Here is a 57,671-nt window from a genome sequence, read left to right as displayed (position 1 = left end):
CTCGCACCCGGCTACGACCTGCTGCTGCTCTGCGCCGACCGGCCGCCGGAGATCCGCCGCTGGGCGAACCGGGTCTGTCTCGCCGCCGGGATCCCCTGGCTCGACGCCGGCTACCGCGGGCCCCTGGTCACCGTCGGGGTCCACGCCCCGGGCCGGGGCGCCTGCTGGGAGTGCCACCGCGCCGGCGAGGTCGAGCGCCGGGACCTGCGGCTCGGCGCGGGACAGGACGAGGAGGCCGCCTCGCCCCGGATGGAGTGGAATCCCGTCAACGCGGTCACCGCGGGGCTCTCCGGCCATCTTCTGGTGTACGCCGCGATCGCGCTGCTGACCGGCGTACCGGAGATGGAGCCCGGCTTCCGCTTCGGCCTCAATCTGATGGCGCTCTCCGAACCGCTGGAGGAGCGCTTCGAGCGCCGGCCCGACTGCCCGGCCTGTGGCACACCGCCGGGGGGATCATGACCGGCACCGCTCCGGCCGTCGTGCGGATGGGCGAGCCCGACACGCCGCCTGGCCCGCCCCGTTGCGGGCCGCCCTTCGGGAATGCGTACGAGCGATCCGTACGCCTGGCCGCGCGGGACCGCGGTCGAACGGCCGAATTCGTGTGGATTCAGGCGCACTCGGGGTACTCCGGGGCTACCCTCGACACTTGACCTGCGCACTGTTCGAAAGGAGGGACGCCCGTGCACCGGCCGGAACACCCGGTTGCCCTCCCGCTGCTGGAGCGCGAGCCCGAACTCGCCGCGGCGGCCCACGCGGTCGGCGCGCTGTGCGGAGCACGGCCCTCCGGCGGACTGCTCGTCTACCGCGGCGCAGCGGGACTCGGCAAGACCGCGCTGCTCTCCGAAGTCCTCAGGATGGCGACCGGGCGCTGCGCGGTGTGGTCGGCCCGGGGCGGCGAGACCGTCACCTCCGTCCCCTTCCATGTCGTACGCCAACTGCTCCAGCCCGCGCTGACGGCGAGCGGACCGGACGGCCAGGTCCCCACGGACGACGGGCTCGTGGGCAGACTTGTGGATGGGCCGGTGGACGCGCGCGAACTGCTGGGCGAGTGGTACGAGATCGTCGGCCCCGCGCTGGGCGTGGCGACGCCGTGCGGGCAGCACGCCGACCCGCAGGGCGTACGGGACGGCCTGGACGCGCTGGTGGAGCGGCTCACCGAGGCGCACGGCCCGCTCGTCCTGATCATCGACGACGCCCAGTGGGCCGACCTGGAGACACTCGCCTGGCTGGCCTCCTTCGCGGAGCGCCCGGCCGGCGGACTGCCCGTCCTGGTCGTCCTCGCGTACCGCACCGAGGAGGCCGTCGGAGAGACCGAGCGGTATCTCACGATGCTCGGCGCCGCGGCCAGACTGCTGGTCAGCCTGCGGGCGTTGACGTCCGACGCCACCGCGGGCCTCACCCGCGCCGCGCTCGGCGAGCACGCGGACGACCCGTTCTGCCGCGAGGTGTGGGCGGTGACCGGCGGCAACGCGTACGAGACCGTCGAACTGCTCGCCAAGGTACGGGATACCGGCCTCGAACCAGTCGAGCACTCCGCTGGTGAGCTGCGGGCCCTCGGCGCCTCCGCGCGCGGCAAGGGACTGATCGCCCGGCTGGAGGAACTGGGCACCGCCACCACCCGGTTCGCCTGGGCCGCCGCGATCCTCGGCACCGACATCTCGCTCGACCTGGCCATATCGCTGGCGGGCATGAGCCATGAAGAGGCCGCCGAGTGCGCCGAACGGCTGCGGGCCGCGCGCATCCTGGTGGGCGTGGACCCGATGGAGTTCGTCCACCCGCTGATCGCGGGCGCCGTCTACCGCGCCATCCCCTCGGGAGTCAGGACCGCGATGCACGGACTCGCCGCGTGGGCGGTGTCCCGCAGCGGCAGGGGAGCCGCGGCCGCCGCGCCGCACCTCCTCGAAGTCCACCCGGACGGCGACGCCGAACTGGTCGGGCAGCTCCGCGAGGCCGCCGCCGAGCATCTCGCGGTCGGCGCGCCGGACGCCGCGCGGCGCTGCCTCGAACGCGCTCTCGCGGAACCGCCGTCGGGCGGTGTGCGCGCCCATGTGCTGTACGAACTGGGCCGCGCCACCCTGCTCACCTCACCCGCCACCACGGTCGGCCATCTACGCGCGGCACTCGACACCCAGCAGCTCGACGACGCCCAGCGGGTCGATGTGGTGTTCCATCTCTCCCAGGCCCTGACCCACAACAACCAGACCGGAGAGGCCGCGCAGGTGGTGGCCGCCGAGGTCGCCCGTACGGAGGAGGGTCCGGCCAGAATGCGGCTGCGGGCCGCTCACTTCCTGTGGGAGGGAGTGCAGGCCGTCGAGGACGACGGCCCCGGACGCTCCCGCCGCCTCAGCCGGGTCGCGGCCGGGCTCACCGGCCGCGACAACACCGAGCGGATCCTGCTGATGCTGCGCGCCTCCGACGGCACGGCCCGCGGCGAGAGCGCCGAGGAGAACGTCCAGATCGGTGAACGCGCCCTGGTAGACGGCGGACTGGCGCCCGGCACCGGCTGGACCGACACCTCCTGGGGCTTCGAACCTCCCGCCCTGCTCGGTCTGTCGTACGCCTTCGCCGACCGGCTCGACCGCGCGGAGAGCCTGTTCACCGAGGCGCTGCGGGCCTTCGAGATCTCCGGCTGGAGCGGCGGCCATCTCGCCTTCGCCCATGCCCTGGTCGGCTATCTCCGCCGCAGACGCGGCGACTTGGCCGACGCCGAGGCCTATCTGCGCGAGAGCCTGCGGCTCGCCGACCGGGTGGGCAACGGACTGCCCATGCACTGGGACGCGGCCTCCATGCTCATCGACACACTGCTGGCGCGCGGCCATGTCGACGAGGCACGGGAAGCCGCCGAACGCTACGCCTTCGCACCGCCGTACTCCTCCTCGATCGTCATCCCCGACGCGCCCTGCGTCCGCGGCCGGCTGCTGCTCGCGCTCGGGCGCACGAAGGAGGCCGTCGACGAACTGGAGTCGGTCGGCCGGGCGTTGACGGCGCGGGGACGGCACAACATCGTGATGGCCCCCTGGGCCTGCGACCTCGCGTCTGCGCTTGCCGAGGACGACCCGGGGCGCGCCGCCCAGCTCGCCGCGTACGCCCGCGACCGGGCGGAACGCTTCGGGACGCACACCGCCATCGGGATCGCGCTGTGCTGTGCAGCGTCCCTGAAGGAGGGCCGGGAGCGGGCCGAACTGCTGGCGCAGGCCGTCGGACATCTCGAATCCTCGCCCTCGCGGTACGAACTCGCCTTCGCCCGCGTCGAGTACGGCATCGCGGCGGGTTTCCCGGCCGAGGTGTCCTGCGGGCTCGAACTGGCGGTGAAGTGCGGCGCCGACGGGCTGGCGGCGCGGGCGCGCCGGGCGCTGGAGGCGCATTCCGCACCGCGCTGACCATTCGCGGACCCGCCGCGCCGCCCTCGTACCCCTTCGTGTCATCTCGTACCCCTGTGAACAGGAGGCCGGACCCCTTGTCCGTACCGCCCGACACCCCGCGTCCGCGCCTCGTCGGCCTCGCCGCGGCGAGCCCGGACGGAAGCCCCGGTGAGACCCTCGGCGAGAGCCCCGGCGACGACCTGCGGGCCGACTGCGCGAACTGCTTCGGGCTGTGCTGTGTCGCCCTGGCCTTCTCCGCCTCGGCCGGCTTCCCGGCGGACAAGGACGCCGGAGAGCCCTGCCGGGAGCTTCGGACGGACTTCCGCTGCGGTATCCACCAGCGGCTCAGGGAGCGTGGCTATCGTGGCTGTACGGTGTACGACTGCTTCGGCGCGGGCCAGAAGGTCTCCCGGGTCACCTTCGGCGGACAGGACTGGCGGCGGGCACCGGAGACCGCGCGGCGGATGTTCGCCGTACTGCCGGTCATGCGGCAGCTCCACGAACTGCTCCGGTATCTGCGCGAAGCCCTGACCCTGGAGCCCGCCCGCCCGCTGCACACCGGGATCCGAGCCGCGCTCGACACGACGGAACTCCTCACCCGGGCGGATGCCGGCACCCTGCTGGCGCTCGACATGGCCGCCCGGCGCGAGGCGGTCAACCCGCTCCTGCTGCGGACGAGCGAGCTGGTACGGGCCCAGGTGCCCGGCAAGAAGAAGAACCGGCGGGGCGCCGACCTCTCCGGCGCCCGGCTCAAGGGCGCCGATCTGCGAGGTGCCGATCTGCGCGGGGCGTATCTGATCGCCGCCGATCTGCGGGGCGCCGATCTGAGGCTGGCCGATCTGATCGGGGCCGACCTCCGCGACACCGATCTGCGGGGCGCCGATCTGACCGGATCCCTCTTCCTCGTCCAGACCCAGATCAACGCGGCGAAGGGCGACGCGGCCACCAGGCTGCCGCCGGGTCTAGACCGCCCCGCCCACTGGTAGAGCCGCGGGCCGCGGCCGGTCCACGGCCCGGACGAGTCATGGCCATGGCCTATGCGTCATGGCTTTCCGGCTTGCGCCGGGCCGCCCGCCGTACGAAGTAGAGCGCGAGGGCCGCGAGACAGGCGGAGGCGATGAAGGCCACGGGCATGACGAAGCCGGACCCGGACTCCTCCCGCTCGTCCTCGGCCGCCCGCGCGGGCCGCGCCGGAGCGGCCACCGGCTTGCGCGCCTGTACGGGCGCGGGCGCGGCCGCCGGTGCCAGTACCCGCGCGAGCGGACCGGGAACCGGACCGTCCTTCATCGGCGGCCTCGGTGGCAGCGGCGGCGGAGGCGGTTCGAGCGAACCCACTGGAGTCACCCGGCCCGCGGCCTTGAAACCCCAGTCCAGCAGGTCCCTCGCCTCCTCGTACACCTCGTGGACACCGCCCCACTGCGGGTTCATCACGGTGACCACCAGCGTCCGGCCGCCGCGCCGGGCCGCCGCGATCAGGGTGTAGCCGGCCTCCGACGTGAAGCCGTTCTTGACGCCGATCAGCCCCCGGTACGGTTCGACCCCGTCCTCACCGGTGAGCAGGCGGTTGGTGTTGACGATGCCGAAGGTCCCTCCGTACCCGGGGAACTCGGCGTCGACGGTCGAGCTGTACTTCACGAACTCGCGTGAGGCCAGGCCCGTACGCCCGAAGACCGCCAGGTCGAACGCGGAGGACACCTGCCCGTCGGCGTCATAACCGTCCGGGGACACCACATGGGTGTCGTACGCGCCCAGCAGCTTCGCCTTGAGCCGCATCTGCTTGACCGTCGTGTCCCAGCCGCCGTTCATCTCGGCGAGCGCGTGGACCGCGTCATTGCCGGAGCTGAGGAAGACGCCGTTCCACAGGTCCTCCACCGTGTACGAATCGCCCGCCACGATCCCCACCTCGCTGCTGCCCTCGCCGACATCGTCCAGCTCGGCCTCGGTTGCGGTGTGTTCGCCATCCTTGGGGAGGCGGGGCAGCGCGGTGACGGCGAACAGCGTCTTCAGCGTGCTGGCAGGGGGCAGCGGGCGGTGCGCGTCATGCGCGGCGAGGACTTCACCCTTGCGCGCGTCGGCGACCAGCCAGGACAGCGCGGACACACCGGGCAGCGCGGGGGCGCCGCGCTTGGGCCGCACCTGAGTACCCGTCCGGTAGAGCGCGCCCGCGACGGGGCCTGAGGCAACTTTGCGGGCGGCGGCGCCGGCGGGCGCGGCAGGGCCGGCTCCTGAGGCCGCCCGGGTTCCTGAGGAGGACGGGGCGGGGGACTTCGACGCGGACGCCTTGGAGGATGCGGACGGGCCCGGCGCCGGGGACTTCGGGGAGGTGGAAGGTGCCGGGGACTTCGACGGCGTGGGCGAGGCGGAGGACGCGCCGGGTACGGGGGCGCCGGGCAGGTCGGCGGCCCGTACCGCCGGATCGTTTCTGGAATCCGCGACGGCCGGTGCGGGCGCGGGCGAAAGGACCAGCAAACCGGTGGCGAAGGCCACCGTCGCGGAGAACGCGGAGCGCGTCACGGATCTGGTGATCATTCAGCCACCGTAGAAACGGACCGGGCCCCGCGCATCGCACGTGAGCCGACCGGATGTATCCACCGCCGCCACCCGTCGGCGAGCGGCGGTACGGACATGACGGCTCCGAGGAACGCCGTGGAGCGCACGGGTGACGGCGGACGGCCGGGTCCCGACTGGAGCGTTCACCGACCGCCGGGCACCCGATCGGGTGATTTTTCGCCCTGTCTCCCGTCCCGCTTCCCGTCCTGAATCCCGTTTTGCGTTCCGCCCGGCATTCCGTCCTGCTGCGGATCCGGGGCCCGGTCCGGCATGGGTTCGGTGCCGATCACATCGAGAAGCCGGAGCTTGTCGGCGGCATCGGTCCCGGGCGCGGCGGAATAGGCCGAGATACGGAGGTCACAGCCCGGCACGGTAAGGGTGTCGCAATCCAGTGTCAGCGGCCCCACATCGGGATGGTGGACGGTCCTGATACCTGTGTCGTGAAAGCCGACGATATGCGAGTTCCACAGGCCCACGAACCGGCTGCTCACCCGCCGTAGCTCCCCGATCAGGAACCGCAGCCGCACATCCGTGGGGTAGTGGACCGTCGCGGCCCTGAGATCGGCGACCAGCGCCGCCTCGTACCGCGCCTCCTGCTCCACGGTCTGGGTGATCCTGGTGGGCAGGCCGGTGAAGTGCCGCCAGACGGCATTGCGGTCGCGCCCGGGCAGCCCGGAAGGATCCCCGACGAGCGCGGCCCACAGCGGATTCCAGGTGATCAGGTTCCAGGCCGCGTCATGGACCCCGACCGGAGTCCCGGCGAGCCTGCCGAGCAGCCGCCGCACGGTGGGCGGAACCCGGTCGGGGACCCGGCCGAGCGCGGGCGGGGACTGTCCCGCCAGCAGGAACAGATGCCTGCGCTCATCTTCGGACAGCCGCAGGGCGCGCGCCAACGAAGTGAGGACCTGTACGGAGGGTGAGGTCGCCCGGCCCTCCTCCAGCCTCACGATGTAGTCCACGGACAGGCCGGTGAGCTGGGCCAGTTCCTCGCGCCCCAGTCCGCCCGCCTCACGGGTCCCCGCCGTGGGCAGTCCGGCCTCGGCCGGTGCGATCCGGTCACGCCAGCGGTGCAGGGCCGTGCCCAGCTCTCCGTGTCGGGTCATGGGGTCAGTATCGGCGCGTACCGCGGCCCCCGCCTGATATTGCCCGGTGCCCCGCCCCTGCCCCCACCTGCGACGGCGCCCGTGGAGCGGTCCCGAAGGCCCGAGCACCGTCCCGCCCGGCGATCGCGGCCGGCCCGAACACCGTCCCGCGCGAAAGGCGTTGCGAGTTCCCGAGTTGCGAGTTCCTGCCAACCCCGGCCGCCCCGCGCGGATCGCGATTACGGTTGATCTCGATGGACGGCAGCACGGTCCTGGCGGCAGTGAGCCAGGGACCGCGGAGCGGGGGGCGGGGGAGCGGGGCATGCTGGATCCCATTTCGCTGACGGCGATCACGGCGGTGCTGGGCGCCGTGGGCATGGGGATGGGCAATGAGGCCGGGAAGTGGGCCTGGGAGTCGGCCGGCGGACTGGTGCGCCGGATCGTCGGGCGGCAGGTGGCCGCACCCACCGGGCCCGCGGAGCGGGACACCGTGGCGCGGCTGATCCATGACGCCGTGCGCGACGATCCCGCGCTGGCCCGCGCCTGGACGGCGTTCGCGCTCACCGCTCCCGCCCCCGGCCAGGCGGCGGCGATACCGGCCCTGCCCCCTTCCGTACGGTTCTTCACGGACCGTCAGGGACCGATGAAGCGGCTCAAGCGGGAGGCCCGGCGCAAGGCCGACGGCCGCCCCCGGATCGCGCTGATCCACGGACCCGAAGGCATCGGCACCAGCGCCCTCGCCGTCCACTGGGGGTGCAGGCAGGCCCGCCGCTTCCCGGACGGGCAGCTCTACGCCGACCTGCGCGGCGCCTCGTCGGGGACCGCCCTCGACATCGCCACCGTGCTGCGGAGTCTGCTGGTGCAGTTAGGGGTGAAGCAGGACGAGGTGCCGCCGGGCACGGCGGAGCGGCGCGAACGCTTCCGGCAGTCGGTCGCCGGCCGGCGCCTGCTGCTCGTACTCGACCATGCTCACTCGTCCGCCCAGGTCCTGCCGCTGCTCACCTCCGCGCCCGGGGTGTTCACCGTGGTGGTCGCGCGCCGCCCGCTGCCCGGTCTGGACGCGGTGCCCGTACCCGTCGGGCCGCTCTCCGAGCGGGACTCACGACGGCTGCTCAAAAGTCTGGTGGAGAAGCGGGACCTGGCCATGGCACGGCCCGTGCTGCCGCGGGTGCTGGAGCGGTGCGCCGGCTCGCCGTACGCCCTGAGGGCGGTGGCGCCCCGGTTCCTGGAACCGCACCTGCTGGCGGAGGCGGCCACAGGTCCGGACGCCGCTCCGGTCGGCGACCCGGTCCGCGCCGCGGCCGAGAGTGCGTACCGCGAGCTGGAGCCCGGTGCCGCCCGGGTCTACCGGCTGATGTCCCTGTGGGAGTGGCCGGCCATCGGCCCGGCCGTGGTCGCGCAGGTCACGGGGGTCACCGAGGCGGAGGCCGCCCGGTCGCTGGAGGTTCTGGCCGACCGGCAGTTACTGGAACGTACCGGCACCGGCCGGTATCGCTACCGGCCCGTGGTCCGCGCCCATGCCGAGGAGGCCGCGGGGCGCGAGGACCGTATCGCCGCCTGCTCGGCGGCCCTGACCGGCACCGTGGAGTGGTATCTGCGCTTCGCGGTACGGGCGCGGCTCGACGCACTGCCGCAGAGCTGGGGGATCGGCCCGCTCTACGACGAGCTGAAGGGCAGCCCCGGCCCGTACGGCGACACCGGCGAGGCGCTGTCCGCTCTGGAGGCGGAGCTGGACAATCTCGTCCAAGCGGTGCGTGCGGCGGACGAGTTGGGCGAGCCGGAGTGGGTGTCCCAGCTCTGCCAGGCCCTCTGGCCGCTCCAGCTCAAGGCGGGCCACCACGATGTCATCCTCCCCGCGCTGCGCGTGGGCGCCCGGGCGGCCGACGCCCATGCCCCGATGTCCAGGATGGCCGGGCGGATGCACTCGCTCCTGGCACTGGACCTGGTCGAACTGTGGCAGTTCGAAGAGGCCGGACGCGAGCTGGCGGCGGCCGCGCGGGCCGAGCAGGAGGCCGGCCATCTGCGCGGCCATGCCTCCGCCGTCGAGTCGCTGGGGCTGCTCAGGCTGCGGCAGTGGCGCTACCAGGAGGCGTACAACTGCTTCGCCGAGGCCGGTCTGATCCTGGACGGCATAGGCCCCGGGGACGAGGGCGAGGACGATCTGCCCCGCGCCCGGGCCCTGCTGGAACGGCACCGGGGCCGCGCCCTGCGCGGCCTCGCCCGCTACGCCGAGGCGCGCGACCTGCTGGAGACCGGGCTGCGCTTCTTCCGCGCGGCGGACCCGTACAACACCGCCCGTACGCTCACCGATCTCGCCGAGACATGGCTCGACGCGGGGGATCCGGGCGCGGCGCTGCCACTGATCGACGAGGCCATGGCGATGCTCGACGCGGAGAAGGCCGCCCACCATCTCACGCATCTGCGGGCCCTGCGCGAGCGCTGTGTCAGCGCACGGGAGGGGGTGGCATAGCCGGGGGTGGCGTGGCCGCTGGTGGCATGGCCGGGGGTGGCGTGGCCAGGTTGACTGCCACATGATGCGCGCGGTCGCCGGTCCGCACGGTCATACCGCCGGCCAGCAGCTCGTCCAGCGCCTTGCCCGAGGCCAGCCAGGCATGGAGGGCCGAGGCGTACGCGGCGGGGTCGGCGGCCGAGGGGTCGGCGGTGAGCCGTAGGAGCGTTCCGTTCCGTATCCGTACGGTGCAGCCGCCGGCGCCGGTGACATACACGACCACGGCACAGTGCGGGTGGCGCCCGAGCACTTCGGCCGTCCACTGCGCGGGTGTGCCGTATCGAGGGTCGTCCACCGGACCGTCACGGAAGATCACATCGGCCAGTGCGAGCTGCCCGGGGTCCAGGGTGTCCTCATGTACGGCGGCATGCGCGTCCCCGTCCCCGGCGGGCTCCGCGCGGGGATCGGCGTAACGGCTCACCTCGATCTCGCCGGTGCCCAGCAGCCGGGTGACCACGCGCAGCGGGGCGGTCGGGTTGGGCGGTTCGTACGGAGGCAGGGGCAGCGGGTCCAGCAGGGCGGGCTCGTCGGGCTCGGGGATGCCGATGAGCCGGTAGAAGTGACGGCGCAGGAGCGTCGCCGCCTCGCCCTTGGCGGACGAGACCAGCTCGGCGGGTCCTGGCCGAATGTGTGATGCCGGCCCGTTCAGCAGCGCGTCCACCTGTTCCCGCAGCGGGACGTTCGGTACGAGCCGGGGAGCGTGCCGTACGAATGCCGCCACCGGCGACCGGGCGTCGAGGCTCTCCTCGGACACCGTGCCCATCAGGACGGGAGTGCCGAGGGCTGCCGCATAGTAGCTGACAGAACCGGCGTCCCCGATCACCGCGTCGGCCGCGATCAGCGCCTGGCGCCAGCCCTCCAGCGGATCGATCAGCGCCAGACCGCCCCGCCGGGCCCGGTCCAGCCAGACCCGGATCTGCCCGGGGCCATGGCCGTGCCAGATATTGGGGTGCAGCACGGCCGCCGACCGGTATTCGTCGACGGGCAGTTCGGAGGTCAGCCGGGGCAGCAGCGACGGGAGGACATCGTCCCCGCCGCCGTCCCCGAAGAGCGAGTCCGGGTTCCAGGTGGAGTTCAGCAGGACGAGCCGCTGTCCGGGCCGTATGCCCAGCGTCCGGCGGAACCGCTCGCGGTACGGCACGGCGGCCAGCATCCGGTCGAAACAGGGGTCACCGGCGAGGACGGCGGTGGGCACCGCCTCCGGACACGCGGCGCGCAGCCGCTCGACCTGTTCGGGGTGGGAGAGGACCAGCGCGTCCGCGACGGGCGAGCCGTCGACGAGCAGCCACTCCCGGGAGAGCCCGAAGACGGGCGGCTGCGGCACGGCACCGGGCGGCCGGGCTCCGGGCGAAGGGTGTCCGGTGTCCGGTGTCCGGTGTCCGGTGTCCGGTGTCGCCAGCCTTTTATTGTATCCAACACCGTGCGAGAGGACGATCAACTTCCCTTTGAGCAGGTGGAGTTCGCCCCCGAAGCTGGCCGAGATCGCCAGATCCACCGGAAGTCGGACGGCCTGCTCCCACGGCAGGACGCGCACCTCGGTCTTGGCCAGCAGCTCGGACACCCCCGCCTGGAACGGTGAGGAGCCAGTACAGGTGGCGAGCAACTGCACCCGCAGATCGTCACGGAAGAGCGGCAGCACATCCAGCAGCCGGGTCGCCGAGGTCACGTTGTGTACGACGAGCAGCACCGGCCGGAACCGCCCCCGTGTCGTCCAACGGGCCGAGTCGTCCCCCACAGGCACCCGCACCCACTCGCCCGACCCCAACACCCGCCCCCTGCCCCGTACATATCAAGCGCCACCGCAACCGGCCACGATATAAGCCGCTAGCAATAAGCCCCCCGGCGCCTCGGCAGTGACCGGATCGGGGACTGGTCACTCCATGTGCCGCCATGGCGGCACAGCGTGCAAACGCGCGAGTCTATGCCCGGGGCTGTGGCGTGTGCAGGCGGTTGCGGGAATGCGCCGAGGCTCTCGGGCGGTCGGGCTAGGCTCTCGCGAAACCCGCCGAGTTGACACGTAATCAGGCACTTGTTCCCAAAGTGCGATGAGCGTGCGAATGACCCGGTCTGTATCCACCGCCAGAGGGATCGTGATGGCTCGTCTCGAAGCACCCCCGAATGTTCAAGCGCCGCCCACCGTCCGTGCGTTGCTGGTCCCCGCGGCCCTGATGGTGGCGGCGACAGGCCTCGCGGTGACCGTGGCCGCCGACGCCGCGCGGCTGCCGCTCGCGCTGTACGGGGCTGCCGCCACCGTCCTTGTCACCTGGTGTGCCGTCGAACTGTCCCGGCGCGGCAGGACCATCGGCGCACTCCACGAGCATTACGCCCACCGGCTCGCCCAGTTGGAGCGGCGCATGGCCGCCCATGACGAGCAGACCGTACGGCTCGGCAAGGAGCTGATGCCGGCCGCGACCCACCGCCTGCGCCAGGGCGAGTCGCCCGAGGAGGCGATACGGGCGGTGGTGGACGGCGACGAGCGGTACCGCGAACTCCCCGCCGCCCAGCGCGCCTTGCTCGGCTCCGTACTGCGGATCGTCGACGACGAGGAGGCCATGCGCGACTCCGCGCAGCGCTCCTTCGTGAACATCGCCCGCCGCGTCCAGGCCATCGTGCACCAACAGGCGGGCGAGCTGCGGGAGATGGAGGAGCATCACGGCCGCGACCCCGATGTCTTCGACGACCTGCTCCGTATCGACCACGGCACCGCGCTGATCGGCCGGCTCGCCGACAGCATCGCCGTACTCGGCCGGGCCCGCCCCGGGCGCCAATGGCCCAGACCCGTACCGCTGTTCAGTGTGCTGCGCGGGGCGATGTCCCGGATCCTGGAGTACCAGCGGGTCGATCTGCACTCCATCGCCAAGGTCGCCATCGTCGGCACGGCCGTCGAACCGCTCATCCACGCCTGCGCCGAACTCCTCGACAACGCCACCCGCTACTCGCCGCCGCAGACCCGCGTCCATGTCACCGCGGTCGAGGTCCAGACGGGCATCGCGATCGAGATCGAGGACGGCGGGGTCAGCCTCAGCGAGGAGGCGCGGGCCAGAGCCGAACGGATGCTCGCCCAGGCCCAGGCCGGGATCGACCTCAATGACCTCGGCGAGACACCGAGGCTCGGCATGGCCGTCGTCGGGCGGCTCTGCCAGATGTACAACCTCCAGGTCTCGCTCCGGCAGTCGGCGTACGGCGGCGTCCGGGCCGTCCTCGTCGTGCCGCGCGAATCCGTGACCACCGGACCCGCGCCCGGGATCGCCCATGGCATCGGCGCCGCCGCCGGTCCCCGGGGCGGCGTCTCCGGCCTGCCCGCCAAGGACGCACCGCGCTCCGGGAGACGGGCACACCCCGAGCGGCGGGCGCCCGGACCGGCCGCCGGTCCGCAGTGGTCCACCGGTCCGCGGCGGTCCGTGCCGGTCATGGAGCCCCGGGCCTCGCGGGAGACTGTGGTGACGGAGTGGACGGAGAACGGGCTGCCGCAGCGGCGCAGCCGGGGCCGCGCCCCGCTCGGCTCCCACCGTCCCGTACTCCGGGCGGCCGCCCCGTACATCCAGGCCGAGCCGAACAGCGACGGCGACAGCGCCCGGGACACCGCACCCGATACGGCGCAGAGCAGCGCACTCGACACCGGACCCGACAGCGCGCGGAACACCGCGCCCGGCACCGCGCCTGGCAGCACGTCCGGCCCCGGCATCTGGCTCGAAGCGTTCACCAGGGCGGTCAACGGCACCCCGCCGGAGCCGCCCGCCGCGACGGAGGAACCGCGATCCCGGCCACCGGAGGACCCGTCGGCCGGGCCCGGCGACCGTGGCGAATCCGATGACATGCGGCCCAAGGGAGATCTCAAGTGATCCAGCAGCACGCCGACTTGGACTGGATGCTCAAGGAACTGGCCGACGGAGTCCCGCAGATCCAGCAGATCGTGGTGCTCTCCGCGGACGGCCTCCGCGTGGCCCGGCACGGCGGCGACCCCGATGTCGCCGACCGCCTCGCTGCCGCCTGTGCCGGACTCCAGAGCCTGGCCGCCGCCGTCGCCGCCGAGATCCCCGGCACCGACGGGCGGATGCGGCTCGTCGTCATCGAACTGGGCGGCGGCTTCTTCTATCTGATGGAGGCGGGCCCGGGCGCGTATCTCGCGGTCCTCGCCGACGAGACGGTCGACGCGGGCCTGGTGGGCGCCCGGATGCGGGACATGGTCGTACGGATCGGCGCCCATCTCACCAGTCCGCCGCGCCACGACGGGCAGACCGGATGAGTACGCCTCACCAGCGGGAACGCGGAAACCCCGAGGTGGACGCGGGGGACCCGGAGCGGCTGTACGTGATCACCGGCGAGCCCGGCGCCACCGAACGGGCCCCGCTCGACCTCGTCACCATGATCGTCGCGCGCGACGAACCGTCCCCGGCGGTCCAGCCCGAACAGGCGGCCATTCTGCGGCTCTGCCGCGCCCCGCTGTCCGTGGCCGAGCTGTCCGCGTATCTCAGTCTCCCGTTCAGCGTGGTGACCGTACTGCTGACGGAACTCCTCGCGACCGGACTGGTCGAATCGCGCGCGCCCGTCGTCCGTGCCGCACTACCCGACCGGTCCCTCCTCGAAGCGGTGATGCATGGACTCCAGCGGCTCTGACCCGACCGGCTCCGGCCCGATCGGCTCGGGCTCCTCCGACGCGATCAGCGAGGGCCCCACCGTCACCGGTCTCTCCGCCACCATCACGGGCCCCCGGAGCGAGGACATCCTGCCCACCACGGCCACCTCCGCGGTGAAGATCGTGATCGTGGGCGGATTCGGGGTCGGCAAGACGACCATGGTGGGCTCAGTCAGTGAGATCCGGCCGCTCACCACCGAGGAGACCATGACCCGCGCGGGGGTCGGGGTGGACGACAACTCCGGTGTGGAGAGCAAGACCGCCACCACCGTCGCCATGGACTTCGGCCGGATCAGCATCACCGACCAGCTTGTCCTCTATCTCTTCGGCACCCCCGGCCAGGAGCGGTTCTGGTTCCTGTGGAACGGCCTCTTCGAAGGCGCGCTGGGAGCCGTCGTGCTGGTCGACACCCGGCGCCTCGAAGTCAGCTTCGATGTGATCGGACGCCTGGAGGAGCGCGGCGTACCGTTCGTCGTCGCCGTCAACACCTTCCCCGACGCGCCGCACCACCCGGCCGAAGAGCTGCGCAGGGCCCTGGACCTGCCGGACGAGGTCCCGATGGTCGACTGCGACGCACGGCTGCGGGCCTCCTGCCGCGATGTCCTGCTGACGCTGACGCGCTATCTGCACGCGCTGTCCATGTCCCTAGGCTGACCGCCGCTGATTCGCAAGTGCCATGCCCTGTCCCGTAATGACCGTATTTCTCTGATCCCGATCACCGGAGTGACCGTGACCACCCCCTCCTTTCCCACGCCCGGTTCCGGCCGTCACGCGGCGCCGCCACCCGGCTGCCCCGCCCGGCGGCTGTACGGACCCGAGGCCGAGAACGACCCCATGGGCCTGTACGAGAAGCTGCGCGCCGAACACGGTTCCGTCGCGCCCGTCCTGCTGCACGGCGACGTACCCGCCTGGCTTGTCCTCGGGCACAGCGAGAATCTGCATATGACGCGCACGCCGTCGCAGTTCTCGCGGGACTCCCGGCGCTGGCGCGCGCTGCACGATGGCACCGCGCCCCCCGACCATCCCCTCGCGCCCGTCTTCACCTGGCAGCCCCTCTGTGTCTTCGCCGACGGCGCCGAGCACGAACGGTTGCGCGGCGCGGTCACCGACGCCATCGCCCGTATCGACCACCGCGGCGTCCGCCGCCATATCAACCGCTACAGCAACCGGCTGGTCAACGAGTTCTGCCAGGACGGCAGGGCCGATCTCGTCGGCCGTTTCGCCGAGCACCTCCCGATGATGGTGATGGCGCAGATCCTCGGTATGCCCGAGGAGTACAACGAGCGCCTGGTGCAGGCGGCCCGCGACATGATCAAGGGCACCGAGACCGCCAACGAGAGCAACGAGTACGTGATGACCGTGCTGCGCGGACTGGTCGCGCGGCGCCGGGCCGCGCCCGAGGAGGACTTCGCGAGCCGGCTGGCCGGGCATCCGGCCGGGCTCACCGACGACGAGGTCGCCCAGCATCTGCGGCTGGTGCTCATCGCGGCGTACGAGACCACCGCCAACCTCATCGCGAATGTGCTGCGTATGGTGCTCACCGACCCCCGGTTCAGGGCGCGGCTGAGCGGCGGCCATATGACCCTGCCCGAAGCGGTCGAGCAGACGCTGTGGGACGAGCCCCCGTTCACCACGATCCTCGGCCGCTGGGCGGTCGGCGACATCGAGCTGGGCGGCAAACGCATCAAGGCGGGCGATGCGCTGATCGTGGGGATCGCCGGGGCCAACGCGGACCCGGTGGTACGACCCGACCGCGGCGCCTCCATGCGCGGCAACCGCGCCCATCTCGCCTTCAGCGGCGGCCCGCACGAGTGCCCGGGTCAGGACATCGGGCGCGCCATCGCCGACACCGGGATCGACGCGCTGCTGTTACGGCTGCCGGACCTCCAGCTCGCCGTGGAGGAACGGGAGCTGCGGTACAAGGCTGCGCTGATGTCCCGTCAGTTGCTGGAGCTGCCTGTGACCTTCGAGCCCCGGCCGCCGCAGGATGTCACCGGGCCGCCGAACGCGACGCCCGCCGTGGGGTGGCCGCAGTGGCAGGTGGACTCGCCCTGGCCGGGCTCGGGTCCCGTACCACAGCCACAGCCACAGCCGAGGCCGGAGTCGCAGTCGGAGCCGGTGCCGGGGTCGCAGCCGGTGGATCCGTCGGCCCCGGTGCTCGCCGAGCCCGCCGCGCCGGTCCCGGCGCAACGTACCGAGAGCGCTCCCAGGCGTGCCTGGCGGGCGCTGAGCCGCTGGTGGCAAGGCAACTGACGGCCAGTCAGCCAGTTGCTCAGCGGGCCAGTTGGTCCCACCACCAGGAGATCGTGGGGATCGGAAGCGGCTCCAGGCTGTCGTCGGCCGGCTGCTGCTTCCACCACCCGCCGGGCCTGGCCCGCGGCCCCGACCGTACGGTGTAGCGCGGGCAGATCGACGCCCAGTCGAGATGGCCCCGGACGAACTGGCCAAGTCCCTTGATGTACCGGCGCAGATCGTTGTCCGCCTCCTTCAGCACCTGTGCGGCCAGCCGCTGGAACAGCACCATCACCCGGTCCCGCATCGCCACCACCCGCACGAGCGCACGCCGCGGCTCGACCCCGTGCTCCTGGCAGAGGACATCTATCAGATTGAGATTGTCGCCGGCCCGCTCCAGCTCCTTGTTCCGTGAGTAGAGATCGTTGTCCCAGCTCACCAGGGTCCAGGTGATTTCGGTGAGCGCCCGTATCCGGGGGTCCTGCATGTCCTCGTCGGCCACCGAGAAGCCGCCGACCACCTCGATCATCGCGGTGGAGGGCGCCATCCCGATGGCCCGCATCCACAGGGTGATGTAGTCGTCGAGCGACGGCAGTTCCGGGTTGCGGCGCCAGGACGCCTCCCACACCAGGCCCGAGGTGTAGACGCGCATCGCCTCCGTCAGTCGGCGCAACTGGCGTGCGGACGCGAACCGTTCGGCCTCCAGCCGGAGCCTGCGCAGCGCCGCCGTGTGCGGCGAGTCGCCGAACGCCCGCGCGGTGGGCGCCTCCACGGCGCGCATGATGCGGGAGGTCTCCTGGGCGAGCCGATCCGCCGTGGTCTCGGCCTCGTCGCACACACCGTCGTCGAGTGAGAAGAGCACGGCGTGGAATCTGGCCATGAGGGAGAGCCGTTCGAGCGCCCCGTACGGCATCGTCGACGCGGTCAGCCCGCCGAAGTCGCAGACGGCGAGGCGTTTGAGCTGGTGTTCGTCGGTGTCGAGCCGCTGTTTGAGCATCCACCGTACGGTCCGGTCGTTCAGCGCCGCCACGGACGGATGCCGGGCGGGCGGGACCGGGCAGTAGAACGGCACAGCCGGAAGCTGCTGGACCAGGCTCTGTCCCGTGACACAGGTCATGATCGGCCTCCTGTACGGCGAGGGGCGATTCGGGCTGGACCGTATATGCCCATGACGGAGCGTCAACAACTAGGCAATTGCCCGTGGCTCAAAGGGAATTGGCGTGCGACTGAGCCGCGCAGGAGCAATCCGGTGCGGCCGTCCGGCGTTCGGACACCCGCCCACGTGGCGAAATCCGTACTGGCCGGAAAACCTCTCGTTATGGCTTGTACGGAGTACGAGGCCCGGCCGGACCGGCGTGGCTACGCCAATGGGCGGTGAGGGAGTGAGACGGATGTACGGCTTACGGCTCCGCGCCCCGGGACGGTTCAGGCCGGGGCGTGCCGGGGCGCCCGGTACGTCCGTACGCCGGTGGGCCCCTCCCGAGGAAGGGGCCCACCGGCCGGGGGCGCGCCGCCCCCGTCCCCACGGTGCGGCGCGGGCGGGACCGCCGTCGTCATCCACTGGGACGACGGCCCGCCGTTCATGAGGGCGAGACGGCCTCCAGCCGACGGGCCTCCGCTGAGAGCGCTCCCGACGAGGCGCTCTCCGGCGGTACGGCCTTCGGCGATATGGGCCGCCGCGCGCCCCGGGCGTCATGAGCGCCCTGCGCGTCCCGAGCGGCTGTCTTCGGTGTGGTGGTCTCCAGCCCGAGCACCGGGAAGATCACCGCCTCCAGAAAACGCGCCAGATACGCCTCGTCCGCGTTCCGCCCGTCCAGCACCGGCCGCGCCCGCATCACCCCGATGAGCTGCGCGGCCACGAACTCCGCCGCCGGGTGGTCCGCCTTGATCTCGCCGCGCTCGATGGCGCGCCGCACCATGGCGTCGATCGCCGCGACCTCCGGTTCGATGACCGCCTCGCGCAGCGCCCGCAGCAGCTCGGGATTCTGCAGGGCCGCATGCCCGAGCGCGTGCTGAAGTGCGAGATCGCGCCCCGCGCTGTTCGCGGCGGCGCAGACCGCGGCCCGCAGATCACCGGCCAGGGTGCCGGTGTCGATGTCCGCGATCCGTACACAGCGGGTGCCGCGCAGCGCGGCGGCGACAAGCTGCGGTTTGGTGCCCCACTGCCGGTAGAGGGTGGACTTGCCGCAGCGGGAGCGGGCCGCCACGCCCTCCATCGTCAGCGCCTCGTAGCCGCCCTCTCTGAGCAGGTCCAGAGCGGCCTCGTAGAACTCCAGCTCCCGTTCCGGTGTGATCTTGGAGCGGCGCTGCGGTGTCATCGTCTCTCCCCGTCCCTGCGATGGGCGCTGTCATGGGCACTGTGATGGGCACTGTGATGTTCGACGGTATCGATACGCCAGTGTACCGATACGGAAGCGTATCGGTACACTGGCGTATCGCTAGGGCGTGGTACGACCGCGTCACCGCACTACCACGCCGTCATACCGCGACGTGCTGTCCATGCAAGGGGGTCGGGTGAAACTCGCCCGCACAGGGCCCGCCGAACGGGAGCAGGACACTCCCGCCCGACCGCCCCTCGTCCGTGAACTGCTCCTCGTCACCACGCTCTTCCTCGTCTACAAGCTCGGCAGACAGGTGGCCACCGGCCATACCGAAGAGGCGTACCGCAACGCCGACCGCCTCTGGGGCTGGGAGCGCTCTCTGCACCTGCCGGACGAGGGCACCGTACAGAGTCTGCTGCTGCACAGCGGCACGCTCGTCGAGGCCGCCAACACCTACTACGCGGCCGTGCACTTCCCGGCCACACTGCTCTTTCTCGGCTGGCTCTACTGGCACAGACCCGGCCACTACGTCTGGGCCCGGTGGGCGCTCGCCGCGCTGACCGGTGCCGCGCTCGTCCTCCACGTACTGATGCCGCTCGCGCCGCCGCGGCTGGTCGAGGCGACCGGGCTGGTGGACACGGGCCAGGTGTACGGTCCCTCGGTGTACGCCGACACGCCGACCACCGACTCGGTGGCGAATCAGTTCGCGGCGATGCCGTCGCTCCATGTCGGCTGGGCCCTGATGGTGGCGGTCGGACTCATCGCCGCGGGCCGTTCGCACTGGCGATGGCTCTGGCTGCTCCACCCGCTGATCACGTTGTTCGTGGTCATCGGCACCGCCAACCACTACTGGCTCGACACGGTCGTGGCCGTTGTGCTCCTGTCGGGCGTGCTGACCTGCATCCGGGCGCCGGGGCGGCGGGCTCAGGCCGTACGGTCCCACCCGTCCGTACGGGACAGGGCGGCGCGGCCGCGGCCCACGGCGGAGCCACGGCCGGAGGCGGCGAAGGAAGCGGAACCGGTACGGGTGCCCGTGGTCGTCCCGCTCATCGCGTCGGGCGTCCCCTCGCGCATCATGCCGCTCATCCCGTCACCGGGCGTCGTGCCCGTCATCGCGTCCGGCCTCGCGTCGGGAACGGCCCGATGAACGGCGCGACGGTGGCCGCTGTCGCACTGTCGCTGGTGTCCGCCGTCGCGTACGCCGCCGCGGCCGTGGCGCAGGAGCGGCTCGCCGCCCGTACGGCATCCAAGGCCGGACTGCTCGCCCTGCTCGGCAGCGGCGCCTGGTGGTGGGCGGTCGGACTGAACGCGTCCGGCGCACTGCTGCATGTCGTGGCCCTGACGTACGGGCCGCTCACCGTGGTCCAGCCGCTGGGCGCGCTCACCCTGGTCGCGGCCGTACCGCTGGGCGCGCGCCGGGCCGGGCGGCAGGTCAGCCGGGCGGAGTGGCGCGGCACGGCGCTCACCCTCGTCGGCCTGACGGCGATCCTGATCACGGCGGCGGGCGCCGACGGCGAACCGGACGACACCCTCACCCTGGCGCAGGCGCTCGGAGTGGCAGGTGTCGCGCTGGCGCTGGTCGCGCTGCTCAGTCGGCCGGGCGCCCGGCCCGGCCTCCGGCACGCGGCGGCCTCGGGCATCACCTCGGGTGTCGCCTCGGCCCTCACCCAGACCGTGACGGTCGCCGCCACGGCCCATGGCAGGGCGGGAGCGGAAGGCGACGCGGACATACTGCCGCTGTGGCAGGTGGCGGCCGTGGCCCTGGTGGTCGCGGCCCTCGCGTCGGGCGGTCTGCTGCTCTCCCAGACCGCCTACCGCGGTGGACTGGGCGCCCCGCTCGCGGTGCTGACGCTGGCCAATCCGGTTGCCGCGGCGGCCATAGGGGTCATCCTCCTGGGCGAACGCCTTGAGGGCGGTGTGCCCGGAGTCGCGGCGGCCCTGGGCGGTGCGGTGGTCGCGGCGCGGGGAGTCGTCCTGCTGTCGCGCTCGTCGGCGGCACGGCTGCTGGAGGGGGCGGGCCTGGGATCGGAGCCGGATACGAGCCGGGACCCGGGCGTCGCAGGCGTGACACCGGAGGCGGATACGAGCCCGGAGCCGGCCGAGGCTCGGGAGCTGCCGCAAGATTCGCAAGACCTCCCGCCGGACCCGTCGCGGGAGCCCGGGCCCGAGCCCGGCTCCGTATCACCACCGGCTCCCGGCACCCCCGCTCCCGGCACCCCCGCGCCCGCCGTGGCCCTCACCCGTCCGGCCGCGCGCCGGCTCACCGTTCTCGGCGCGCCCGGCCCCGTGATGCTGCTCCCCGGGGCGTTCGCCCTGCACGTCCCCCGTCCCCGCAAGCCCGTTGACGAAGAACCGCCCACCCCCGCCCGGCGCCCCCGCCGGTGCCGGAGGCGCAGCCGCGCCGGCGCGTGAAGCTGCGCTGTTGGGCCGGTTAAGAAATCCTCGATGGACTGGACGGCCGGTGCTCGGCAGATTGGTGCCGGACACCGAACAATGATCACCGGTGTCCGCACTGCGGACGACACCGATGTCCGCACCACGGACGACCGATCAGCGCCAGCACGATCAGCACCAGCACGCCGGGAGCCACGCCCATGAAGGCACTTGTGAAACGGAATGCCGAGCCGGGCCTGTGGCTCACGGACGTACCGGAGCCGGTGACCGGTCCCGGTGATGTGCTGATCGAGGTGCTCCGTACCGGTATCTGCGGCACCGACCTGCACATCCGCGCCTGGGACGGCTGGGCCAGACAGGCCGTGACCACTCCCCGGGTCCTGGGGCACGAGTTCGTCGGCGAGGTCGCCGCCGTGGGCTCCGAGGTACGGGACGTCGCCGTGGGCGATCTTGTCAGCGGCGAGGGCCATCTCGTCTGCGGCAGGTGCCGCAACTGTCTCGCCGGCCGCCGGCATCTCTGCCGCAGCACCGTCGGACTCGGCGTCGGCCGCGACGGCGCGTTCGCCGAGTATGTCGCCCTGCCCGCCGAAAACGTCTGGGTGCACCGCGCCGAGGTGGACCTCGATGTCGCCGCGATCTTCGACCCCTTCGGCAACGCCGTGCACACCGCGCTCTCCTTCCCGCTGGTCGGCGAGGACGTACTGATCACCGGCGCGGGCCCCATCGGCATCATGGCCGCGGCCGTCGCCCGGCACGCCGGAGCGCGCAATGTGGTGATCACCGATGTCAGCCCGCACCGCCTCGCCCTCGCCCGCAAGGCCGGCGCGACCCTCGCCCTCGATGTCTCCGACGCCGGTATCGGTATCGCGGAGGCACAGCGTCGGCTCGGTCTCAAGGAGGGCTTCGACATCGGCCTGGAGATGTCAGGACGCCCCGAGGCCCTGCGCGACATGGTCGACAACATGACGCACGGGGGCAGGATCGCGATGCTCGGCCTGCCCGCCGAGGAGTTCGCCGTCGACTGGTCGAAGATCGTCACCTCCATGATCACGATCAAGGGGATCTACGGCCGGGAGATGTTCGAGACCTGGTACGCGATGACGGTCCTGCTCGAAGGCGGGCTCGATCTCACACCTGTCATCACGGGCAGCTATGGGTACCGGGACTTCGACGCCGCGTTCGAGGAGGCGTCCTCCGCGCGAAGCGGCAAGATCATCCTCGACTGGACCGCGTAAACCGGACCATCTCGGCCGACACAGCACTCCGACCCAACCACCCCGGCCACCCCCCCGGCGAGTGAGCCGAAGGGGCGCGGTCGGTGCCGAAAGGGAGACCGCGCGCAGGTTCGCGAGGAACGAGCGGACCGAGCGGACCGAGCACGGTCGACCGTCGGCATCGACATGAGCGCCCCGGAGGCGAACCGAGCCCCAAGAAAAAGGAGCAAGCCGATGTTCGCGTCCGTACGGGACGATCTGTCCGCCACCCTCGACGAGATCCGCGACGCCGGTCTCTTCAAGCCCGAGCGTGTCATCTCCACCCCGCAGAGCGCCTCGGTCGCCGTCACCGCGGGCGGCGGCGCCGGTGAGGTCCTCAACTTCTGCGCCAACAACTATCTCGGCCTCGCCGACCACCCCGACGTCGTCGCCGCCGCCAAGGACGCGCTCGACCGCTGGGGGTACGGGATGGCCTCCGTACGCTTCATCTGCGGTACGCAGGAGATTCACAAGGAGCTGGAGCAGCGCCTCTCCGCGTTCCTCGGCCAGGAGGACACGATCCTCTATTCCTCGTGCTTCGACGCCAACGGAGGAGTCTTCGAGACCCTGCTCGGCGCGGAGGACGCGGTCATCTCCGACGCCCTCAACCACGCCAGCATCATCGACGGCATCCGCCTCTCCAAGGCCCGCCGCCTCCGGTACGCCAACCGCGACCTCGCCGAGCTGGAGGCCAGGCTCAAGGAGTCGCAGGACGCGCGCCGCCGGCTGATCGTGACCGACGGCGTGTTCTCCATGGACGGGTATGTCGCGCCGCTCGCCGAGATCTGCGACCTGGCCGACCGGTACGACGCGATGGTCATGGTCGACGACTCGCACGCCGTCGGCTTCGTCGGCCCGGGCGGGCGCGGCACGCCCGAACTGCACGGGGTGATGGACCGCGTCGACATCATCACGGGCACGCTGGGCAAGGCGCTCGGCGGCGCGTCCGGCGGCTATGTCGCGGCGCGCGCCGAGATCGTGGCCCTGCTGCGCCAGCGCTCCCGCCCGTACCTCTTCTCCAACTCCCTCGCCCCGGTGATCGCCGCCGCGTCGGTGAAGGTCCTGGACCTGCTGGAGAGCGCGGGCGGGCTGCGGGACCGGCTGAACGCCAACACCGCGCTGTTCCGTACGAGGATGACCGAGGCGGGCTTCGAGATCCTGCCGGGCGACCACCCCATCGCTCCGGTGATGATCGGCGACGCGGCGGAGGCGGGCCGGATGGCGGAACTCCTGCTGGAGCGCGGTGTCTATGTGATCGGTTTCTCGTATCCGGTGGTCCCGATGGACCGGGCCAGGATCAGGGTCCAGCTCTCCGCGGCGCACTCCACGGAGGATGTGGAGCGGGCGGTGGCGGCTTTCGTCGACGCGCGCGAGGCGATGCGCCAGGAAGGCTGACGGGGAGGGCCGACCGGGAGGTCCGGCAGAGGGTCTGAAGGGGCGATCCGACAAGGCCCGCTGTTGACTCCCCCGCGGGTGCCCGAAACCGCTCTCACCTGGCAAGATGGCCAGGTGATCGATGTACGGCGGCTGCGGATACTGCGTGCTGTGGCGGACCACCGCACGGTGACCGCCGCGGCCGCCGCGCTGTATCTGACCCCCTCGGCCGTCTCCCAGCAACTCGCCGTACTGGAGCAGGAGACCGGCCATTCCCTGCTGACCCGGAGCGGCAGGGGCGTACGGCTGACGGCGGCCGGGGAGATACTGCTCGGCCACACGCACGCGGTGCTCGCCCAGCTCGAACGGGCCGAGGCGGAGCTTGCGGCGTACGCGGGAGGCTCGGCCGGCGAGGTCACGGTCGCGGCGTTCGCCACCGGCATCGCGGAGGTGGTGGCCCCGGCCCTCCAGCTCCTGGCCGGGCCGCACCCCGACATCCGGGTCCGGGTCCGGGACGCCGAGGGCGACGAGAGCCTGCCCATGGTGCTCGACGGACAGGCGGATCTGGCGGTGGCGGTCGAGTACCGGGGCGCTCCGCGCGAGGACGACCAGCGGCTCTCCCGGGTGCCGTTGTACGCGGAGCCGTTCGACGCGGTCCTGCCAGCGGCGCATACCCTCGCCCTGGGCCCGGAGGTCTCGCTCGCCGCGCTCGCCGACAGCGACTGGATCGGCCCGTACCCCGGCAACCCCTGCCACGACGTCATACAGCTCGCCTGCGAACTGGCGGGCTTCGAGCCCCGCCTCGCCCACTCCTCGGACGACTTCCGCGCCGTCGCCGCCCTCGCGGGCGCGGGCGCCGGAGTGGCCCTGGTCCCGCGCTCGGCCCTGCGCGGCATGGAGCTGAAGGGCGCGGTCGTACGCCCGGTCTCCGGCCCGGCCGCCACCCGCAGAGTCTTCGCCGCGGTACGCCGCGGAGCCGAGGCCCACCCCTTGATCCACCCGGTGCTCACCACCCTGGCCCAGGCGGCATCGGGCCTGACCACGGACTGAGGGGCGCTGCGGCCCCGAAGCCGGGCCGGCCGACGTGCCTTTCCGGCTTCAGAGCCGGGCCGCCCGTCGCCACGTCGCCCACCGCTAACGCGCGGCGACCCGGCCGGCGCCGCACGCGCGCCGGCCGGCCGCTCCGTACCGTCCTTGGCCGTTACGACAACAGGCTCGGGGCCGCCCTGTCCAGGACCGAGCCGACTCGCTCCCAGGTCTCCACGTCCCGCTCCACCGCCGGGAGTTCGGTGCCCTCGCCCGTGTGCCAGGTGGTCGCGATCGCCACCGGGTCCTCGCCCGTCGCCGCGCTCGCCGCCAGGGCCGCCGCGCCGAGGGCCACCAGTTCGGTGGTGGGCGGGATGATCAGGCGGCGGCCGGAGAGGCGGCGGACCGTTTCGACCCACATGCGGCCCTGGGCGCCGCCGCCGATCAGCCGGAGGGGGCGGGACGCGGCCTCGGGGGCGGCGGGGTCCAGTCCGCAGGCGCGGAGGACCTCGTCCAGGGCGCGCAGCACCGTCACCGCCGCGCCCTCGTAGGCCGCGCCGAGGAGCTGCTGCGGGGTGGTGTCATGGCGCAGCCCGGTCAGCAGGCCCGACGCGGCCGGCAGGTCGGGGGTGCGCTCGCCGTCCAGATACGGCAGCAGTACGGCCTCGCCGCCCGGCACCGCGTCCTCCCGGTCCAGCCGGAGCAGCGCCGCCACCTTGTCCACGGCGAGCGTGCAGTTGAGGGTGCAGGCCAGCGGCAGATACGTACCGTCCGCCGCGGCGAATCCCGCGAGCGCGGGGGAGCCCGGGCGGGTACGGGTGGCCGCGAACACCGTGCCCGAGGTGCCGAGGCTCAGCACCGGATGGTCCAGCAGGCCCGCGCCCCCGAAGCCCAGCCCGACCGCCGCGCTCATGTTGTCGCCGGTGCCAGCCGCGACGGCGATGCCCGCGGGCAGGCCCAGCTCCGCCGCGGACCCCGCGGTCAGCGAGCCCACCCGCGCGGCGCCGGTCGTGGCGACGGCGGGCAGCAGCGCCGGGTCGAGCCCGAGGAGGTCCAGCAGCTCGGGGTCGTACGCACCCGTCGCCGTGGAATACCAGCAGGTGCCCGAGGCGTCGCCGGGGTCGGTGGCCGCCGTGCCGGAGAGCCGCTCGGTGAGGAAGTCGTGCGGCAGCCGGACCGCCGCCGTGGCGCCCGCGATCGCCGGGTCGTTCTCCCGCAGCCACTGCCACTTGGAGGCCGTCATCGACGCCACCGGTACGGAACCGGTCCGCGCCGTCCAGGCCCCGGGGCCGCCCAGCGCCTCGGTGAGCGCGGCGGCCTGCGGGGCCGAGCGGGTGTCGTTCCACAGCAGCGCGGGCCGCAGCGGCCGGCCCATACGGTCCAGCACCACAAGTCCGTGCTGCTGGCCGGCGACGGCGATACCGGCCACGGCCGAGGCGTCGACGCCGGACTCCTTGAGCCCGGCGGCGACCGCCTCCCGCAGCGCGTTCCACCACACCTCCGGGTCCGTCTCGCGCGCGCCGCCCTCGCCGGTCACCCAGTGCGGCGCGCGCCCCACCGCGAGCAGCCGGCCTGTGGCGGCATCGGTGAAGGCCGCCTTGGTGGACTGGGTGGAACTGTCCACGCCGACGACCACCGGGCCGACCACCGGGCTCTGCGACATGGACGTACCTCTTCCTGACTCGGTGCCTGCCTGGAGCACGCCTTTGACGTCGGAGATTTGACGTCGGAAAAACAAATTACGCGATGGCGCCGCGCACCGGAACGGGGGTGGCGGATCCTCGCCGGTGTCCGAACGTGCTCGTCCGTATGCGCCGGGTGGCACCCGCCCGGCGGCTCGCCACCCGGCCCGCACTGATCACCGCACCCCGGGGGTTTTGCGTACCCGCGCCGGAGTGCATTATTAGTCATGTCAGGAAACAAAAAGGTCGGCACGTGCCGGACCTGAGGTACCGAAGGCGGCCAGAGAATGACGGAACGCTTCACACCCACCCCTGCGGACAAGTTCAGCTTCGGTCTGTGGACCGTGGGCTGGCAGGGCAGGGATCCGTTCGGGGACGCGACCCGCCGGGCCCTGGACCCGGTCGAATCCGTACAGCGCCTCTCCGAACTGGGCGCGTACGGTGTGACCTTCCACGATGACGACCTGATCCCCTTCGGCTCCTCGGACGCGGAGCGCGAGACGCATGTCAAGCGCTTCCGGCAGGCGCTGGACTCGACCGGTCTGGTGGTGCCCATGGTCACCACCAATCTCTTCACCCACCCCGTCTTCAAGGACGGCGCGTTCACCGCGAACGACCGGGACGTCCGCCGCTTCGCGCTGCGCAAGACCCTCCGGAACATCGATCTCGCGGCCGAGCTGGGTGCCAAGACCTTTGTCGCCTGGGGCGGCCGGGAAGGCGCCGAGTCGGGCGCCGCCAAGGACGTACGGCAGGCGCTGGAGCGGATGAAGGAGGCCTTCGACCTGTTCGGCGCGTATGTCACCGAGCAGGGATACGACCTCAGGTTCGCCATCGAGCCCAAGCCCAACGAGCCGCGCGGCGACATCCTGCTGCCCACCGTCGGCCACGCCCTCGCGTTCATCGAGCGCCTGGAGCGCCCCGAGCTGTACGGCGTGAACCCGGAGGTCGGCCATGAGCAGATGGCCGGGCTGAACTTCCCGCACTCCATCGCCCAGGCCCTCTGGTCGGGCAAGCTCTTCCACATCGACCTCAACGGTCAGAACGGCATCAAGTACGACCAGGACCTGCGCTTCGGCGCCGGCGATCTGCGGGCCGCGTTCTGGCTGGTCGACCTGCTGGAGAGCGCGGGCTGGGACGGCTCGCGGCACTTCGACTTCAAGCCGCCGCGCACCGAGGACTTCAACGGGGTGTGGGCCTCCGCCGCGGGCTGCATGCGCAACTATCTGATCCTCAAGGAGCGCGCCGCCGCGTTCCGCGCGGACCCGGCGGTCCAGGAGGCGCTGCGCGCCTCGCGCCTGGACGAACTCGCCCAGCCCACCGCCGCCGACGGACTGGCCGCGCTGCTCGCCGACCGCACCGCATACGAGGAGTTCGACGCCGAGGCGGCCGCCGCGCGCGGCATGGCGTTCGAGCAGCTCGACCAGCTCGCCATGGACCACCTCCTGGGCGTCCGCTGACCGCACCCCCCCGGCGGATTCAGCACACCCCGGCGCGGGCCGGGCCGTAACGCACACACGGCCCGGCCCGCGTCGCGCGGTGGGTACAAGTGCCGCTGTACGTACGAGTGCTGGTGCTGTGCGTACGCGCCAGGACTGCCGGTCCGTGGCGCGCTGTACATACGGTCAGCCCGTGGCGCCGCTGTACGTACGGTCGGTCCGTGGCGCCGCTGTTCGTATTCGTACGGTCAGTTGGCGGCGCGCTGTACGTACGCCACCGGATCGGCCAGCACCGCCCGTACGACCAGTGCCGCCGCCCCGCGTGCCGCGTCTCCCGCCGACGATGACGCGCGTAGCCGCCCGCTGTCGCGCGGCCACAGCCCCGAAACCACCCGGGCGGTCAGCTCCCGGTCGGCCGAAGGGGACAGCCAGGGCATCAGATCCCGGTAGATCCCGCCGAGGACGACCGCCTCCGGGTCGAACAGGTTCACCGAGCCCGACACGACCCGGCCCAGCATCAGCCCGGCCTGCTCGACCGCCGCCACGGCCCGTGTGTCACCGGCGCGCGCCCGGCGCTCCAGCTCGGCGACGCCCGGCACCCCCGAGTTCTCGTCGATGCCGGCCGCCCGCAACAGCGCGGACTGGCCCGCGTACTGCTCAAGACAGCCCCGGGAGCCGCAGCGGCAGAGCGGCCCCTTCGCGTCGACCACCACATGCCCGATCTCCCCGGCGAACCCGTGCGCGCCGCGCAGCAGTTCACCGTCCAGCACCAGCGCGCCGCCCACCCCGATCTCGCCGGTCAGATAGAGGAACGTACGGAGCGGTCCGAGCCCGCCGAACCACAGCTCGGCGAGCGCCGCCAGATTGGCCTCGTTCTCCGAACTCACCGGCAGCGCGGGCACGTCGGGCCGCAGTTCGGCCAGCGCCCGCGCGAACAGCTCCTCGGCCGGGACCCGGTTCCAGCCAAGATTCGGCGCCTGCCGGACCGTACCGCCCGACACCAGCCCCGGCAGGGCGAGTTGCACCCCCACGGGCACCAACTCCTGCTCCGCCGCGGACTCCAGGGTCCTGGCGGCGATCCGGGCGCCACGGGCCAGCACTTCGGCGGGACGGGCGCCGCGGTTGTCGATGTGCTCCGTGAGCCGGACCCGGTCGGTGCCGGACAGATCGACCACGCACACCGAGACATAGTCGATATTGATCTCGACGCCGATGCCCGCGGGTCCGGAGCGCGTCACCTTCAGTACGGTGCCGGGGCGCCCGGCCTGCCCGCTGAACGTCTTGCCGGACTCGGAGAGGAAACCGCTCTCAAGCAACTGCTCCACCAGCGACGACACCGCCGCCCGGGTCAGCCCGACCCGCGCCGCCACTCCGGCCCGGGTGGCCTCTCCCTCGTCCCGTACCGCCCGCAGCACAAGGCTCAGATTGTGCCTGCGCACCGTCTCTTTGTCGGCCTTGGGCCCGAGGGATGTGTGGTTGGTGTTCATGTCGCGGCCGAGCCTATGCGATGGGCCCCGGGCCGTGGACAGGGGCGGTCCGCCGGAGCGACCGGCCGCGACCTGTTGCTGCCCGCCGCTCAGTGCCGTGCCGTCACCGTTCCGGGCGCAGTACGGGGCGTCCAGGCCGGAGCCGTCCCCGTGAGCTGGCAGACCATGAGGTAGAAGGGGATGGGCGGGGTGTACGGCGTGGGCTCCTCCGGCCAGTGGATCAGCCGCGGGTGCGCCGCCGGGACGACCGTGCCCGATATGTAGCGGGCCGGCGACGGCCAGCTCAGATCGAGATCGGAGCCCGCCGGGACGATCCACCACCACCAGTCCGCGTCGGCGAAGACACAGCCCTTCTTGGGCAGCCGCGCCATCAGCCGGAAGCCGTGCTCCGCCGGGACGCCCACCGCGTCACAGCCGAGCGAGGCGGGCAGCGTGGGGGGCAGAGGCAGCTCGACGCGGCGGGGGGCCATGTCCCGGCCGTCGCGCAGGCCACGTGCGAGGCGGTCGAGTGCGGTCCTCAGCACGGTTGCTCCGTTCCATGTCCATGTGGCAGTTCGGCCCAGACCACGCGCCCGGGGCCGTATCCCGATGTGTCGTGGGCTCCCCAGCCGCTGCACATCGAGTCGACGAGAAACAGACCCCGGCCCCCCTCGCCCTCGGTCTCGTCCTGGGCCGCGTCGTGGAGCTGGGGGCCCGTGGGGCCGTAGCCCTGGTCCTCCACGGCTATCCGCAGCCGGCCCTCGCCTTCGCGTATCTCACAGACGACACGGTCCCCGGCCGCGTGCACGATCGCGTTGGTGACCAGCTCGGACACGATGAGCACCGCGGTGTCGCGGGTCTCCTCGTCCATGTCCCACTGGGCGAGCCGGTCGCGGGTGAGCTTCCGCGCACGGGCCACTGACTCTGCGTGAGCGGGAAGCTGGAACCCGTAACGGCGGACAACGTTGCCAGGGGGGCACACGGCTATGAGCGGGGGGGTGAGCGCGTTACCAGGTGCCACGACCGATTCCTAACGGTGGGGGAGCAGCGGCCGAGCGCAAAACTCTCCCATGGCAGAGCCCGACAACCGCGTGAACTGGTTCACCCACCCACTCTCCACCCGCCGGAGACACTTGGCAAGAGGCACTCTGAAATTTTCAGAGTGCCGTGTTCTTCGTCCGAAAGACATGGCAGACTGCTGGTAACCGTGCGTGGGGAGGACCCAAAGTGAGTGAACCGCGGTCCGCCCCGACCGTGGGTCAGGTCGTACTCGGCAGACGTCTGCAGGATCTACGTGAGCGCTCCGGACTGAAGCGCGAGGAGGCCGCCAAGCTGCTCCGGGTGGCCCCCGCGACCATACGGAGGATGGAGACCGCCGAGGTCGCCCTCAAGATCCCGTACGTACAGCTACTGCTGCGCGCGTACGGGATCCCTGAGGACGAGGCCGAGGCCTTCGTCGAGCTCACCGAGGAGGCCAACAAACCCGGCTGGTGGCAGCGGTACCACGACATCCTGCCGGACTGGTTCAGCATGTACGTCAGTCTGGAGGGCTCCGCCGCCCTGCTGCGCGCGTACGAACCGCACTTCGTACCCGGGCTGCTGCAGACCGAGCAGTACGCGAGGTCGGTGATGCGGGCCGGCGCCGTGGGACAGGCGCAGCCCGAGGGGATCGAACGGCATGTGGCACTCCGTATGCAGCGCCAGTCGCTCCTCACCCGCCCGGACGCGCCCAGATTCTGGGTGATCATGGACGAGACCGTGGTGCGCCGCCCGGTCGGGGACAGTCCCGACGTGATGCGGGAGCAGATCGACCGGCTGCTCGAAGCCTCGGCCCTGACCAATATCACCCTGCAGATCGCGGAATTCTCGAGCGGACACCATCCCGGTACCTACGGGCCGTTCGTGATCTTCCGGTTCGCCGAACCGGAACTGCCGGACATGGTCTACAGCGAGTACCTGACCGGCGCGGTCTATCTCGACGCACGTCCGGAAGTGGCCACCCACCTGGAGGTCATGGACCGGATGGCGGCCCAGGCCGCAACTGCACAACGCACGAAGGAGATCCTCAGGGATCTCCGCAAGGAGCTGTGAATGGATCCCATATACAACGGCATGCCCGCCGCCGAGCTCGGAGCCGAAGGCTGGCGCAAGCCGTGGAGTGGTGGCAATGGCGGCAACTGTGTCGAGACCATGAAGCTGGCCGACGGAAGAGTCGCCGTGCGCCAGTCCGCGGACCCAGACGGCCCCGCACTGATCTATACGACCAGCGAGATCGCGGCGTTCATCCAGGGCGCGAAGGCCGGTCAGGCCGACTTCCTGCTGACCTGACCGCCCGGCCGTCCGCCGAACCGTCCCACCTGCCCCGCCTGCCCCACCTGTTTCACCCGTCCTGACCGTCCGGCCCGTTCTACCGCAGACCCTGTGTTCCACAGATCCTGCTCACCGACCCTGAGACTCATGGAGCGCACATGACCGGGAACGACCCGATCGACACCAGCAAGCCGCACCCGGCCCGGGTGTACGACTGGTTCCTCGGCGGCAAGGACAACTATCCGGTGGACGAGGAGATGGCGAAGCAGTTGCTCGCGCTGGACGCCCGGGGGCCCGACATGGCCCGGGTCAACCGGGCGTTCATGCACCGCGCCACACGCTGGCTCGGTACCACCGGCGGGGTACGCCAGTTCCTGGACATCGGGACGGGCATCCCCACCGAACCCAATCTGCACCAGATCGCCCAGGAGGTCGCCCCGGACTCCCGGATCGTCTACACCGACAACGACCCGATCGTGCTCCGGCACGCCGAGGCGCTGCTCCGCAGCACCCCGGGCGGTGTCACCGAGTACGTCCAGGCCGACGCGCGCGATCCGGAGGCCATCGTCGAGGCGGCGGGGAAGATCCTCGATCTGAACCGTCCGGTGGCGCTCTCCCTGATCGCGCTGCTGCACTTCATCTCGGACGAGGACGGCGCGCACGAACTGGTGCGCCGGCTGCTCGACCCGCTGCCGTCCGGCAGCTATCTGGTCCTCTCCCATGCCACGGGCGACTTCGACCGGAGGAGCGCGGACCAGGCGCGCGAGCTGTACCAGCAGCGGGCGCTCACCCTGGCCCTGCGGTCGCGGGAGGAGTTCGCCGCGTTCTTCGACGGTCTGGAACTGATCGAGCCGGGGGTCTCACTGGCCGCCGACTGGCGTCCGGAACTGGGAGAGGCCGTGCCGGTTCCCGGCGACGAGCCCATCCCGGGATACGCGGGCGTGGCACGCAAGCCGTAAGTGGAATACGGGGGCGCGGCGCCGCAGCACTTTTCAGGTGCGCTGCGGCGCCGCGCGTATTTCGAAGCTGAGAGCGCTCTCAGGCGCCCACCCTGCGCTTGTTCCAGACGTCGAAGCCCACCGCCGCCAGCAGCACCAGCCCCTTGATCACCTGCTGGTAGTCCGGGCCGATGCCGACCAGCGACATCCCGTTGTTCAGCACCCCCAGCACCAGCCCGCCGATGATCGCGCCGAACACCGTGCCCACACCGCCGCTCATCGACGCCCCGCCGATGAACGAGGCGGCGATGGCCTCCAGTTCGAAGTTGATGCCCGCCTGCGGTACGCCCGCGTTGAGCCGGGCCGCGTAGACGATCCCGGCCAGCGCGGCCAGCACCCCCATGTTCACGAAGACCAGGAAGGTCACCCGGCGGTCCTTGACCCCGGACAGCTTCGCCGCCGCGCGATTGCCGCCCAGCGCGTACACATGACGCCCGACGACCGCGTTGCGCATCACATAACCGAAGCCGATGAGCAGCGCCGCGAGCAGCAGCAGGACCACCGGGACGCCCCGGTAGCTGGCCAGGGTCAGGGTGAAGGCGAGCACGGCCGCCGCCAGCCCCGCGCACTTGAGCAGGAACAGACCGCGCGGGAGGACGTCCAGCTCGTACGCCTGCTGCCGGCGCCGGTCCCTGACCTCCTGGAACACCGCGACGGCCAGCAGCGCGAGCCCCAGCAGCAGGGTCAGGTTGTGGTAGTTGGTGACCGGGCCGACCTCGGGGAGATAGCCGGTCGCGATCTTCTGGAAGCCCTCGGGGAACGGGCCGAGAGAGCGCGACCCGAGGAAGATCTGCGTACCGCCGCGGAAGAGCAGCATCCCGGCGAGCGTCACGATGAACGACGGAATGCCGACGTACGCGATCCAGAACCCCTGCCAGGCACCGGCCAGTGCGCCGATGAGCAGCCCGAGGACCAGCGCGGGCACCCACGGCATGTCGTGCCGGACCATCATCACCGCGCAGGCGGCGGAGACGAACGCGGCCAGTGAGCCGACGGATAGATCGATATGGCCCGCCACGATGACGATCATCATGCCGATGGCGAGGACGAGGATATAGCTGTTCTGGAGCACCAGATTGGTGACGTTGTTCGGCTTGAGCAGCACACCGTCGGTCCAGATCTGGAAGAGCACGATGATCAGGCCGAGTGCGATGAGCATGCCGTACTGCCGCATATTGCGGCGTGCCGCCTCCAGCAGCAGGGCGCCCGCGGCGGGGCGCCCGGACGGGGACGGCGGCGGGGCCGCACCCGGCGCGCCCTTCTTCGGGACGCCGTCCTGCGGTGTGTCGGTGGTGACCGGACCCATGTCGGCTTACCTCGTGTTCCTGGTCATATGGCGCATCAGCACTTCCTGGGTGGCCTCCGCCCGGGGGACCTCCCCGGTGAGCCGGCCGGCCGCCATCGTGTAGACGCGGTCGCACATGCCGAGCAGCTCGGGCAGTTCGGAGGAGATGAGGACAACGGCCTTGCCCTGGGCGGCGAGCCGGTCGATGACGGTGTAGATCTCGTACTTCGCGCCGACGTCGATCCCACGGGTCGGCTCGTCGAGGATCAGCACATCCGGGCCCGCGAAGATCCACTTGCTCAGGACGACCTTCTGCTGATTGCCGCCCGAGAGCCTGCCCACCTGTTCGAAGACGGTCGGGGCCTTGATGTTCATGCTCTTGCGGTACGACTCGGCGACCCGGGTCTCCTCGTGCTCGTCGACCACGCCCCGTCTGGACACCTTTGAGAGCGCGCTCATCGTGATGTTCCTGCCGATGGTGTCGATGAGATTGAGCCCGTACTGCTTGCGGTCCTCGGTGACATACGCGATGCCGTGCGCGACGGCCTCAGGCACCGTCCGGGTCCGGATCTCCCGGCCGTCCTTGAACACCGTGCCGCTGATGCCCCGGCCGTACGAGCGCCCGAAGAGGCTCATCGCCAGCTCGGTGCGGCCCGCGCCCATCAGCCCCGCGATCCCGACGATCTCGCCCCTGCGGACCTGGAGCGAGACCCCGTCGACGACCTTGCGCTGCTGGTCGATGGGGTGATGGACGGTCCAGTCGCGGACTTCGAGCGCGGGCTCGGCGCCCGGATCGCCTTCGTACGCGGTGCGTTCGGGGAAGCGGTGGTCGAGATCGCGGCCCACCATGCCCCGGATGATCCGGTCCTCCGTGGTGGAGCCGGCCCGTACATCGAGGGTCTCGATGGTCCTGCCGTCCCGCAGGATCGTGACGGAGTCGGCCACCTCGGCGATCTCGTTGAGCTTGTGGGAGATGATGATCGAGGTGATGCCCTGGGCCTTCAACTCCAGGATGAGCCGCAGGAGCTGGGCGCTGTCGCCGTCGTTGAGGGCGGCGGTCGGCTCGTCCAGGATCAGCAGCTTCACCCGCTTGGCGAGGGCCTTGGCGATCTCCACGAGCTGCTGTTTGCCGACCCCGATGTCGGCGACCCGGGTCTGCGGCCGCTCACGCAGCCCGACCCGTTCGAGCAGGGCCGCCGCGTGCTTCAGCGTCTCGTTCCAACTGATGATGCCTCTGGTCGCGTGCTCGTTGCCGAGGAAGATGTTCTCGGCGATCGACAAGTAGGGCACCAGGGCCAGTTCCTGATGGATGATCACAATGCCCTGGGCCTCGCTCGCCCTGATGTCCCTGAAGGCACAGGGCGCGCCCTCGAAGAGGATCTCGCCCTGATAACTCCCGTACGGATGAACCCCGCTGAGCACCTTCATCAGGGTGGACTTGCCGGCGCCGTTTTCCCCGCAGACCGCGTGCACCTCCCCGGGCGCGACCGAGAGGCTGACACCTGAGAGCGCTCTCACCCCGGGGAAGGTCTTCACTATGGAGCGCATCTCCAGGACGGGGGCGGTCATGTCAGGTCACTTGCCTTGATGTAGCCCGAATCCACGAGCACGGCCTTGTAGTTGGACCGGTCGACGCTCACCGGGTCCAGCAGATAGGCCGGTACGACCTTGACTTCGTTGTCATAGGTCTTGGAGTCGTTGACCTCGGGCTTCTTGTCGTTCAGGACGGCGTCCGCCATCTGCACGGCCTGCTTGGCCAGGGCGCGGGTGTCCTTGTAGACCGTCTGCGTCTGCTGCCCCGCGATGATGGACTTGACCGAGGCGACCTCCGCGTCCTGCCCGGTGACCAGCGGATACGGCTTGGCGGGCGTCCCGTACCCGTCGGACTTCAGCGCCGAGAGGATGCCGATGGAGATCCCGTCGTACGGCGAGAGCACCGCGTCGACCTTGCGCGAGCCGTACGCCTTGGTCAGCAGGTCGTCCATCCGCTTCTGCGCGGTGCCGCCGTCCCAGCGCAGGGTGGTGATCTGGTCCAGCCTGGTCTGGCCGCTCCTGACCACGAGCTGCTTGGAGTCGATGTACGGCTTGAGGGTCTTCCAGGCGCCGTCGAAGAAGTACCGGGTGTTGTTGTCGTCGGGGGAGCCCGCGAACAGCTCGACGCTGAACGGGCCTTTCTTCGTGCCGTCCTTGAGGCCCAGCTTGTCGATGAGGTAGTCGGCCTGGAGGACACCGACCCGTTCGTTGTCGAAGGACGCGTAGTAGTCGACGTTCTCGGTCCCCAGGATCAGCCGGTCGTAGGAGATCACCTTGATGTCCTGGTCGGCGGCCTGCTGGAGCACATCGGTGAGAGCGCGTCCGTCGATCGCGGCGATCACCAGGACATCCACGCCCTTCGTGATCATGTTCTCGATCTGGGAGACCTGCTGGGCGACATCGTCCTCGCCGTACTGGAGGTCCGTCTTGTAGCCCAGCTTCTCGAACTGGGCGACCATGTTGGAGCCGTCGGCGATCCAGCGCTCCGACGACTTGGTCGGCATCGCGATACCGACGGTGGAGCCCTCGCCGCCCTTCGACTCGTCCTTGCTGCCGCCCTCGCTGTTCTGTCCGCAGGCGGCGAGGGAGACAACGAGGGACACGGCGGTGACGGCGAGCGCGGCCCGGCGGGCACGGCGAATACGCATGGGGGCATCAGTCCTTGTCATGGGTGAGGGGAAAACGGCTGAGCGGGCCCGGCAGCCGGGAACCGAGCGGCGACATCCCGCCGTCGGCGCCGTGCCGGACGAGCAGATCGAGCACCAGCCGGCCGCGGCGTACCCGCTCGCGGGCGGCGTTGAGAGCGGTTTCACGGAGCTGTGCGCCGTACGGATAGATGCCGGGCGACTTGGAGAGCCCGAACTTGAGATAGAGCGGAGCGCCGCGTCGGATCAGCTCCGCCGTCTCGTACATCCGGACATAGCCGCCGAGATCGTCGGGCGCCTCGATGTAGAGATCCATGGGGGCGCGGCTGATCCGGCGGATCTCGGTGAGATGGGCGAGCGTCAGATCCGAGGGCACATTGATCGAGTCGGCCCCCAGCCGTTCGAACACCGCGTACGAGGCCGGATTGACCGGACCGACGAGCGCGGAGACCTTGAGGGTGGTGTCGGCGGGCAGGATGCCCCGGGCGCGCAGCCGGTGCAGGGTCCAGAGCACGCCCTCGTCGGCGACGAGCAGGCACCGTACGCCCAGCTCCGTCGCCCGCAGGGCGTCCTCGACACAGCCCGCCATCGCGCCATGGCCCCTGGCGCGCAGTCCGGCGCCGCCGGAGTCGGTACGGGTGGAGCCGCCGGTGTCCCAGGTGCCGCGCGGCCCGGTGAACAGGCACAGCTCTACGGAGCGGGCCGCGCAGGCCTCGGCCATCTCGGTGATCTCGGCGTCGGAGAGCATCCAGACTCCGCTGCCCTGACTGACCCGGTGCACCGGCAGATCGAGACGGGCGGATTCCTGGAGGACCACCGCGAGGCTCTCGGGCCCCTCGACGGAGGGGATCTCGGTACGCCAGAGACCACCGTCGGGAAAGGCATGGGCGGAGGTGTCCGCGGGGTGGTCCTCGGGTGCGGCGAGGCCGAGCGTGGCGAGCGCCTGCTCGCCGGGGCGGCGGGGGGCGGGGGCTGATACGTCGGTCACGGACGAGTCCTTCGGTTCGGTCGGCGCGAGGGCGGTGTCTCTTGGTTGCGGTGGTGCGCGCGGTGTGTTCGGTATGCCGGACGTGGTTCGGGGTGGCGGGTGTACGGCGGTACGGGGCGCTGTTCGGCGGCGCATCGGGGGCGGCGGGTCCGGGGTCGCGGGTCGGAGGGCAGCGGGTCCGGGGCGGCGCGTGGGGGCGTGTGTGTCAGGGGCGCAGCAGTACTTTTCCGGTACCCGGGTCGCCGCCGCCCACGAGCGCCACGGCCTCGCCGTACCGCTCCAGCGGGAATTCATGGGTCACCAGCGGCCCCGGATCGAGCAGCCCGCTGCTGAAAGCGCGTACAGCGAACGACCAGGCGGCGGACGGCGCCCCGAAGACACTCCGTACCGTGAGCTGGTTCAGCGAGAGATGCACCGGGTCGATACCGCTCGCGCCCGGCGCGAACATCCCGGTGAGCACCACCCGGCCGCCGCGCCGGGCCAGCAGACAGGACGAAGCGGCGGTGCTCGGTGCCCCGGCCGTCTCCACGACCAGGTCGTACCGCCCGTCCAACTCCCCGGCCTCCGCCGGATCCACAGCATTGCTCGCCCCGAACTCCCTTGCCTTGGAAGCCCGTTCGGTGCGCGGATCGATGACCGTCAGCTCACCGGGGGAGGAGGCCGCGAGGAGCTGTACGGCGAGCAGCCCGAGCGTGCCCGCGCCGACCACCGCGATCCGCTCCCCGGGCTCCGGCCGGCCCGCCCGGACCGCCGCGGCGACCACCGCGGCCGGCTCCAGCAGCGCGGCCGCCCGCAGATCGGCGTCGTCGGCCAGCAGGTGCAACAGCCGTGCGGGCACGACGACATGGTCGGCGAAACCACCGGGACGGGTGAACCCCGTCTCGTCATAACCCCGGGTGCAGAGCGAGGTATCGCCACCGCGGCAGCGCGCGCACATCCCGCAGGCGCGGAACCCCTCGGCGACGGTCCGACGGCCCGTCAGTTCCGGATCCACGCCCTCGCCCACCGCGTCGACCGTGCCCGCCCACTCGTGCCCCGGCACCACCGGGTAGCGCACATAGGCCGCGTCGCGGCGGCCCTCGTACACCTCCCGGTCGCTCAGACAGATCCCGGCGGCGGCGACCCGTACCCGTACCTCGCCGGGGCCCGGCACGGGCTCGGGGCCGTGCACCAGCCGGTGTGCCCCCGGCCGTTCGACGACGACCGACCGGCTGCCGCCCTGAACCGCTGCGGCCTGGGAAGACGCGGGGGCGTTCGCCGGGGGGCTCACCGGACCGCCTTCGGCTCGCGCTTCTCCCAGCCCTCGGCCCACAGATCGAACCGCGCCTGCCGCTGCGGGAACTCGGCCGCCGCCTCCGCGTCGAACTCCACCCCGAGACCCGGCCCGTCCGGCACCGCGAAGCAGCCAGTCGCCGGATCGACCTCCGGAGCGCCGGTCACCACCTTCTTGATCTCCGCGTCCGCGAAGTCGTTGAAGTGCTCAAGGATCTTGAAGTTCGGCGTACAGGCGGCCAGTTGAAGGCTCGCGGCGGTCAGCACCGAGCCGCCGACATTGTGCGGCGCGACCAGCACATAGTGCGTCTCGGCGGTCGCGGCCAGCTTTCTGGCCTCCAGAATCCCGCCGATGTGTCCGACGTCCGGCTGGATGATGTCGGCCGCCTGTGACTCGAACAGCTCCCTGAACTCGATCCGGTCGTGGATGCGTTCACCGGTCGCGATGGGCAGATCCACCTTCTCCGCGACCTTGGAGAGCGCTTTCAGATTCTCCGGCGGCACCGGCTCCTCCAGCCAGGCCGGCTGGTACGGAGCCAGCTCGCGCGCCAGCCGTACCGCCGTCGACGGGCTGAACCGCCCGTGCATCTCCAGCATCAGCTCCGCGTCCGGCCCGATCGCGTCCCGTACCGCCTCGATCAGCGCCACCGCCTCATTGCTCGCCGCCCGGTCCAGCTCGAAGTGCCCGGTGCCGAACGGATCGATCTTCAGGGCCCGGTAGCCGCGGGCCACCACCGCCTGCGCCGCCCGGTGATAGGCCTCCGGGGTGCGCTCGGTGGTGTACCAGCCGTTGGCGTACGCCTTGACACGGTCGGTCACCCGTCCGCCGAGCAACTGCCAGACCGGTACGCCGAGCGCCTTGCCCTTGATGTCCCAGCAGGCCATCTCCACGACCGCGATGCCCGACATCACGATCTCGCCGGCCCGGCCGTAATCCCCGTACTTCATCCGGCGGACGAGGTCCTCGACGGCGAACGGGTCGGATCCCCGCAGATGGTTGGCCTCGGCCTCGCGCAGATAACCAATCAACGCGTCGGTCCTGCCCAGCATTCGGGTCTCGCCGACCCCGGTGAGCCCCTCATCCGTATGGACCAGGACATAGGTGAGATTGCGCCACGGCGTACCGACGACATGTGTGCTGATTCCCGTAATACGCAAGGCGGTTGCCCCTCGTGTCTGTTCGGTATTTCGTCACACGTTCGAAATCGTGGCGTGACGGTATTCAGGCTCTCCGAGGGGTGTCAATGGGTTGCGCGCCGGTTAGCCTGTGTTCGTCATTCCGGCCAACGGCCGAGGTACCGGACGCGAGGAGTGGGTGGTCGGCCATGGGACGCCTTGTCCCCGCGGTGACGCGGGCCCTGGACATACTCGAACTGTTCCTGGAGGGCGACGGCACGCTCTCCGCGCCCGAGGTGATCCGTCGGCTCCAACTGCCCCGTACCACCGTGCACGAACTGCTCACCACGCTCGCGGCCCGCTCGTATCTGGCGCCCGTCCCCGGCGAGCCGGGCCGGTACCGGCTCGATGTGCGTACGTACCAACTGGGCAGCAGATACGCGGAACAGCTCGATCTCGCCGCCGAGGGCAGACAGGTCGCCCGCGAGATCGCCGAGACCTGCGACGAGACCGTCCATGTCGCGATCCTGGAGGACACCGACGTGATCTACATCGCGAAGGTCGACTCCACGCACGCGGTCCGTATGGTCTCCGCCGCGGGCCGGAGACTGCCCGCGCACTGCACCTCGGTGGGCAAGATGCTGCTCGCCTCGCTCCCCGAGGCCGAGCTGGAAGTGCGCATCGCCGGGCACGAGTTCGCCGCCATGACACCCGCCAGCGTCACCGATCCCGGCGCGCTGCGGGCAGAGCTGGCGGTGATCAGGGAACGCGGGATCGCCGTCGAACACCGTGAGTCCAACCCGGATGTGAGCTGTGTGGCCGCGCCGGTACGGGACAGCGCGGGGCGGGTCGTCGCCGCGCTGTCCATCTCCGTACCGATGATCCGCTGGAGCGACGAGCGCGAGGAGGAGCTGGCGCAGCTCGCGGCCAAGGGCGCGAACACGCTCTCAGTACGGCTGGGGCACCGGGGGGCGTGGTGAGGGGTTCGGAGGCGGGGACTTCAGGGGCACGGGGTCCGGTGGCACGGGCCTCGGTCACGGGGGCTTCGGCGGTGGGGAGTTCGACGGTGGGGAATCCGGCGGTGCGCGTCGAGGTCGCGGTACGGGAAGCGGCCGTGCTCGGCGAGGGGCCGACCTGGGACACCGCGACCGGCCGGCTCATCTGGGTCGACATCCTCTCGTCGCGCATCCACACCTACGATCCGGCCGACGGCCGCCGTACGGTCATGGTGACCGAGCAGCATGTCGGCGCGGCCAAACCGCGCGCCGGGGGCGGGCTGGTGGTCAACCTGCGGGACGGCATCGGGCTTTACGGCCCGGGGGCCCTCGGGGGCTCCGAGGGTTCCGGGGTCCCGGGGGGCTCGGTCCGTTCTGAGAGCGCTTTCACCTGGCTGGTCCACGATCCGGTGCCCGGCCGCCGGGGCAATGACGCCGCCGTCGCCCCCGACGGATCGTTCTGGGCGGGCAGCATGCGGTACGACGATGGCGACCGGGGCGGACGGCTGATCCGGGTGGCGCCCGACGGCACGGTCACGGAGGCGTTGACCGTCACGGTAGGCAACGGCATCGGCTGGAGCCCCGATGGGCTGACGATGTATTACGTCGACAGCCCCACCCGCCGCGTCGACCGGTTCCGCGTCGACGGAGAACGCATCACCGAGCGGACCACCCTGGCGGCCATCGAGGACGGAGCCGGCCTTCCTGACGGGCTCACCGTCGACGCGGACGGCTGTGTCTGGGTGGCCCTCTGGGACGGTGGCCAGATCCGGCGGTACACACCGGGCGGCGATCTCGACCGTACCGTCGAGCTGCCCGTACAGCGCCCCACCGCTTGCGTGTTCGGCGGTCCCGGACTGCGGGATCTGTACATCACCTCGGCCCGTACGGGTCTGGCGCGCCCGCATCCGCTCTCCGGCTCGCTGCTGGTCCTGCCGGACGCGGGCCAGGGGCTGCCGGGGACGCCGTTCGGCGGCTGAGGCGGCTGGAGGCAGGTGTGGACGGGGCCGGCGGGCCGCGAGGACCGAGCCGGTGCGAGCGGTCCGCGAGAATGGTGACATGGCCCGACGCCCCGCACGATCCGCCCGCCCTGGTCCCAGCAGTCGCTCCGACGGCTCCGACCGGTCCGCCGCGCCCTGTCCCTGCGGGCTGCCCGCCACGTACGGCGCGTGCTGCGGGCGCTTCCACTCCGTCGGCTCCGGAGCGGCCACCGGAGTCACCCCGCCCACCGCCGAACTGCTGATGCGCTCCCGCTACAGCGCGTTCGCCGTGGGTGACGAGCCCTACCTGCTGAGGAGTTGGGACCCGGCCACCCGTCCGCCGGGCGTGGACCTCGACCCCGCGGTGCGGTGGACCGGCCTGGAGATCCTGGAGACCACCGACGGCACCCCCTTCCACACCACCGGTACGGTCACCTTCCGCGCCCGCTTCACCCATCGGGGCAAGCCGGAGGTGCTGAGCGAGCGGAGCCGCTTCTCCCGGCACGAGGGCGCGTGGGTGTATGTGGACGGCATCGTGGCGGAGTGATCCGGTGAGGGCTTCAGGGTGGGCCCTCTTCGGACGCGGCGTTCAGGGGCGGTGCCCTTTTCGTACCGCACGTTCTGCACGTTCTGCACGTTCCGCGTGTTCCCTGCGTTCCGTACGTTCCAGAGCGACGAAGCGGCGGCCCGCGGCCGTCCATTGCTCGGCCGGGGTCCAGCCCGTGGCGCGGCCGTGACGTATGAGTGCGCGCGTGCCCACCCGGGCCCAGGAGAAGGCGTCTCCCGGGGCGCCGTTGCCGTTGTCGACGCGTACCCGGAGGCGTTCGTCGAGATCCGCGTCCACCCCGGCCGGGGCGGCTTCGACGATCAGCGCACCGGCCGGCGCGACGACCGAGGTGAGGCGGGCGAGCAGGGCTGCCGGATCGCCGTCGATCCCGATGTTGCCGTCCATGAGCAGCGCTGTGTGCCAGCCGCCCTCACGGGGCAGCGGATCGAACACCGACCGTATGAGAGCGCTTCCACCCGCGCGTACGGTGTGCGCCACCGCCGCCGGGCTGATGTCGATGCCCAGCGCGGGGCGGCCCCGGGCGGCGAGCGCGGCGACGATCCGTCCTGGGCCGCAGCCGATGTCGAGGACGCTGCCCCGACAGCGCTCCAGCACGGTCAGATCCGCCCGGTCCGGCCCCGCGCACCAGCGCTCCACGTCCAGCGGCAGCAGCCAGCCGTCCGAGCGGCGCAGGAAGAGCGGGCCGCGGCCGGTACGCAGCGCGTCGGCGTACGGACCGGTCTGCCAGGGCGCGGGCCGCGCCTCCGCGGTGGTCATCGCACCCCGGCCGCGGTGAGCCCGGCGAGCGCGGCGGCGAACCGGCTGTCCGGCGCCTCGGCCGCGACCAGCGCGGCGTCCTGCGCGGTGTCGACATCGCGCAGCGGCGGCAGATCCCGTACGGCGAGTCCCGCCGCGGTGAGCCGTCCCCGCTGCACGGCACCGGTCTCCGGCACGGACATCGGCACACCGCGCAGCAGCGCCGGATCGGGTACGGCCAGCCCCAGCGCCCAGAACCCGCCGTCCACGGCGGGCCCGAACCACGCGTCGCACCCGTCCCAGGCGTCCGGCGCGAGCGCGGGCGCCAGCAGCTCCGGGGTGAGCTGCGGGGTGTCCATCCCGACGAGCACGGCGGGCCCGTCGCACAGCCCGAAGGCAGCGGCCAGCCGCTCGTCGAGCCCGCCTGCGGCTTGTGGTACGACCTCGATCCCGGCCGGCAGCCACGCCCCCGGCACCCCCTCAAGCACCAACACCCGCCGCCGCACGGGCGCGGCCAGCACGGCGTGCAGGGTGTCGACGAGCGAGGCCTCCGCCAGCCGAGCGGCCTCCTCGGCTGAAAACGGCGGAGTGAGCCGAGTCTTGACCCGCCCGGCAACAGGCGCCTTGGCCACCACCAACAGACAACTCACAACGCCCCCAGGTGCGGGGTTCCGACAGGGTCGGCGCCGCTAGGGCTGTCGCCGCCGAGTGCGCCGGGACGCTTGCCCGCCGGGTCGGTGACAGCGGGGCTGCCGGTCGACGGCCCGGCCGTCGCGCGGCCCGCGCCGGCGCGGCTGCCGCCAGGGGCAGTGGTAGGCGGGACGCCGGTCGTACGGTCTGCGTCGGCACGGTCGTCGGCCACGGGGCCGTTGGTCCCGTTGGGCTCGGAGGCTGCCTCAACAACGGCCACTGTTGCAGCCGGACCGGCATCCACCTGGCCGGTGACGGCGGCGTTGCCGGTCGGCGACCCGGCGGTTGCACGGCCCGGGCCGGTGCGGTCGTCGGCTACGGGGCCGTTGGTCCCGCTGGGCTCCGCCGCAGCGTCAACAACGGCCGCTGTTGCGGGCGGGCCGGTATCCACCTGGTAGGTGACGGCGGTCGGCGGACCGGCGGCCGTGCGGGCCCCGTCGTGGGCGTCAGCCGACAGGTGGGTCGTACGGTTTGCCCCGGCGGGGTCGGCGGCTGGCTGTGGAGCGGCCGTACGACCCGCACCGGCGTTGTCGGTGTTCTGTGCCCCGAAGGGTGCGGCCTCGGCCGTACCGATGCCCGTCGGGTCCGTCGGGTTGGCGGCCGTACGAGCCGCGCTGCTGACGGCCGCAGGCCGGTGAGCCGTACGTTCGGGGCCGACCGGGGCGGCGGTGCCGGCTGACCCCGGGCGGCCTGCGGTCACAGGCGGCTGGGCCAGGACCGCCTGCATGTCGTGGACCGCTTGCCAGGTGCCTCGCCAGGTGCCCGTCACCTTGGACTTGCCCCTGCGGGGGAGGTACGGGACATCCCGTTCCGTCACGCGCCAGCCCGCGTCGGCGGCGCGGACCACCATCTGGAGGGGGTAGCCGCTGCGCCGGTCCGTGAGGGAGAGGGCGAGGAGGGGCTCGCGGCGGGTCGCCCGCAGCGGGCCCAGGTCGTGCAGGCGCAGGCCCGTTCTGCGGCGCATCATGCGGGCCAGCGCGAGATTCCCCGCCCGTGCGTGCAGCGGCCAGGCCGTACGTGGACGCGGCCGGCGGCGGCCGAGTACCAGATCGGCGCGGCCCGCCGCCACCTCCGCCACAAAGGCGGGCAGCAGGCCCGGGTCGAGCGACGCGTCGCAGTCGCAGAAGCAGACGAACTCCGCCTCGGCCGCGAGCAGTCCGGCATGGCACGCGGCACCGAACCCGCGCCGGGGCTCACGTACCACCGTCGCGCCGAGCCCGGCGGCGATCTCCGCCGAACCGTCGGCCGAGCCGTTGTCGACGACGATCGCGCGCCAGCCGGCGGGGATCCGGCCCAGCACCCAGGGGAGGGCGAGGGCCTCGTCAAGACAGGGGAGTACGACATCAACCGTCGTGGGAGTCGTGGGAATCGAGTGGGTCACGTCATCACCGTATGAATTCGGATACCGACAAAGGGGATATGAGGTCTTACGAAACACGGACATCGCCACCCGGGCGACCGCCCCCGGCCGTTCGGGTCACGGGGATCAGGGATCGAGGCGCTCACGACGCCGATGCACGGTTCAGCGGCCGTGGGGCGCCAGGCCCGTACCGCGCAGCCGCCCGGCTTCGCGGCGGCGGGCCGCGCTGGGTCAGAGGCGCACAGCTGCCAGGCACCGGGCCCGCGCCGCGAGCGGCCCGGCCTCGTATCAGTCAGGCCGGCCCGCCCGCCGCCGGGCCGCCCGGCATCGTGATGCCAAGGCTCTGCGCCACGCTGGCCCGTCGCGCGGTTCGCGGCGCCGAGGCCCGCACGTCGCCCGGCCTCGGCCCCCGCCTCGCGCCGCCAGAGCCGCACACCCAACCGCCGCGCTGCCCCGACTCCGACTGCGTAACCGCCCGCCGCCGTGCCCCCCCCGCACTGGCTCAGCCCACCCCCACCCCGCCCGTCGCCCGTTGTTCCGCGTTCGCGAATTCCGTCATGCCTGCCTCGAAGCCCACCTCCGGCAGCCAGCCCAGTTCCTCCCTCAGGCGTTGTGAGGAGGCCGTGATGTGGCGGACGTCGCCGAGGCGGTACTCGCCGGTGACCACCGGGGCGGGGCCGCCGTGCGCCGCCGCGAGTGCCGACGCCATCTCGCCGACCGTGTGCGGCTCTCCGCTGCCCGTGTTGAAGACGCTCAGCGCGCCCGGCTCGCGGTCCCTTACCGCCCCCAGGGCCAGAGCGTTCGCCCGGGCTACATCCCGTACATGGACGAAGTCCCGCCGCTGTCCGCCGTCCTCGAAGACCCGCGGCGGCTCGCCCCGCGCCAGCGAGGAGCGGAAGAAGGACGCCACCCCCGCGTACGGCGTGTCGCGCGGCATCCCCGGTCCGTACACATTGTGGTAGCGCAGCGAGACCGCCCGGCCGCCCGTGGCCCGCGCCCAGGACGCCGCGAGATGCTCCTGCGCCAGCTTGGAGGCCGCGTACACGTTCCGCGGGTCGGTGGGCGCGTCCTCCCCGATCAGCCCCGGCACCAACTCCGCGCCGCAGCGCGGGCAGCCGGGTTCGAACCGGCCGGCGTCCAGATCGGCCGCCGACCTCGGACCGGGGGCGACCCGCCCGTGCCTGGGGCAGTCGTAGCGGCCCTCGCCGTACACCACCATCGACCCGGCCAGCACCAGATCCCGTACCCCCGCCTCCGCCATGCCCGCGAGCAGGACGGCGGTGCCCAGGTCGTTGCAGCCCACATACGCGGGCGCGTCCGCGAAGTCCTTGCCGAGGCCGACCATCGCCGCCTGATGGCACACCGCGTCCACCCCGCACAGCGCCCGCGCGACGGCTGTCCTGTCCCGGACGTCCGCGTGGATCCACTCGGTCTCGGGGGGCGGCGGCGGTGGTACGGGATGGGCGGAGGCCAGCAGGGCGTCCAGGACGACGGGTTCATGGCCGAGCGCGGTGAGGGCGGTGACGATCTGCGAGCCGATGAAGCCCGCGCCTCCGGTGACGAGTACACGCATGACAGGGACGCTATGCGCCGCGGGGCCGTCACGCCCGGTCACGCGCCGGGCCGTCACAGGTCCGTAAGATCACCGGCCGCGAGACAACAAACCCCAAGACCGCCGGACGCGAGACCACCGCTGGCGCGACCACCACCGGCCCGCCCCACGACCGCCGACCCGGTCGGCAACCCCCCTCACCCCGTCGGCAGCGCCAGCACCTCCGCCAGGTCGTACCGCACCGGCTCCTCCAACTGCCCGTACGTGCAGCTCTCGGGCGTACGGTCCGGGCGCCAGCGCCGGAACTGAGCCGTGTGCCGGAACCGGTCGCCCTCCATATGGTCGTACGCCACCTCGCACACCCGCTCCGGCCGCAGCGGCAGCCACGACAGGTCCTTCGTACCGGACCAGCGGCTCGGCCCGCCGGGCAGCCGGGCGCTCTCGTGCGCGGACTCGTCGGCCCAGGCGCCCCAGGGGTGTCCCTCCGCCGATTCCATGCGCAGCGGCGCCAGCTCCTCCACCAGTTCGGCGCGGCGCTTCATCGGGAACGCGGCGCAGACCCCGACATGCTGGAGGGCGCCCCCGGAGTCGTACAGCCCCAGCAGCAGCGAACCGACCACGGGACCGCTCTTGTGCAGGCGGTATCCGGCGACCACGACATCCGCGGTCCGCTCGTGCTTGACCTTGAACATCAGCCGCGCGTCCGGCCGGTAGAGCAGATCGAGGGGCTTGGCGATCACCCCGTCGAGTCCGGCGCCCTCGTACCGTTCGAACCACTCCTCGGCCACGCCCAGATCGGTGGTGGCGGGCGCGAGATGCAGCGGCGGGTGGACGCCGATGAACGCGGCCTCCAGCGCCTCCCGCCGCCCCGTCAGCGGGGTGTTCAGCAGCGAGGCGTCCCCGAGGGCCAGCAGATCGAAGGCCACGAAACTCGCCGGGGTCCGCTCGGCCAGCAGATCCACCCGGGACTTCGCCGGGTGGATGCGCTCGGTGAGCCGGTCGAAGTCGAGCCGGTCCCCGTGGACGATGACGATCTCGCCGTCCACGACACAGCGCGGCGGGAGCTGCTCGCGCAGGACCGTGACCAGCTCGGGGAAGTAGCGGGTGAGCGGCTTGCCCGTCCGGCTGCCGATCACCACCTCGTCCCCGTCCCGGTGGACGATCGCCCGGAAGCCGTCCCACTTGGCCTCGTACTGCATGCCCGGCGGGATCCGGGCCACGGACTTGGCGAGCATGGGCTTCACGGGAGGCATCACCGGCAGATCCATGCTCCGATTGTGCTCGGGAACAGAACACTCCGCCTGGTGTGCGCTCGACACCCGACCGGTGCGCGGTCCGCCGGTCCGCGCTCCGATATGCACTCCGTCCGCGTCCGGCCTAGCGTGGCCCCCATGGGTGCAGCGGTGGAGCTGGAAGCGGGCGGCAGGACCGTACGGCTGTCCAGCCCGGACAAGATCTACTTTCCCGAGCGCGGTTTCACCAAGCTCGATGTCGCGCGCTACTACCTGGCCGTGGGCCCCGGGATCCTCCGCGCGCTGCGCGACCGGCCCACGACCCTGGAGCGCTACCCCGAGGGCGTCGAGGGCGAATCGTTTTTCCAGAAGCGGGCGCCCAAGAACCTGCCCGACTGGATCCCCACCGCCCGTATCGACTTCCCCAGCGGCCGGTCCGCCGACGAGATCTGTCCCACGGAGGTCGCGGCCGTCCTCTGGGCGGCGAACCTCGGCTGTCTCACCTTCCACCCCTGGCCGGTACGGAGAGGCCGCGCCGACCACCCCGACGAGCTGCGGATCGATCTGGACCCGCAGCCCGGCACGGACTTCAAGGACGCGGTCAGGGCCGCCCATGAACTGCGCGCCTTCCTCGACGAGCAGGGGCTGCGCGGCTGGCCCAAGACCTCCGGCGGCCGGGGCCTGCATGTGTTCGTGCCGGTCGAACCGCGCTGGACCTTCACCGAGGTACGCCGCTGCGCCATCGCCGTCGGGCGGGAGCTGGAGCGGCGGATGCCGGGCCGGGTGACCACCGCGTGGTGGAAGGAGGAGCGCGGCGAGCGGATCTTCGTCGACTACAACCAGACCGCCCGCGACCGCACCATCGCCTCCGCCTACTCCGTACGCCCACGCCCGCACGCCCCGGTCTCCGCGCCGCTGCGCTGGGACGAACTGGACGAGGTGGCGCCGGACGACTTCGATCTGGCGACCATGCCGGTGCGCTTCGGCGAAGTGGGCGACGTACACGCGGAGATGGGGGACGAGACACACAGCCTCGAAGGGCTGCTGGAGCTGGCGGACCGGCAGGAGCGGGACGACGGGGTGGGGGACATGCCGTACCCGCCGGACTATCCGAAGATGCCCGGGGAGCCGAAGCGGGTGGCACCGAGCCGGGCCAAGCGGCAGGACGACAAGTAGCGCGTCCCCGCCACCGCCACCCGGAGCGCGGACGCGACCGTGCCCCCCTCTCCCGCCGGAGAAGGGGGCACGGCACACGCGCATGAGCCGTCAGCCGGGGGCTACAGCTCCTTGATCCGGATGCTGCGGTACGAGATCACATCCGTGGTGCCATGGACCTGGAGCCCGATGTAGCCGGTGGCGTACCGCCGGCCGTCCGTGCCCGGGTCACCGGCGCGCGGCGGGGTGAAGGTCTGACCGCCCACATTGTCGAACTCGTTGATCACCACACCGTTGCGCAGGATGGTGTAGTGCTGGTCGACCACCCGGATCTCGTAGTCGTTCCAGGTGCCCTTGGGGGTGACGCCCGCACCGCCCAGGCCCACCCGGTCGAATCCGTAGATCGAGCCGGTCTTGTACATGTCGCCGTCCGGGCGGTCGAGTATCTGCACCTCGTGCCCGTAGTTGATGGCGACCCACTCGGGCCGGGACTCCTCCGGGTGGTTGTGGACATTCGGGAAGCGGACGAAGACCCCGCCGTTGGCGTTGCCGTTGCCCGGGGCGTCGTCACGGAACTGGAGCTTCAGCGAGAAGTCCCCGTACGTGCGCTGCGGGAACCACAGCATGCCCATGCCCTCGACCGTGGTGCTGCTGGTGATGGCACCGTCGCCGGAGAGCGCGAACTTGCCGCCGCCCACCTGCTCCCACTTGGCGAGGGACTCGGCCGTACCGTCGAACAGATCGCGGTAGCCCTCGGTCTGGCCGGGCTTCCCGATGCTGGACTGCTTGGCGGCCCTGGTGATCTTGTTGAACTCGCGCTGGTCGATGACATTGTCGGCGAGCAGCTTGTCGAGCACGGTGTCGACATGCTTGAGGAAGAGGGCGTGCGAGGTCCACTCCCGCTCGTCCTCGATCAGCTCGTTGATGGTGCAGCGGTTACGGGTCAGCCGGTTCGGCACACCCGAGTCGACCGTACCGACGATGACCGTCAACCGCTCGTCGTACTCAGGGCAGTTGGGCGCCGGAACGCCGCCGCCCTGCGCGATGGTGAACGACACCTGCTTGGCCTGCGAGGTGTTGCCCGCCTTGTCGGTCGCGCGGTGCGCGAGCGTGTGGTAGCCGACCCGGTCCACGATGACGGGCGTGGTGTACGCGAGGTACGGGCCGCCGTCGAGGGAGTACTCGACCTTGTCGACACCCGACTCGGCGTCGGTCGCGGTCAGGGTCACCTTGGCGCTGGTGATGAAGGCGCCATTGGCGTTCTTCTCACCCGTGACGGCCGCCGAGGTCTCCGGCGCGGTGGTGTCCTGCGCCGGCGGCTCCACGACGGTGAAGGCGACGGACTTCTCGGCCGCCGCGTTCCCCGCCTTGTCGGTCGCGCGGTAGCGCACCGTGTGCGAGCCGACCTCATGCACCATCACCGGAGCGGTGTACGGCTGCCAGGCGCCGCCGGCGCCGAGCGCGTACTCGATGGTGTTGACGCCCGAGCCGGTGTCCGAGGCGGTGACGGTGACCGTGGCCATCGACAGATAGTTGCCGGCGTCGTCCTGCTCGCCGCTCACGGTCGCCGAGGTCTCCGGCGGGGCCGTGTCATCGGTCGGCGGGGCGACGACGGCGAACTCGACGGACTTCTCCGCCGCCACATTGCCCGCCTGGTCGGTGGCGCGGTACCGGATCAGATGGCTGCCGACCTGGTCGACCACCACCGGATCGGTGTACGGCTGCCAGGGCCCGTCGGCCCCGACCGCGTACTCCGTCGTCGCTATTCCGGAGCCCGCGTCGGTCGCCGTCACCGAGACCGTCGCGGAGCCGACATACGCGCCGTCGGCGTTCTGCTGGCCCTGCACCGTGGCGTTGGTCTCCGGAGCGGTGGTGTCGCCCGGGCCGACCTCGGTCACGGTGAGCACGCCGGTCATCGTGCTGTGCCCGGGGATGGAGCAGCGGAAGCGGTACTTGCCCGGGGTCAGATTGACCTCGACCGTGTACTTCCCGCCGTTGGCGTCACTGGGATTGGCCAGGATGTTCAGCGGAACGTCGTTGTTGTACTCGGGATCCGACACATCGAAGGTCAGTGTGTGCGGCATGCCCGTGGTGTTGCCGGTGGCCGTGCTGTTCTCGAAGACGATCGTGGTCGGCCCGGCCAGCGCGGTGGTCGGGAAGCTGAGATAGCGGTCGATCGGGTCGCCCGCCGTCCAGGTCAGCACCTGGGCCGCGGCCGCCTTCGCGCCGTCCGGGCGCTCGACGGCCCGGCCGTACGCCGCCGTCGAGGTCAGGCCCAGCACCATCAGGAACGCGCCCACCAGGGCCGTCCACAGTCGCAGAGGCCGATACCTGAGCGGGGAACGATGGGATCGGTGTCTCACTGCGCCGCCTTTCTGGCCAGATCGGCGGCGGCCGGGGTCGGCTCACCGCCCTTGTACGTCACACGCCAGAGCGCGGACTGGGAGTCGGAGGTGAAGAAGCCGCGCCCGTAGTCCAGGACATAGAGCGAGCCGTCCGGGGCGAACTTCCAGTCCATCAGGTTGCGGATGCCTCCCTGGCCGACCGGGATGATCTTCTTCAGGGTCTCGGCGTGCACCGGAAGACCACCCTTGCCGATGGTCTTGGGGTCGGTCAGCACCGCGTGGCGCGGGCTGTCCGCCGCGTCGTAGAAGTCACCGACGAACCACTTGCCGTCCCAGTACTCCGGCCACTTGACCGCGCTGGCGTTCTGCGCGTCGTACCGGTACACCGGGCCGTCCATGGTCGCCTGGCCGCCGCCCTTGAGCCACGGCAGCAGATACTTGGCCTCAGCGGCCTTGTAGCTGGGCACGCCGTTCGCGTCACGCGGGTAGTCGGGGGCGCCGCCCTGCGGGGAGTACCAGATCGTGTTGCCCGTGATGGGCGGCAGGTTGACCAGACCGTCGTTGTTGGGCGACTCGTTCTTCGGCGCGTTGCAGTTGTACCAGCCCAGCGGCTTGCTGGGGTCGGGCAGATTACGGTCCCTGTACGGCTGGTTGTTGCCCATGCAGTACGGCCAGCCGTGGTTGCCCGCCTTGGTGATCGCGGAGAACGTGTCGTACTTCGCCGGACCCCACACCGTGCTCGGCGAGCCCGCGTCGGGGCCGACCCAGCCCGCGTAGAGGATGTCGGTCTTCTTGTCGATGGAGATACGCGCCGGGTTGCGGACACCCATGACATAGATCTCGCCGCGGGTCTTGCCGCCGCCCTCGTCCATCTCCTTGCCCGTGAACAGGTTCCCCTCGGGCAGGGTGTACGTCCCGTCGGGCTCCGGGTGGATCCGGAGGATCTTCCCGTTCAGGTTGTTGGTGTTGCCCGCCGTGCGGCGCGCGTCGGCGAAGGAGACGCCCTTGTAGTTCGGCTGCGGGTTGTTGCCCGAGTAGCCGTCGCTGAAGCCCGACGAGTTGTTGTCGCCGGTCGCGATGTACAGATTGCCCTTGGAGTCCCAGGCCATGCCGCCGCCCGCGTGGCAGCAGCTGTGCACCTGAACCGGCCACTTCAGCAGGACCTTCTCGGAGGCCAGGTCCAGCTTGTTGGTCGCCAGGTCAAGGGTGAAGCGGGAGACCCGGCGCTCGGCCATCTGGGTTTCCCGGTTGAGCTGCGAGTGCGGGGTGTAGTGCAGATACACCCAGCCGTTGGTCTCGAACGCAGGGTCCAGCTCGATACCGAGCAGCCCCTCCTCGACCTTGATCAGCTCGTCGCCGCCGCCCTTGTTGCCGAAGACCGTCAGCGCGCCCGCCAGCGTCACCTTCTTGGTGGCGGGGTCGTAGACATGGATCTGGCCCAGACCCTTGCCGACATCCGGGTTGTTCCAGTCGGTCACCACGGGAGCGGCGTTGTCCCCGCCGCCGCGGCCGATGTACAGCACCCGTCCGTCGGGCGCGACGACCAGGCCGTGCGGCTCGCCGATCTGGTCCTGCTGGCCCGCCTGGTTCGCCTGGGTGAGGCGCTCCGCCGTGTAGTTGGCGTCGATCGTCGCCTTGCAGTCGGCGCGGGAGAGCCGCGTCGTCCACTGGAGCGCGCCGCGCAGATGGTCGCGGAAGTCTGTCTCGGCGAAGGACTCGGGCGTACCGCCCATCCCGGTGTAGAAGGACCGGCCGCCGTCGTAGTCACGGCACCAGGAGATCGGGTGGTCCGCGCCATTGGCGCCGGTCCCCGGCTGGTAGCTGGCCTCCCTGACCCGGGCCACCGTGTGCACCTTGCCGGTGGGGTTCGCCGACCAGTTGAACCACTTGTCCGGCCGCTTCCACTCCAGCGGCAGATTCTTCGTGGCCGGGTGGATACGGTCACCGACCTCGACGGTCGCGCGTTGGACGGCGGTGGGGGCACCGGTCGGCCGGGCGCCGATCAGCCCGGTGAACCAGTCGGAGTACGGCTCCGTACGGGCCGCGTCATGGATCCCGAGGAAACCGCCGCCGGCCTCCACGAAGGCCTCGAGACCGGCTTCCTGCTCGGGGTCGAGCACATCGCCGCCGCCGGTGAGGAAAACGACCGCGTTGTATTTGCCCAGCTTGGTCGCATTGGTGAAGACGGAACCGTCGTCCGTGGCCTCGGTCTTGAACCGGCCGGCCTCGGGCCCGGTCAGGCCGATGGTCTCGATCGCCTCGATCCCGGCATTCACGACCGGCGACTCTTCAGTGGCCGAGGCGTGGAAAACCAGGACCTTGACGGTCTTTCCGCCCGGAGGTGACGGAAGGGACAACGTTGTCGAGGCCGCCTCCGGGTACGGCTTGGCCGATGCGGCGGTGCCGCCGAGCAGTGACGCCGCCATGGTGCCGGCCACCAGGACCGCGGCCATCCCGCGCCTGGATCTGGACCGGTGATGTGGTGCGCGCTGCATGTGTTCACCCACCCCTCTGTGGTCATAGCAACAGCGAATGAAGCTAGACCTCTTTCAGTGACTCGCCAATAGGTATAACCGCAATCGAACCAACTTTGTCCTGGCTGTGGATAAACATGGATGGCTGGTCTACGGTGTGCCCGTCCCCGGGGTCTCTTGTGCCCCGTCAATCTCCGTACGGCACTGGGGAGTCGGTATGGCCATGGACAGACGGAGCTTCAACCGGCGGCTGCTGGCGGGCGGTGCGGTGGCCGCCACAGGGGTGACATCGTTGTCGCTCGCCTCGGCGCCCACAGCGGTCTCGGCCGAGACCCCGCCCAGAACGGCTCCCGCCGGGGGCCAGGTGCGCCATCTCAAGATGTACGCCGAGGCGCTGCCGAACGGTCAGATGGGCTACGGCTTCGAGAAGGGCAAGGCGACGGTGCCGGGCCCGCTGATCGAGCTGATCGAGGGGGACACGCTCCACATCGAGTTCGAGAACACCACGGATGTGGACGTCAGTCTCCATGTGCACGGCGTGGACTTCGACATAGCCAGCGACGGCACCCGGATGAACAAGAGTCATGTCGAGCCGGGCGGCACCCGTACGTACACCTGGCGCACCCACACCCCGGGCAGGCGCGCGGACGGCACCTGGCGGCCCGGCAGTGCCGGCTACTGGCACTACCACGACCACGTGGTCGGTACGGACCACGGCACCGGCGGTCTCCGCAAGGGGCTTTACGGTCCGCTCGTCGTCCGCAGGAAGGGCGACATCCTGCCGGACAAGCAGTTCACGATCGTCTTCAACGACATGACGATCAACAACAAGTCCGGCAGTGAGGCCCCCAACTTCGAGACGACGGTGGGGGAACGGGTCGAGATCATCATGATCACGCACGGCGAGTTCTACCACACGTTCCATATGCACGGGCATCGTTGGGCGGACAACAGAACGGGCCTGCTCACCGGGCCCGACGACCCGAGCCGGGTGATCGACACCAAGATCACCGGCCCGGCGGACTCCTTCGGCTTCCAGGTCCTCGCGGGCGAGCATGTGGGCGCGGGGGCGTGGATGTACCACTGCCATGTGCAGAGCCACTCGGACATGGGCATGGCGGGTCTGCTGCTGGTGAAGAAGCCGGACGGCACGATTCCGGGCTACGAGCCGCATCACCTGACGGGCGGGCAGGGAGCGGCCGACACGAAGAAGGGCGCGGAGGGCGCAAGCGCCCATTCGGGCCACTAGTCCACGAGCCGCGCGGCGCCACCGTTTCGGGAGTGCCGGGTAGGGGCGGGCCGTCGCCTCGGGGCGGGCGACGGCCCGCCTTCCGGCGTCCGCCGACGCCCCGGGGCACGGCGCGCCAGGAGGACGGCACACGAACATCATCGAACTCCGGGCGGTCATCGGGCAGTTGCATCAGGAGCGCGGCCGCTTCGAAGCCGTCGTGGCGCACTCGTTCGGCGTCCTCGCGACCTTCTTCGCACTGCGCGACGGTGTCGAGGCGCCCCCGACGGGCCGGTCGCCGGGCCGCGTCCCGGGTCAGCCTTGCTCTGACAACGGCACCGGTCCCGGGCCCGTACGGCTGAGCCCCGGGAAATCCGGCAGCGCGCCCGGATCGGTCGCCTCCGCGCGCAGCCGGCGCAGAATGCCCCGCCCCGCCCTCTCGTACGCCACGTCGTCGCCGTGCAGCACCGACTGGGCGCTTTTGCGCCACAGCGCCCACACGCGGGCGGCGCCCGGCGGCAGTGCGCGTGTGGGCTGTACGACACGCTCGCCGAAGACCTCGACGGCCGCGGGGATCGTCGCGAGCTGAAGCTCCTCCTTGGAGCCGAAGAGGGCGAAGACACCGCTCTTGCTGAGCTTCAGATCGGTGGCGATACGGCCGAGGGAGAGCCCTTCCAGGCCTTCCACCGAGGCGATGTCCATCGTCCGGTCCAGTACCAGCCGCCGGGTCTGGTTGCCGCGCTCGACCCGCCCGTCCACGCGCCCGCCCGACCGGCTTTCCACCTGCCTGTTCGCCCGTCGGCCCGGGTGCCCGCCCGTGGAGGTGCTCATCGCTCCACGGTACTGAACGCACGGTCGTGCGGCCTCCTGCGCCGGATCTCCTGTGCCGTACCGCCGCGTAGCCGATCCGTACATGCGGTGCCCCGGCTTCCGGGGCAGACTCAAGAGAGAGGCGGGATCAGCAGGGAGAGCGGCGGATCAGCGGGATCAGCGGGACCGGCGGGATCCCATGAAGGAGCGCACCATGCTCACGAGTCCTTTTGCCCCCGGATCCCCGATCTGGGTCGAACTCAGCACCCCGGACATCAAGGGCGCCAACGCCTTCTACAACGGTCTGTTCGGCTGGAGCTTCATGTCCGCGGGCCCCGACACCGGCGGGTACGGCATGTTCCGGCTGGGCGCCAGGACCGCGGCGGCCGCCATGCCCATGCCGACCGACCAGGGGCCGACGTCCTGGTTCCTGTTCTTCATGACGCCGGACGCGGACGCCACAGCCAAGGCCGTGCACCAGGCGGGCGGTTCCGTTGTCCTCGCGCCCATGGACGTCATGGAGTTCGGCCGGATGGCCGTCTTCACCGACTCCGTCGGCGCCCGGTTCGCGGTCTGGCAGCCGCGCGGCAACAAGGGCCTGGACGTGGTCGACGAGCCCGGCAGCCTCTGCTGGTGCGAGCTGTACACAGCGGACGAGACCGCCGCGTACACCTTCTACCACGCGGTCTTCGGCTGGGAGACCACGAGCATGCCGACGCCCGACGGCGGTACGTACCGCATGATGCACCCCGCGGGCCAGGGCTCCGAGGCCATGTTCGGCGGCTTCGTCACGCTCGGCACCGACCCGGTCGAGACCGGCGCGGAACCGCACTGGCAGCTCTACTTCGCGGTCACGGACTGCGACGGTACGGTCGCCGCGGCGAAGAAACTCGGCGGTACGGTCAGGATGGGCCCGACCGATATCGAGGGTGTGGGACGGTACGCCAAGCTGGCCGACCCGTACGGCGCGCGCTTCGCGGTGATGCAGGGAGTGGACCGCGACGCCTGACACCGGACCGCGGACACCTGACACCCGCGGGTCGCGACTCTGCTGCCCGCGGTCGCGACACGCCGGTACCCACAAGGGCATTGACGCCTCGTCAATCGATCGTTTATCGCCGCCGGGCAGCCTGTCGGTCATGCCGATCAACATCACCGACATCACCACCCGCACCGCCACGGCCCGGGGCGCCGAGCATGAACTCTCCTGGCAGGAGAGCGCGTTGTGCGCCCAGACCGGTCCCGAATTCTTCTTCCCCGCCCCTGGCTCCTCCACTCGCGAGGCGAAGCGGCTGTGCGGGGCGTGCGAAGGACGGGAGGCCTGCCTCCAGTACGCCCTCGCCAACGACGAGCGGTTCGGCGTCTGGGGCGGGCTCTCCGAGAAGGAACGCCAGAACCTCCGCCGTACCGCGAAGAGTTGAGCCGAGGGCCTCACGCACGGGAACCGGGCCCGGGGGGATTTTAGCCCGAAACCCACCCGGCCCCGCCGGCCCCATTCCCCGCCAGCTCGGTTCGCGTCCCGCCTCCACCCTCCAACGGTTTCCGTGTTCTGCTATCCCGAAGGTCTCCCCCTCCCC

General features: G+C 71.4%; 47 protein-coding genes and 2 pseudogenes (1 of these 49 running past the window's edge). 26 read left to right on the top strand and 23 right to left on the bottom strand.

Translation table 11 applies throughout. The annotated features are described in order from the left end of the window. The 3 genes from ACFU9P_RS04375 to ACFU9P_RS04365 form a co-directional block, all read left to right on the top strand. Positions 1–459, top strand: partial view of a HesA/MoeB/ThiF family protein gene (locus tag ACFU9P_RS04375; protein ID WP_384077725.1) — the final stretch only. Its footprint begins 642 nt before the window's first position; only the last 459 of its 1,101 coding nucleotides appear in the window; its start codon lies off the left edge, out of view; its stop codon occupies positions 457–459. A 221-nt stretch (positions 460–680) separates the two neighbouring features. After that, on the top strand, positions 681–3,380 hold the full coding sequence (locus ACFU9P_RS04370) for an ATP-binding protein (protein WP_384077724.1): 2,700 nt from the start codon (positions 681–683) through the stop codon (positions 3,378–3,380). Between the two features lie 182 nt (positions 3,381–3,562). After that, positions 3,563–4,348, top strand: coding sequence for a pentapeptide repeat-containing protein (locus tag ACFU9P_RS04365; protein WP_384077924.1), 786 nt, complete (start codon positions 3,563–3,565; stop codon positions 4,346–4,348). 49 nt (positions 4,349–4,397) lie between these two features. On the opposite strand, the gene ACFU9P_RS04360 is transcribed toward ACFU9P_RS04365, so the two are convergent. Then, the gene (locus ACFU9P_RS04360; protein WP_384077723.1) at positions 4,398–5,498 is read right to left on the bottom strand and encodes a D-alanyl-D-alanine carboxypeptidase family protein; all 1,101 of its coding nucleotides are present in this window, start codon (positions 5,496–5,498) and stop codon (positions 4,398–4,400) included. Between the two features lie 145 nt (positions 5,499–5,643). On the opposite strand from ACFU9P_RS04360, the gene ACFU9P_RS04355 reads away from it, so the two are divergent. Further along, positions 5,644–5,904, top strand: coding sequence for a hypothetical protein (locus ACFU9P_RS04355; RefSeq protein WP_384077722.1), 261 nt, complete (start codon positions 5,644–5,646; stop codon positions 5,902–5,904). A 151-nt stretch (positions 5,905–6,055) separates the two neighbouring features. Here the strand turns inward: ACFU9P_RS04355 and ACFU9P_RS04350 are convergent, their stop codons facing one another. After that, complete coding sequence (locus tag ACFU9P_RS04350; protein ID WP_384077721.1) at positions 6,056–7,015, bottom strand: helix-turn-helix transcriptional regulator; 960 nt, start codon at positions 7,013–7,015, stop codon at positions 6,056–6,058. Positions 7,016–7,316: 301 nt separating this feature from the next. Between ACFU9P_RS04350 and ACFU9P_RS04345 the strand changes: the two genes are divergently transcribed. After that, positions 7,317–9,464 (top strand): tetratricopeptide repeat protein, encoded by a 2,148-nt coding sequence (locus ACFU9P_RS04345; protein WP_384077720.1) that lies wholly within the window; start codon positions 7,317–7,319, stop codon positions 9,462–9,464. On the opposite strand, the gene ACFU9P_RS04340 is transcribed toward ACFU9P_RS04345, so the two are convergent. Next, positions 9,439–11,271, bottom strand: coding sequence for a hypothetical protein (locus tag ACFU9P_RS04340; RefSeq protein ID WP_384077719.1), 1,833 nt, complete (start codon positions 11,269–11,271; stop codon positions 9,439–9,441). The two genes, ACFU9P_RS04345 and ACFU9P_RS04340, sit on opposite strands and share 26 nt — an antisense overlap. Positions 11,272–11,596: 325 nt before the next feature. On the opposite strand from ACFU9P_RS04340, the gene ACFU9P_RS04335 reads away from it, so the two are divergent. From ACFU9P_RS04335 to ACFU9P_RS04315, 5 genes are all read left to right on the top strand, one after another. Continuing rightward, complete coding sequence (locus ACFU9P_RS04335; protein WP_384077923.1) at positions 11,597–13,345, top strand: ATP-binding protein; 1,749 nt, start codon at positions 11,597–11,599, stop codon at positions 13,343–13,345. Further along, positions 13,342–13,749 carry a roadblock/LC7 domain-containing protein gene (locus ACFU9P_RS04330; RefSeq protein WP_376376974.1) on the top strand — a complete coding sequence of 136 codons (408 nt, stop codon included), beginning with the start codon at positions 13,342–13,344 and terminating at the stop codon, positions 13,747–13,749. Before ACFU9P_RS04335 ends, ACFU9P_RS04330 begins: the two co-directional genes overlap by 4 nt. Further along, the gene (locus ACFU9P_RS04325; protein WP_384077718.1) at positions 13,746–14,120 is read left to right on the top strand and encodes a DUF742 domain-containing protein; all 375 of its coding nucleotides are present in this window, start codon (positions 13,746–13,748) and stop codon (positions 14,118–14,120) included. The genes ACFU9P_RS04330 and ACFU9P_RS04325 overlap by 4 nt, the downstream gene beginning before the upstream one ends. Then, positions 14,101–14,793, top strand: coding sequence for an ATP/GTP-binding protein (locus ACFU9P_RS04320; RefSeq protein WP_384077717.1), 693 nt, complete (start codon positions 14,101–14,103; stop codon positions 14,791–14,793). Before ACFU9P_RS04325 ends, ACFU9P_RS04320 begins: the two co-directional genes overlap by 20 nt. 75 nt (positions 14,794–14,868) lie before the next feature. Further along, on the top strand, positions 14,869–16,392 hold the full coding sequence (locus ACFU9P_RS04315) for a cytochrome P450 (RefSeq protein WP_384077716.1): 1,524 nt from the start codon (positions 14,869–14,871) through the stop codon (positions 16,390–16,392). A gap of 19 nt (positions 16,393–16,411) precedes the next feature. Here the strand turns inward: ACFU9P_RS04315 and ACFU9P_RS04310 are convergent, their stop codons facing one another. Beyond that, positions 16,412–17,488 (bottom strand): hypothetical protein, encoded by a 1,077-nt coding sequence (locus tag ACFU9P_RS04310; protein WP_384077715.1) that lies wholly within the window; start codon positions 17,486–17,488, stop codon positions 16,412–16,414. A 604-nt stretch (positions 17,489–18,092) separates the two neighbouring features. After that, positions 18,093–18,689, bottom strand: a pseudogene (locus ACFU9P_RS04305) (TetR/AcrR family transcriptional regulator); the annotation flags it as partial. A 196-nt stretch (positions 18,690–18,885) separates the two neighbouring features. Here ACFU9P_RS04305 and ACFU9P_RS04300 point away from each other — a divergent pair. From ACFU9P_RS04300 to ACFU9P_RS04280, 5 genes are all read left to right on the top strand, one after another. Further along, positions 18,886–19,839 (top strand): phosphatase PAP2 family protein, encoded by a 954-nt coding sequence (locus ACFU9P_RS04300; protein WP_384077714.1) that lies wholly within the window; start codon positions 18,886–18,888, stop codon positions 19,837–19,839. After that, a complete protein-coding gene (locus ACFU9P_RS04295; protein ID WP_384077713.1) occupies positions 19,836–21,104 on the top strand; it encodes a hypothetical protein in 1,269 nt (422 codons plus the stop codon). Before ACFU9P_RS04300 ends, ACFU9P_RS04295 begins: the two co-directional genes overlap by 4 nt. A gap of 182 nt (positions 21,105–21,286) precedes the next feature. After that, positions 21,287–22,321 carry an L-threonine 3-dehydrogenase gene (gene tdh / locus ACFU9P_RS04290; RefSeq protein WP_376376960.1) on the top strand — a complete coding sequence of 345 codons (1,035 nt, stop codon included), beginning with the start codon at positions 21,287–21,289 and terminating at the stop codon, positions 22,319–22,321. Positions 22,322–22,534: 213 nt separating this feature from the next. Beyond that, a complete protein-coding gene (locus tag ACFU9P_RS04285; protein ID WP_376376958.1) occupies positions 22,535–23,734 on the top strand; it encodes a glycine C-acetyltransferase in 1,200 nt (399 codons plus the stop codon). A 114-nt stretch (positions 23,735–23,848) separates the two neighbouring features. Then, positions 23,849–24,763, top strand: a complete 915-nt coding sequence (locus ACFU9P_RS04280; RefSeq protein ID WP_384077712.1) for a LysR substrate-binding domain-containing protein — start codon at positions 23,849–23,851, stop codon at positions 24,761–24,763. 151 nt (positions 24,764–24,914) lie between these two features. On the opposite strand, the gene xylB is transcribed toward ACFU9P_RS04280, so the two are convergent. Then, positions 24,915–26,402 carry a xylulokinase gene (gene xylB / locus ACFU9P_RS04275; RefSeq protein WP_384077711.1) on the bottom strand — a complete coding sequence of 496 codons (1,488 nt, stop codon included), beginning with the start codon at positions 26,400–26,402 and terminating at the stop codon, positions 24,915–24,917. 306 nt (positions 26,403–26,708) lie between these two features. Between xylB and xylA the strand changes: the two genes are divergently transcribed. Then, the gene (gene xylA, locus ACFU9P_RS04270; RefSeq protein ID WP_376376951.1) at positions 26,709–27,878 is read left to right on the top strand and encodes a xylose isomerase; all 1,170 of its coding nucleotides are present in this window, start codon (positions 26,709–26,711) and stop codon (positions 27,876–27,878) included. Positions 27,879–28,105: 227 nt separating this feature from the next. On the opposite strand, the gene ACFU9P_RS04265 is transcribed toward xylA, so the two are convergent. From ACFU9P_RS04265 to ACFU9P_RS04255, 3 genes are all read right to left on the bottom strand, one after another. Next, positions 28,106–29,344 (bottom strand): ROK family protein, encoded by a 1,239-nt coding sequence (locus tag ACFU9P_RS04265; protein WP_376376949.1) that lies wholly within the window; start codon positions 29,342–29,344, stop codon positions 28,106–28,108. A gap of 89 nt (positions 29,345–29,433) precedes the next feature. Continuing rightward, positions 29,434–29,868 carry a hypothetical protein gene (locus ACFU9P_RS04260; protein ID WP_384077710.1) on the bottom strand — a complete coding sequence of 145 codons (435 nt, stop codon included), beginning with the start codon at positions 29,866–29,868 and terminating at the stop codon, positions 29,434–29,436. Then, positions 29,862–30,344 carry an ATP-binding protein gene (locus ACFU9P_RS04255; RefSeq protein WP_384077709.1) on the bottom strand — a complete coding sequence of 161 codons (483 nt, stop codon included), beginning with the start codon at positions 30,342–30,344 and terminating at the stop codon, positions 29,862–29,864. The genes ACFU9P_RS04260 and ACFU9P_RS04255 overlap by 7 nt, the downstream gene beginning before the upstream one ends. A gap of 206 nt (positions 30,345–30,550) precedes the next feature. On the opposite strand from ACFU9P_RS04255, the gene ACFU9P_RS04250 reads away from it, so the two are divergent. The 3 genes from ACFU9P_RS04250 to ACFU9P_RS04240 all read left to right on the top strand — a co-directional run bounded on the left by ACFU9P_RS04250 (position 30,551) and on the right by ACFU9P_RS04240 (position 32,592). Next, a complete protein-coding gene (locus ACFU9P_RS04250) occupies positions 30,551–31,414 on the top strand; it encodes a helix-turn-helix domain-containing protein (protein WP_384077708.1) in 864 nt (287 codons plus the stop codon). Then, on the top strand, positions 31,415–31,651 hold the full coding sequence (locus tag ACFU9P_RS04245; RefSeq protein WP_376376940.1) for a DUF397 domain-containing protein: 237 nt from the start codon (positions 31,415–31,417) through the stop codon (positions 31,649–31,651). Positions 31,652–31,791: 140 nt separating this feature from the next. Further along, on the top strand, positions 31,792–32,592 hold the full coding sequence (locus ACFU9P_RS04240; RefSeq protein ID WP_384077707.1) for an SAM-dependent methyltransferase: 801 nt from the start codon (positions 31,792–31,794) through the stop codon (positions 32,590–32,592). A gap of 79 nt (positions 32,593–32,671) precedes the next feature. Here the strand turns inward: ACFU9P_RS04240 and mmsB are convergent, their stop codons facing one another. From mmsB to ACFU9P_RS04210, 6 genes are all read right to left on the bottom strand, one after another. Continuing rightward, a complete protein-coding gene (gene mmsB, locus ACFU9P_RS04235) occupies positions 32,672–33,937 on the bottom strand; it encodes a multiple monosaccharide ABC transporter permease (RefSeq protein WP_376376936.1) in 1,266 nt (421 codons plus the stop codon). Positions 33,938–33,943: 6 nt separating this feature from the next. After that, on the bottom strand, positions 33,944–35,485 hold the full coding sequence (mmsA, locus tag ACFU9P_RS04230; protein ID WP_384077706.1) for a multiple monosaccharide ABC transporter ATP-binding protein: 1,542 nt from the start codon (positions 35,483–35,485) through the stop codon (positions 33,944–33,946). Further along, the gene (chvE, locus tag ACFU9P_RS04225; RefSeq protein ID WP_384077705.1) at positions 35,482–36,597 is read right to left on the bottom strand and encodes a multiple monosaccharide ABC transporter substrate-binding protein; all 1,116 of its coding nucleotides are present in this window, start codon (positions 36,595–36,597) and stop codon (positions 35,482–35,484) included. The genes mmsA and chvE overlap by 4 nt, the downstream gene beginning before the upstream one ends. 7 nt (positions 36,598–36,604) lie before the next feature. Further along, positions 36,605–37,582 (bottom strand): hypothetical protein, encoded by a 978-nt coding sequence (locus ACFU9P_RS04220; RefSeq protein ID WP_384077704.1) that lies wholly within the window; start codon positions 37,580–37,582, stop codon positions 36,605–36,607. Between the two features lie 205 nt (positions 37,583–37,787). Further along, entirely contained in the window at positions 37,788–38,852 is a 1,065-nt protein-coding gene (locus tag ACFU9P_RS04215) for a zinc-binding dehydrogenase (RefSeq protein WP_384077703.1), read from the bottom strand. Then, positions 38,849–40,012 carry a mandelate racemase/muconate lactonizing enzyme family protein gene (locus ACFU9P_RS04210; RefSeq protein ID WP_384077702.1) on the bottom strand — a complete coding sequence of 388 codons (1,164 nt, stop codon included), beginning with the start codon at positions 40,010–40,012 and terminating at the stop codon, positions 38,849–38,851. Before ACFU9P_RS04210 ends, ACFU9P_RS04215 begins: the two co-directional genes overlap by 4 nt. A gap of 167 nt (positions 40,013–40,179) precedes the next feature. Between ACFU9P_RS04210 and ACFU9P_RS04205 the strand changes: the two genes are divergently transcribed. The 3 genes from ACFU9P_RS04205 (at position 40,180) to ACFU9P_RS04195 (ending at position 42,492) form a co-directional block, all read left to right on the top strand. Then, entirely contained in the window at positions 40,180–40,950 is a 771-nt protein-coding gene (locus tag ACFU9P_RS04205) for an IclR family transcriptional regulator (protein ID WP_384077701.1), read from the top strand. An 86-nt stretch (positions 40,951–41,036) separates the two neighbouring features. Then, positions 41,037–41,945 (top strand): SMP-30/gluconolactonase/LRE family protein, encoded by a 909-nt coding sequence (locus ACFU9P_RS04200; RefSeq protein WP_384077700.1) that lies wholly within the window; start codon positions 41,037–41,039, stop codon positions 41,943–41,945. Positions 41,946–42,024: 79 nt separating this feature from the next. Beyond that, positions 42,025–42,492: a YchJ family protein gene (locus ACFU9P_RS04195; RefSeq protein WP_384077699.1), complete on the top strand. Its 468-nt coding sequence runs from the start codon at positions 42,025–42,027 to the stop codon at positions 42,490–42,492. Between the two features lie 42 nt (positions 42,493–42,534). On the opposite strand, the gene ACFU9P_RS04190 is transcribed toward ACFU9P_RS04195, so the two are convergent. The 5 genes and pseudogenes from ACFU9P_RS04190 to ACFU9P_RS04170 all read right to left on the bottom strand — a co-directional run bounded on the left by ACFU9P_RS04190 (position 42,535) and on the right by ACFU9P_RS04170 (position 48,118). Continuing rightward, positions 42,535–43,269, bottom strand: coding sequence for a class I SAM-dependent methyltransferase (locus ACFU9P_RS04190; protein ID WP_384077698.1), 735 nt, complete (start codon positions 43,267–43,269; stop codon positions 42,535–42,537). Beyond that, positions 43,266–43,889: a DUF2064 domain-containing protein gene (locus tag ACFU9P_RS04185; RefSeq protein ID WP_384077922.1), complete on the bottom strand. Its 624-nt coding sequence runs from the start codon at positions 43,887–43,889 to the stop codon at positions 43,266–43,268. Before ACFU9P_RS04185 ends, ACFU9P_RS04190 begins: the two co-directional genes overlap by 4 nt. Positions 43,890–44,620: 731 nt before the next feature. Continuing rightward, a pseudogene (locus ACFU9P_RS04180) lies at positions 44,621–45,307 on the bottom strand (glycosyltransferase family 2 protein); the annotation flags it as partial. 493 nt (positions 45,308–45,800) lie between these two features. Continuing rightward, positions 45,801–46,871 carry an NAD-dependent epimerase/dehydratase family protein gene (locus ACFU9P_RS04175; protein ID WP_384077697.1) on the bottom strand — a complete coding sequence of 357 codons (1,071 nt, stop codon included), beginning with the start codon at positions 46,869–46,871 and terminating at the stop codon, positions 45,801–45,803. Between the two features lie 176 nt (positions 46,872–47,047). Further along, entirely contained in the window at positions 47,048–48,118 is a 1,071-nt protein-coding gene (locus ACFU9P_RS04170; RefSeq protein ID WP_376376916.1) for an ATP-dependent DNA ligase, read from the bottom strand. Positions 48,119–48,241: 123 nt separating this feature from the next. Between ACFU9P_RS04170 and ligD the strand changes: the two genes are divergently transcribed. Then, positions 48,242–49,258, top strand: a complete 1,017-nt coding sequence (gene ligD / locus ACFU9P_RS04165; protein WP_384077696.1) for a non-homologous end-joining DNA ligase — start codon at positions 48,242–48,244, stop codon at positions 49,256–49,258. A gap of 101 nt (positions 49,259–49,359) precedes the next feature. On the opposite strand, the gene ACFU9P_RS04160 is transcribed toward ligD, so the two are convergent. Further along, entirely contained in the window at positions 49,360–51,522 is a 2,163-nt protein-coding gene (locus ACFU9P_RS04160; RefSeq protein WP_384077921.1) for an OmpL47-type beta-barrel domain-containing protein, read from the bottom strand. 74 nt (positions 51,523–51,596) lie between these two features. Continuing rightward, positions 51,597–54,077, bottom strand: coding sequence for a ThuA domain-containing protein (locus tag ACFU9P_RS04155; protein ID WP_376376911.1), 2,481 nt, complete (start codon positions 54,075–54,077; stop codon positions 51,597–51,599). Between the two features lie 202 nt (positions 54,078–54,279). Between ACFU9P_RS04155 and ACFU9P_RS04150 the strand changes: the two genes are divergently transcribed. Next, complete coding sequence (locus tag ACFU9P_RS04150) at positions 54,280–55,305, top strand: multicopper oxidase domain-containing protein (RefSeq protein ID WP_384077920.1); 1,026 nt, start codon at positions 54,280–54,282, stop codon at positions 55,303–55,305. A 294-nt stretch (positions 55,306–55,599) separates the two neighbouring features. Here the strand turns inward: ACFU9P_RS04150 and ACFU9P_RS04145 are convergent, their stop codons facing one another. Then, positions 55,600–56,115 carry a TetR/AcrR family transcriptional regulator gene (locus ACFU9P_RS04145; protein WP_384077695.1) on the bottom strand — a complete coding sequence of 172 codons (516 nt, stop codon included), beginning with the start codon at positions 56,113–56,115 and terminating at the stop codon, positions 55,600–55,602. A gap of 193 nt (positions 56,116–56,308) precedes the next feature. Here ACFU9P_RS04145 and ACFU9P_RS04140 point away from each other — a divergent pair, with 193 nt between their 5' ends. Then, positions 56,309–57,103 carry a VOC family protein gene (locus ACFU9P_RS04140; protein WP_384077694.1) on the top strand — a complete coding sequence of 265 codons (795 nt, stop codon included), beginning with the start codon at positions 56,309–56,311 and terminating at the stop codon, positions 57,101–57,103. A 130-nt stretch (positions 57,104–57,233) separates the two neighbouring features. Further along, the gene (locus tag ACFU9P_RS04135; RefSeq protein WP_384077693.1) at positions 57,234–57,515 is read left to right on the top strand and encodes a WhiB family transcriptional regulator; all 282 of its coding nucleotides are present in this window, start codon (positions 57,234–57,236) and stop codon (positions 57,513–57,515) included. The last annotated feature ends 156 nt before the right edge of the window (positions 57,516–57,671 follow it).

It is taken from the genome of Streptomyces sp. NPDC057617, assembly GCF_042800555.1.
In the GTDB taxonomy this organism is placed as follows: Bacteria; Actinomycetota; Actinomycetes; order Streptomycetales; family Streptomycetaceae; genus Streptomyces.
This window is presented reverse-complemented; position numbering and strand designations above follow the sequence as displayed.

Coding starts and splice junctions, on each gene's coding strand:
- mmsB (WP_376376936.1), bottom strand. CDS start 33,937: ATGGGTCCGGTCACCACCGACACACCGCAGGACGGCGTCCCGAAGAAG.
- ACFU9P_RS04285 (WP_376376958.1), top strand. CDS start 22,535: ATGTTCGCGTCCGTACGGGACGATCTGTCCGCCACCCTCGACGAGATC.
- ACFU9P_RS04170 (WP_376376916.1), bottom strand. CDS start 48,118: ATGGATCTGCCGGTGATGCCTCCCGTGAAGCCCATGCTCGCCAAGTCC.
- ACFU9P_RS04265 (WP_376376949.1), bottom strand. CDS start 29,344: ATGAACACCAACCACACATCCCTCGGGCCCAAGGCCGACAAAGAGACG.
- ACFU9P_RS04135 (WP_384077693.1), top strand. CDS start 57,234: ATGCCGATCAACATCACCGACATCACCACCCGCACCGCCACGGCCCGG.
- ACFU9P_RS04350 (WP_384077721.1), bottom strand. CDS start 7,015: ATGACCCGACACGGAGAGCTGGGCACGGCCCTGCACCGCTGGCGTGAC.
- ACFU9P_RS04335 (WP_384077923.1), top strand. CDS start 11,597: ATGGCTCGTCTCGAAGCACCCCCGAATGTTCAAGCGCCGCCCACCGTC.
- ACFU9P_RS04155 (WP_376376911.1), bottom strand. CDS start 54,077: ATGCAGCGCGCACCACATCACCGGTCCAGATCCAGGCGCGGGATGGCC.
- ACFU9P_RS04150 (WP_384077920.1), top strand. CDS start 54,280: ATGGACAGACGGAGCTTCAACCGGCGGCTGCTGGCGGGCGGTGCGGTG.
- ACFU9P_RS04190 (WP_384077698.1), bottom strand. CDS start 43,269: ATGACCACCGCGGAGGCGCGGCCCGCGCCCTGGCAGACCGGTCCGTAC.
- tdh (WP_376376960.1), top strand. CDS start 21,287: ATGAAGGCACTTGTGAAACGGAATGCCGAGCCGGGCCTGTGGCTCACG.
- xylA (WP_376376951.1), top strand. CDS start 26,709: ATGACGGAACGCTTCACACCCACCCCTGCGGACAAGTTCAGCTTCGGT.
- ACFU9P_RS04240 (WP_384077707.1), top strand. CDS start 31,792: ATGACCGGGAACGACCCGATCGACACCAGCAAGCCGCACCCGGCCCGG.
- chvE (WP_384077705.1), bottom strand. CDS start 36,597: ATGCGTATTCGCCGTGCCCGCCGGGCCGCGCTCGCCGTCACCGCCGTG.
- ACFU9P_RS04310 (WP_384077715.1), bottom strand. CDS start 17,488: ATGACCTGTGTCACGGGACAGAGCCTGGTCCAGCAGCTTCCGGCTGTG.
- ACFU9P_RS04295 (WP_384077713.1), top strand. CDS start 19,836: ATGAACGGCGCGACGGTGGCCGCTGTCGCACTGTCGCTGGTGTCCGCC.
- ACFU9P_RS04175 (WP_384077697.1), bottom strand. CDS start 46,871: ATGCGTGTACTCGTCACCGGAGGCGCGGGCTTCATCGGCTCGCAGATC.
- mmsA (WP_384077706.1), bottom strand. CDS start 35,485: ATGACCGCCCCCGTCCTGGAGATGCGCTCCATAGTGAAGACCTTCCCC.
- ACFU9P_RS04345 (WP_384077720.1), top strand. CDS start 7,317: ATGCTGGATCCCATTTCGCTGACGGCGATCACGGCGGTGCTGGGCGCC.
- ACFU9P_RS04140 (WP_384077694.1), top strand. CDS start 56,309: ATGCTCACGAGTCCTTTTGCCCCCGGATCCCCGATCTGGGTCGAACTC.
- ACFU9P_RS04325 (WP_384077718.1), top strand. CDS start 13,746: ATGAGTACGCCTCACCAGCGGGAACGCGGAAACCCCGAGGTGGACGCG.
- xylB (WP_384077711.1), bottom strand. CDS start 26,402: ATGTCGCAGAGCCCGGTGGTCGGCCCGGTGGTCGTCGGCGTGGACAGT.
- ligD (WP_384077696.1), top strand. CDS start 48,242: ATGGGTGCAGCGGTGGAGCTGGAAGCGGGCGGCAGGACCGTACGGCTG.
- ACFU9P_RS04320 (WP_384077717.1), top strand. CDS start 14,101: ATGGACTCCAGCGGCTCTGACCCGACCGGCTCCGGCCCGATCGGCTCG.
- ACFU9P_RS04195 (WP_384077699.1), top strand. CDS start 42,025: ATGGCCCGACGCCCCGCACGATCCGCCCGCCCTGGTCCCAGCAGTCGC.
- ACFU9P_RS04205 (WP_384077701.1), top strand. CDS start 40,180: ATGGGACGCCTTGTCCCCGCGGTGACGCGGGCCCTGGACATACTCGAA.
- ACFU9P_RS04145 (WP_384077695.1), bottom strand. CDS start 56,115: ATGAGCACCTCCACGGGCGGGCACCCGGGCCGACGGGCGAACAGGCAG.
- ACFU9P_RS04160 (WP_384077921.1), bottom strand. CDS start 51,522: ATGGTGCTGGGCCTGACCTCGACGGCGGCGTACGGCCGGGCCGTCGAG.
- ACFU9P_RS04245 (WP_376376940.1), top strand. CDS start 31,415: ATGGATCCCATATACAACGGCATGCCCGCCGCCGAGCTCGGAGCCGAA.